This is a genomic window from Desulfovibrio sp. (assembly GCF_009712225.1).
Taxonomy (GTDB): Bacteria; Desulfobacterota; Desulfovibrionia; order Desulfovibrionales; family Desulfovibrionaceae; genus Desulfovibrio.
Map to the genome: position 1 here is coordinate 236,051 of NZ_WASP01000003.1, position 54,529 is coordinate 290,579.

The following is a 54,529-nucleotide window of genomic DNA, read 5'->3' on the forward strand; positions in this document are numbered from 1 at the left end:
GAAACCGGGCTCAGCCAGTCGGTTTTCGATTCAATGGACGTAAATCAGGACGGTTCTGTTTCTGCTGACGAACTGGCAACGGCGCTTGAAAAGCAGCGTACCGCCATGGGATCCGGCCAAGGCTCCTCTACGCGCACACAGATAGCTCAAAGCTTTCTTTCTGCCATCGCCAACAGCGCCTATCAGACCCTGAGCCAGACTACAGCCACAACCCAAGGCGTGGAGGCCGTGGCCTAACCCACCGCACCGCAGATTCTTCTCCAAAGGAAGAGCACTGACAGCTATGCCCATAAACGACGCCCCGGTTGCACGAGCAGCCGGGTCATCGTTTATGGGCCCTATTTTACCCGCCAGCAATACCCATTCTAGCGCTCACCATTTTTTGCACAGCCTCAGGGCAGAATTCTACGCTTCACTGTGACGGAAAACACAGATAATCCGCGCCAGCCATGAAAAAATGGATTTATCGAGGCATGCGAAAAGATTATTTTTCACATGTTCCGCAAATCTTTTTCGCCCTGTAATCAGCCGCTTAAATTCTGTAACAATCCAATTTTTTTAAACTATTTTTTGCAAATGAGCCACATTTGTGGCAATTATACCGCTTGTGAAATTAGTGAGATTATATTGACATTATCGGTATAAAGAAATAGGAACAAGGCCGAGTTGGCAGACTCTTGTAAACAGTATTCAGCAGAGGGATTTATATGAATAAGTTTGAAAAGCTCCATGAAACTTTGATGCGCGAGATGCGTCTTATCCATGCTCCCGTTGCAATTAAATACTTCTTCGACCAGGAAGAGCTTGATTCTTTCAAAAAAAACCAGCCCCACTATTCCCCCATTAAGCCGCTCACCTTTTGTCAGAGTGAAGTTGGCGCACGAATGGAAGGAATTACAGTTATTGTCGAACGCGAAAACCTTGGCTGTACCAATGCCAGTTTTGTGTTCGGCTGGAAGGATCTGGACGAATCCGAGGTAAAAAGCCACCTCAAGTATTGCGCCGATGCCGACCATGCGCGCCAGGTTCTTGAAGCAAAACCGCATGTTCCGGCCAACCTGCTCGCAGTGGCTGTGAGCCCGCTCGCCGCCATGACCGTGCAGCCCGATGTGGTGCATTTTGTGTGCGACACCATGCAGGCCTACCATATTATCGGCGACTGGATGGCAACCCAGCGCATCGACAACTTCCACCCGTCCATGAGCGTGAACTCTGCCGTTTGCTCCGGCAACGTCTACACGCTGAACACCAAGCAGGCCAACCTGTACCTTGCGTGCAGCGGCAGCTATAATTCGGGCAAGACCGAGCGCGGCGAAATCAATGTGGCCATTCCCGGCGAGCACATTGAAGCTCTTGTGCAGCGCCTTGAAGACCGCGTTACCCAAAAGGGCGGCGCTTCCATCACCCGCCTGGGCGAACCCTTCCCCGGCGCGGCCATCTGCAAAAACTGCCCCCTGATCATCTTCAAGAAAGAACGCGAAGCCTAAGCCAGCGCGTACAAATGCATAAAAGCAACAGCCGGACTGCCCATGGGCAATCCGGCTGTTGCTTTTATATGGTTCTGCCCTGTCCGCGCCCTGCGCGTTGTGGCAACGACTAACGGCTACATAAAGAACAGCCAGGTCAGCAGCGCAAACAAGGGCACAAGAATACCCACCGACCACAGCATGTAGCCAAAAAAGCTGGGCATGCGCACACCATCGCTTTCTGCAATGGAGCGCACCATAAAGTTGGGCGCGTTGCCAATATAGCTATTGGCCCCCATAAAAACAGCACCAGCAGATATGGCCGCGAGCGTTGCGGGCATTTCGTGCATGAGACGCTGCGCGTCCCCACCAGCGGTGTTGAAGAACACAAGATAGGTTGGCGCATTATCCAGAAAGCTAGAAAGTATGCCGGCAAGCCAGAAGTACATGGCGTTTACTGGCTGCCCATCTTGCGAAACAAGACGTATCAGCGGGGCCAACGCGCCATCTGTTCCTGCCCGCAAGATGGCAATGGCAGGAATCATGCTGATAAAGATGCCAAAGAACAGCTTGGCCACTTCTTCAATGGGTGCCCACGAAAAACCATTCAGTTCGCGGCAGCGCCTGCTCGTAAACCGGAGCGACAGCCCGGCCAGACATAGCAGGGCAACGTCGCGCAGCAGGTTCTGCGCTTCAACCGGCACGCCAAATACCGAAACCAGCTCGCCCAGCGGGTACAGACCCGACGCAAGCACGGCAATCACCACACCCAGCAAAAACAGCAGGTTAACGCCACCTTCAAACCCCAGTTTTTCTTCTGGCGCATCATTGCGAGCCGCAGGTTGCGGACAGCCTTCTTTATTGTACAGCACGGAATCAAGAGCAAAAAAGATCACCAGCAAAATTGCGGCCAGCAGGCTGGTTTTTGTCAGCAGGTGGGTTGTTGTCCAAAAAAAGTCCACGCCCTTTAAAAAACCCAAAAACAGCGGTGGATCTCCAAGGGGTGTGAGCGAACCACCAATGTTGGCCACAAGAAAGATGAAAAACACCACAGAATGTGCCCGATATCTGCGGTGGGCATTGGCCCGCAACAGGGGGCGAATAAGCAGCATGGCGGCGCCGGTTGTGCCCATGCAGCTTGCCAGCACCGTGCCTACAGCCAGCAGACCGGTGTTTACCGCCGGGGTTCCCACCAGCGAGCCTGTCAAACGCACACCGCCAGCCACCGTAAACAGGGTGAACAGCAGCACCAGAAAGGGAATGTAATCAAGTAGAATGATATGTAAAAATTCGTACAGGGCGACACTGAAGCCGTAAATCATCAGGCAGGGGACCAGAAATGCCATGCCCCAGCAAGCGGCTATCTTGCCAAAATGCCTTTCCCACAGATGCGGCAACGCCAGAGGCAATACAGCAATGGAAAGCAGCATGCACACAAAGGGAATGGCCCAGAGAACCGAAAGCTGCGCACCTGGAATGCTGGGGTGACCAGTGGACGCCAGCGCCATATCGGGCATGCAGAAAACTGAGCTGATTACGACACCCCAAGCAAAAAACCCGGCCATATGCGCTCCTGAAATTTACTATCTGTGAGGCAGAAGAATATTCGACTACCAATTATCACTATAAATTTCAATCGCTCATCCATTAGATACAGGTAAAAAAACTTCACAACTCAACACTGCATGCCGTGGATATTCTTGAATGGCAAGCTTCAAAATATCGCTGGCCTGCAACACAACATAAAAAACGGGCTGGTGCAGTCATGCACACAGCCCGTCATCAATCAGCACAAGAATTGTCGATTCTGGTGCAGACAATCAACCCTGCTTCATTTCATGAACCAGGCTGCCCAATTCCTGCGCCTGCCGCGCAAGCTCTGTAACCGCATGAGCGGCCTCGCCCATGGCATCTGCAGTCTGCTTGACCATTTCATTTACATTGCCGATCGACATATTGATTTCATCACTTGCGGCAGACTGCTCTTCACTGGCCGTAGCAATGGCGTTTACCTGATCGGCCACACCCAGAACCGTTTCAAGTATTTCATTCAGTGCTTGACCTGACTGACTGGCATAGCCCGTAGCCTGATTGACCTGCTCAAGCGCATTATCCATGATGACATGCTTTTTGAGGTGCTTTCCTGTATGGACTTGATGGCATTGCCAACATCATGGGTGGAAGCCATGGTTTTTTCTGCCAGCTTGCGCACCTCGTCGGCAACAACGGCAAAGCCTCGCCCGGCGTCGCCAGCCCTCGCGGCCTCAATGGCGGCGTTGAGCGCCAACAGGTTTGTCTGGTCGGCAATATCGGAAATAACGCCCATAATCTGGCTGATGGCCTGTGCATGAGCATTCAGCTGCAGCATATCCTGTTTGAGTTCCTGCGATACGGTCTGTACCTGCCCGATGCTGACAAGAGACTTTTGCACAATGCTTGATCCGCTCTGGGCTTTTTCTCTGGTTTCGGCCGAAGCAACAGAGGCCTGACCGGCATTGCGGGCCACTTCCTGCACTGTTGCATTCATCTGGTTCATGGCGGTGGCAGCTTCTGCCAGCCGCTGGGCCGCCTGCGCAGCGCCCTTGTCTGACTGCTCGATCTGGGCAGAAAGCTCGGTTGAGGCAGAGCTGACAATCTGCACCACTTTTTCGAGCCTGCCAGCGGCGTGCAACATAGCATCGGCCTTTTTGTGGGCCTCGTCCTTGGCGGCATTGGCGCTTTCCATGACATCGTGGGCTTGGCGCGACTGCTCTCTGGCATTTTCCGATTCCCTCTGGGCATCCTGAATATGCTCCTTCAATGCCTCCACCATATTGATAATAGCCCCGTATACACCGATTCTGGCGTGACCGTCGTCCACATTAAAATCTCCACCAACCACGCGCCGCGCCACCACCAGCAGGTCTCCGGGATCTCTGCCCAGTTGCCGGTTGGTTTCACGGGCGATCAGCACCGCAGCGACAGACGCAAGCAAGAGGGCAAAAATGGTCAGCCCAATGCCAATGCCATTGCTTTTGGCATACAGACTGTCGCCCAACAGGCCTCTGGCATGGGCATTGTCGTGCGAAACCTTGACCAGACTGTTTATGGCTTCCGAGAGGCTTTCATAGTCAACATGCCCCTTGCCCAAAAGCAGGGCCAGCGCATCGTCTGGCTTTCCCTCTTGCCGCAACCGGTGCACCTCTTTCGAGGTTTCCAGATATTTGAATAGTTCCCTGTCTATGGCGGCAACACAACTTTTGGCGTTGCCCGAAATGCAAAGAGCACTGACTTCTTTAAGCTCACGGTCTAATTTACGGCGAATTTCATCAATTTTAGCCGAAAGAGCCGCAGCTTTTTGCACATTCTTCTCGATAAGATACTGAAATTCGTAAACCCTGTACTCTGTTGTATCGGTATTAATTTCACCTGCAAGTTCTGAAACAGGCACGTTACGGTGGGCCAGAACCGAAGTGATGCCGTTAAGCTCCGCCATCTGCCAAAGCAGATACCCGGCCAGTAACGCCATCAGCAACCCAAGCATCCCCATTCCGAAAGAAATTTTGGTTACGAGCTTCATAAATTTACTCGCGGCTAGAGTTTATATTGCAGTGGGGAAACGCATCATTCACGTAAAATCAATATAGCATATCGGCTTTACACAACTTCACGTTATACCGGTTATGAAAAAAAACTAATACATGCAAACGTAAAAAATAATAAATATCATCATGATATATTTTTGTGCAATAAATTATTTTTCCGAACGACACGCAATTGCAAATCGAAGACAAGATTTCAAATCAAAACAGCATATTAATCAAATATCGATTACATACTTTAAATCAAAGCCAAACATTATTTCGATTTATAAAAATTTATTAATAATAAAAGTATATTAAACAAATAAAAGCAATATAATCGGTATTTTTTACAAAATATAAATATAAATAAAAGAATATATGCAAGATAGATACATAATACGAAAGCTCACTCAAAGTAATCAAAACTGCCGCGATCGGCGTGATGCAAAAATACAATAAGGCAAGTTGCCATGATGGATTTCCACGGTGTTTCCCCAAAAAACTGAAAAAGGGCCGCAGCTCTTCAGCTACGGCCCTTGATAGTTGCGTGATTAAATACGCTTACGACTTCTTCAAGTTTTCCACAATACGGCTCAAATCTCCGGTCATTTCAGCAAGCTGCTGAATGGCCGTCGCCGATTCCGACTGCCCGCGCGTTGTATCGCTGGTAAGACGGGACACTTCGTCAAGGCTGCGACTGATCTCTTCCGATGCGGAGGACTGTTCTTCTGCCGCAGTGGCAATGGACTGGGCCTGCTCCGCATTTTCCTTGGCCAGACCAAGAATGGCGTCGAGGACTTCGCCAGATTTGTGTGACAGGGTTGTGGTTTCCTCCACTACCGTACTGGCGCGATCCATGGAGGTAATGCTCTGCCTGGCGGCAGTTTGCATGCCAGAGATATTTTCTCCCACCTGTTTGGTGGCCCCAATGGTCTTTTCCGCAAGCTTGCGCACTTCATCGGCAACTACCGCAAAACCACGGCCGGCTTCACCAGCGCGGGCAGCTTCAATGGCGGCATTCAGCGCCAGCAGGTTGGTCTGGTCTGCAATATCATTAATAACGTCCATGATGGCGCCAATGCTGTCGGCCTGCTTGCCAAGAGCGGTAAGGTCAACCTTCATGGCCTGGGTCTGCTCGTGCACGTGGTTTACCGATGCGACAACCTGACGCACCAGGGTAACACCCTGCCCCGCTTCCTGCTGGGTTTTGGCGGCATTGGAGGCAGCCTGCCCCGAATTACGGGCCACATCTACAATGGAAGCGGTCATCTGCTCCATGCCCACAGAGGTATCCCCCATGCGCTGGCGCTGAATTTCTGCCGCTTTGGCAATCTGTTCCGACTGGGCGGCCAGCTCTTCGGTGCTGGATGCAATGCGGGCAACTACACCTTCTATCTGGCTGGCAGCCTGCAAAATTCCTCGCCGGGTGGCCAGTTCGGCCTCCTTGCGTGCCTCTTCCGCCTCGGCCACGGCCTTTTGCGCGCGTTCGGCCTCGGCATGTGCATGGCGTTCTTTTTCTTCGGTGGTGCGTATCATTTCTTTAAGGCGCGCCACCATGTTGCGCAGAGCATCGGCCAGCGTACCCACTTCATCCTTGCTCTTGATGTCGAGGGTTTCGTCAAGGTTGCCCTCTGCTACCGCCGTGGCAAAAACAACACCCTTGCCCAAGGGCTTGAAGATCAGCATCGTAACCAGAAAATGCACCATCAGGGCCGACAGCACCAGAGCTACAACGGCCGTAATGGCGCTGGTATGCAGATTCGCTGTCGAGTCGGCCTGGATTTCTTCAAGCGGCTTGTATGTCCAGACCTTCCAGCCCAATCCGGCGATGATGTACAGGCTGCCCTCGTAGGCCTTGCCGTTATGCGTAAACTGGATACGGCTGTTTTTCTGCAGATCTGTGTATTTCTTGAGGTCGGGTATTGCTTCCCACAGGCTTTTGCCAATGCGCTTGTCGTCGCGGTTGGCCATGATATAACCATCGGGGCGGGTCAAAAAGATATTGTCAAACTCCAACACATGGTTGGTAAAATTGGTGATGTCTGTAAGGCCAAGATTGATGCAGAGCGTGCCGGAAATTTTGCCGTTTTCCATCAGTGGAACACCCACGGCCATAACAGTTGCACCGATGGACGAGGTATACGGCGTTGTGACCACGCGCTTTTCGCCGTTGTACATGCGCGTATACCACTCACGCCCCAGCGACTTGGCGTTAAAATTCTTTATCACGCCCTTGTTATTGTGTGTTTCACCCGTATCGAAGGCATAGTAGGCTTCCACAAGCTTTGTCTGGTTAAGCAGCTGAATCAGCAGATTACGCTTATATTCATAAACGTCATCCGGGTTCACCCCCACGGTGTTTGTCAACATGCGCGAGGTGATTTCAAGCAGGTTGAAATACACGTCCATCTTTTCTGACACAGCCTTGCCCACTGCCTGCGACATGGTATCCAGCTGTTCCATTTCGGAATCATAGGATGAGGCGCAGAAACTCCGGTATGAGCTGTAGGTCATCGCCACAATCACCAGAGAAAAAAAAGCAAAGACACTCAATAGGATTTTATTTTTTGCACTCATTGCCACGTCAATTTCTCCTTATCAATGGCAGCTTGGTTACCAGTCTACAATGCATTATTATCGAATATCAGCTAAAATACTTTATAGCAAACAACAAAACACTATATAATTTTCTTAAAAGACCTTTTTTTGCGATAATTATGTTTATTAGAATATCATGCGTTGCATTTATGCAACATATTGTTGCAAAAATGCAACATTCATCAATAAAAAAGCATCCACCTCATGACATATATTGATTCAAAAAATAGAATTATGGCCAAGCCTGCATGCATATCTTGACACATCAAAACGCATAGAGCGCATCATGCCAGATACGGTGATCTGCAATACACAAGGGGTGCATGTTGTGCCAGACACGGCACTTCTGTATAAGCGGGCATTATGAATGCAGCAGAATTCAGACAAAATGCGATCCAGGGCGGCTTGCAATAATGAGCATAAGTGTACTTTGGGGGCTGTTTTTTTCGGCTTTTGTGGCAGCGTCGATTTTTCCGGCGCAGTCCGAACTTTTTCTGGCGGGCGCGCTGGCAAACAAGTCGGCACCGTTCTGGGCCATAATTGCCGCCGCAAGCATCGGCAATACGTTTGGCTCTGCCACAAACTGGCTGCTCGGGCGCTTTTTTTTGCACTATCAGGATCGCCGCTGGTTCCCCATCAATAGAACCAAGCTTGCCCGAGCAGAAGCATGGTACGCCAAATACGGGCGCTGGTCTCTGCTGCTGAGCTGGGCCCCCATAATTGGCGACCCTATCACCCTTGTGGCGGGTATCCTGCGTGAGCCGTTTTCATCATTTATTGTAATTGTGGCGGTAGCCAAAACACTCAGGTATCTGGTGGTGGCGCTCATCACCCTGCAGTTTGCGTAAAAAACAAAAAAAGGATTTACGGATATCTTCCGTAAATCCTTTTGCTTTTTAATGGCGCGCCCGGCAGGAATCGAACCCACGACCAAGAACTTAGAAGGTTCCTGCTCTATCCAACTGAGCTACGGGCGCACACGCAAGGGCTCAGAGCCCAGCCGTGTGGCGCACAATATAGAGATAGCGCCCCATGCCGTCAAGCTCTGCGGCGCATGTCCCGCCCACAGCAAAAAATGGCGCGCGACCAGCGCGTAGCGCGCCCGGCAACGGTTCTACCGCTGACATGCGGCCCGCTTTGCGCTAAGCTCTTTGCATGAATACCACGTTTGGCACTCCTGCAGACATTCAGCGCCATCTGGATGGCCTGGGTCTTTTTCATATGGATATGGGCCTTGGCCGCATGCGCCGCGCCCTGGCGGCTCTTGACCTTACGCGTCCGCCCTTTGTGGTGACGCAGGTGCTGGGCACCAACGGCAAGGGATCCACATCAGCCTTTCTGGCGTCGCTTGCGATTGCGCACTGTTGCCGTGTGGGGCTGTACACCTCGCCGCACTTTGTCAGCCCCACAGAGCGAATCCGCATTGGCGGGCCGGAACAACCAGTTTGCGCTCCGTGGCCAGCGGAAAGCTGGGTGGAACCGGCCAATCAGGTTATGGCTGTTGCGCCAGAGCTGACCTATTTTGAATTTCTCACCGTGCTGGCCCTGCTGGGTTTTGCCCGTGAAGGCGTGGAACTGGCCGTACTTGAGGCAGGCCTTGGCGGCAGGCACGACGCCACCACTGCCGTGGCCGCCGATCTTTTGTGCTATGCACCCATCGCCCTCGATCACAAAGACATCATAGGCCCCACCCTTGCCGATATAGCGGCAGACAAGGCCGCCGCCATACGCAGCGCAGCGCCCGTGTGCAGCGTTGCGCAGTTTCCGGAGGCATCCAGGGCTCTGGAAAACGCCGCACGCGCGCACAAAGCCCCCATTTTCAGGGCCAGCCCCGCGCCTTCAGGCTTGCGACTTGGGCTCAACGGCCCTCACCAGCGCACCAATGCAGGCCTGGCTCTTGCAGCCTGGCAGCAGCTTGCCCTCATGCTGCATAAAAATACAGATGACGCGCCAGCACAGGAACAGGGCCTCCAGCAAGCCTTTGTGCCGGGCCGTTTGCAGCGTCTGCCCGGCACAGAATCCCTGCCCCCTCTGTTGCTCGACGGGGCCCACAACCCCCATGGCATGGCGGCACTGATCAAGGCCCTGCGTGCCGGAGGCATCAAGCCCGCCGCAGCCATATTTTCCTGCCTTGCGGATAAAGACTGGCTGCCCGCCGCCCAGATGCTCAAGCACTATCTGGGCGAGGCCCCCATGTTTGTTGTTACACTCGACAACCACAGGGCCGCAGCGGCAGATGATATTGCGGAGGCCTGCAACAGCCTGCCGCCCGCAACGGCACACGCCTTGCCGCATGGCCCGCAGGCTCTAGCCCAGGCGCTGGAACTGGCCCGCGCCCTGCCTGAAGCCAGCGAAACCCGGCCCGTGCTCATGAGCGGTTCGCTGTACCTGCTCTCAGAATTTTTTACATTGTATCCACAGGGGCTTATGCAGAGCACCGGAGCACAGGGCGCATAAATTCGCGCCGTACCGCAAGCCATATTGACCGCGCTGGCAACGTACATACATTAAATGAGCACAAAAGCCCTTTTTTCATTTCTAGCAGTACATAAGGAAGCCCATGCAGAATCTCTTTCGCGCCATTCCTTCTGTTGACGCAAGCCTTGCCGCCCTGCACCGCGCAGAGGCAGCGCTGGCCGACAGCCAGCAGACCCCGCACGCCCTGTTGCGCGATCTTGTGGCCGCATTCTGGGACAACAAGCGCGAGAGCATACGTGCGGGTGCATGCAAAAATGGCGAAGAACTGCGCCTTGAGCACCAGCTGCCCGCACTGCTGGAATTTGTGCAGCGCGGCCTGCGGCCCCGTTTCCGCTCGGCCCTCAACGCCACAGGCGTTGTGGTGCACACCAACATGGGGCGCTCCGTGCTGGCAGAAGAAGCCCGTCAGGCAGTAATTCGCGCTGCCACCGGCTATTGCAACCTTGAGCTTGACCTCGCTACCGGCGGCAGGGGCAGCCGCCACGCTCTGGTGGAAGAACTCATCTGCCGCATCACCGGGGCCGAAGCTGCCCTTGTGGTCAACAACAACGCCGCAGCTGTTCTGCTGGTGCTCGACACCTTCTGCAAGGGCGGCGAGGTGGTTGTTTCGCGCGGCGAGCTGGTTGAAATCGGCGGCAGCTTTCGTATTCCCGAAGTGATGGAAAAAAGCGGAGCCACCCTGCGTGAGGTGGGGGCCACCAACCGCACCCATCTGCGCGACTACAGCGCCGCAATCAACGAAAACACCCGCGCCCTCATGCGCGTGCACACATCAAATTACCGCATCGTGGGCTTCCACTCTGCCGTAAGCCTGCCCGAGCTTTCCGCTCTTGCGCACGAACATGGCCTGCCCCTCATCGAAGATCTGGGCAGCGGCAGCCTCATGGATTTTTCTTCCTGCGGCCTGCCCAACGAACCCACCGTGCCGGAAGTGCTGGCGAAAGGCGCAGACATTGCCACATTTTCGGGAGACAAGGTACTTGGCGGCCCGCAGGCAGGCATCATCACCGGACGCAAAGGCATGATTGACCAGCTCAAGCGCAACCCGCTCACGCGGGCTTTGCGCTGCGACAAGCTGTGCCTCTCTGCTCTAGAGGCCACCCTGCGCCTCTATCTTGACCCGGAAAAAGCCCGCCAGAGTGTGCCAACCCTGCGCATGATCACCTGCCCCCCCGCCGAACTTGCCAAGGCGGCGCGCAGCCTCGCAAACAAACTGCGCAAGGGCCTCAATACGCAGGAAACCCTGTGCGAAATAGACGTGCGCGAAGATGTTTCACGGGTTGGCGGCGGGGCCTTTCCGCAGTATGACCTGCCTACAACCCTGGTGCGCATCCGGCCTGCCGGGTGCAGCCTCACGGCCCTCAAGGCGGCGCTGCTCGAAACGGTTCCCCCGCTTATCGGCAGACTTGAAGACGACGCATTCTGCCTTGACCCCCGTACGCTTGATATCAGAGAATACCCGGATGTGCTGCGGGTGCTGCGCCAGGCGCTGGATACCGCAAGCCGCCATACCAGATAAATACAGCAAATCGCCACATGACGAAATTAAAGGAATAGCATCATGGAAAAATCGCTCGCCTACAAACCCCAAAGCATCTGGGAAAATGCGGATTCCAAAACCCGCAAGGAAATGGAAGCTCTTGCCCAGCGCTACATCGAATTTCTGACCCGCTGCAAAACGGAACGCGAAACAGTGGAATACGTGCGTCAGCGCCTTGCTGAAAATGGCTATTCCGAAGATTTCAGCGGCGACCGCGTTATGCGCAGCCTGCGCGGCAAGGCCATCTTTGCCGCGCGCAAGGGCGCTCTGCCTCTGAGTCAGGGGCTCTCGCTGCTGGCAGCCCACGCAGACACGCCGCGTCTCGATTTCAAGCAGCGCCCTCTGATCGAACAGCCTGGCGTGGCTCAGGCCAAAACACACTATTACGGCGGCATCCGCAAATACCAGTGGCTGGCGCGCCCCCTGGCCCTGCACGGCGTTATCGTGCGTGAAAATGGCGAAACTGTTGCCGTTACCATTGGCGAAAAACCCGGCGAGCCCGTGTTCTGCATTGCCGACCTATTGCCGCATCTGGCGCAAAAGCAGGTTACACAGCCCGTAAGCGAAGCCTTTGAGGCCGAAAAACTCAATATCATTCTGGCTCACAGCACGCCCAAGGCGGGCAAATCGACCAAGGCAGACGCGCCCAAAGATCCCATCAAAACCCAGCTGCTCGAGCTGCTGCACAAAAAATACGGCATCTGCGAAGAAGACTTTATCACCGCAGAGCTTCAGGCTGTGCCCGCCGGGCCCGCGCGCTTTGTGGGCTTTGACAAGGCCATGATCGGCGGCTACGGACAGGACGACCGCATCTGCGTGTTTACCGCTCTTGAAGCCCTGCTTGAGGCCGAAGCCACAGGCCGCAGCATGGCCGTAATCTTCTGGGACAAGGAAGAAATTGGCTCGGACGGCGCAACGGGTGCGGCCTCGCGCTTTATGCAGTATTGCGTCGAGGACCTTGCCCGCTCGTGGGATAAAAACCTGCCCTCCTCGCATGTGCTGCTTGAAACCCGCGCGCTTTCTGCCGACGTTTCTGCAGCGCTCGACCCCGACTACCAGGAGGTGCACGAAAAACAAAACGCCGCCCAGCTCGGCTACGGCCCGGTGTTTTCCAAATTTACCGGTTCTCGGGGCAAGTACGGCGCCAGCGAGGCCGATGCCGAATTTTTCGGCTCGCTGCGGGGCCTTTTCAACGGCAAGAGCATTGCATGGCAGGCCGCAGAACTCGGCAAGGTAGACCACGGCGGCGGCGGTACGGTGGCCCTGTTCCTGGCTGCGTACGGCATGCAGGTTATCGACCTTGGCCCGGCCATCCTTTCCATGCACAGCCCCTTTGAACTGGCCAGCAGCGCCGACCTGTTTGCCACCAAGCAGGCATTCCGTGCTTTTCTTGAAGCACAGCTATAAGCGTACAGCCATATCCATAACAAAAGGCCCGTACTGCTGCCTGCATCTTGTTGCAGTCAGCCGTACGGGCCCTTGTGATAAAAATTGTGCCGGGCTTATTTGCCTGCAAGGCTGCGCCGGGCTCTTTTACAGATATGCTCCGTTGCCGTGCAAGGGCTCTTGGCGAGCCACTCATGGCACAGCCCGCATACCCACTGCGGCTGCGACTTGGCGGCGTCATTCAGCCAGTTGCCCACGCTGTCCTGCACATATCTTGACGGGTCAGCCTTTAAAGGTTCCAACACTGGCAGCCCAAGAGACGGATTTTCTTTAAGAATGTTCATGTGCGCGCACCACACGCCACGTGGCCGGGTGCTTTCGCTGGCAAAACGGCGCACCTTTTCCGAGGAATCCGCAACCCAACCTGCAAGAAGTGTTATGGCCTGTTGCGGCTGCCTTGCAATATGTGGCCGTACCGCCAGCCATACCCACTCACGCACGCCAAAATGAGCGTCGTCAGCCAGAAAACGTACCGACTCCAGCAGGTTCTCCAGCGGCTCGGCGGAATCCCGCAAGACATGCTCGTGCGCAAGAGCATAGCAAACCCAACCGCGAACAGTATCAGATTGATGCCCGGCAAGATCTTTTAGCCCCTGCCGCCCCACGGCATCCAGCACAAGCTCGCCAGCCAGCGCCATGCGTTTTGAAATGCCCCAGCTTGCAGCCTGACGCATCTTTGCCTGCGCGGCCGCACCAGCCTGCGGCACTGCCGCAGCCATCAGAACAGCAAAATCAACTGCCAGCCCTTCGGCCAGATTGCTTGAGGCGTCCTGCCCGCTGTTGAGCAAGGCCAGGCGTGCTGACGGTATGGGCATGGTTCTCCTGTGCGTGCATCTACAGCAAATTTTATCGGGCTGGCATGCACGGCTGACCTGTCGGGATCGGCCGGGGCGGGCTTGATGCCCGACCCAGAACCGCCAACAGTCCTAGGCGCTGCGGCCCATACCCTCTGCCCTTGTTACAAGCTTGCCAATGTCTGATACAATATGCTGCAGGGGGCACTTGTCTGGCGTTCTGGCGTAGATGCTGCACACCGCGCCCCTGTCTTCGTCATAGGGCAGCAAAAATTTGGGGCCAGCACCTTTCTGCACCCATTCAGGATTGATGCCTTTTTTCTTCAGCAGGCTGAGCAGCCACTTGGAAGGAATGGCCAGCCGCTTTTTGGAATCTGAAATACAGGATTGCGACACATCAAAGAACTGCGCCAGTTCCTGCTGGGTTCTGCACTGGGTGACCGTTTTAATGCGGTCCATGATCGCCATATACTCAAAAACTTTACCACTCATGGGGATAGCCTCCTCTGTACGCCGCAGCGTACAAAACCCGGATATAACTATTGTTGCCAATAAAAACCGGGTGCGGCGAGCCAGGGCTCAGATGCGTGTTTATTGCGCAGCCAGATATCTGGCAAACTCATTAAATCAAACGCGAGGGTGCTTTGACGAAAGGGAGTGGACTGGACAGTGCAAACATCTCAGGATGTGCTGCAGGAAACAATGCAAAAACTGTGGGGATACAGGCATATACTTCGTGCAGCCATCACAGTTTCTGAAAAAACCGTGACAATGAGCCACGCTTCACAGCCCTGCTGGTCGCAACCGACTTGGGAGACAGCATTACATCTGTCTCAAGGAAGGGAGTAGGGGGAACCCATAAGCAGTTCCCGTACACTATAAGCACTACCCATAATCGGAAGCAAGGTTGCTTCCTATAGAACAGGCTGCTAGTGCACAATTCGAAAATACCCATAACTTATGATAAGTCAAGTATTTTAATTAGTAGGCATGTACTGTTTCGCCGAAAAGCAGTTTGCAACTGGGCAATCGCATATCTTGTAAAGTGCGCAAATATACAGAATTGAAGCTAAAATATCTGATATCCGTAACAAGAAATCTTCGGTTGTGCGAAAAAATCATACAAAAAAGCCGAAGCAGCTGTTCACCGCTTCGGCCTTGTAAGCCTTCGCTGCCCTACCCTAGCGCAACATCAGCACCCAGGCAGGCCCCTTGGCGTCCAGATGGCTGGCCACGTAGTTGGAGCGGTCATTGCCGCCGCAAAAAATATCGATACGGTTGCGCTTGATGGCCCCGCCCACGTCCTGGGCAAAGCCAATGCCGCGCAGGGGTATCCTGCCCTTGGTTTCATCCGGGATATTGACGCCGTAAGCAACAATGGAACCCAGGGGTATAAAGCCCCTGTCTGTGGCAAGCGTCAGCCAGTCATCAACCTGAAAACCCATTGCGCCCATGGGGCCACGCGTGCCGTACTTGAAGAAGACATAGCTGGGGTTGTCGTTAAGAATCTCACGCACGCGGCCAGGGTTGTTCTTGAACCATTCGCGCTGTTCAAAAATATCGCCACGCTGCAGCAGATGCTTTTCGCGCATGATGCGGCCAGAGCTTTTGTACTTGTGGCCGTTCTGCCCTGCGTAGTTAACATAGGCCTGCGTGCCGTCGTCAAAAATCAGACGGCCAGAGCCCTGAATTTCAAGAAAAAACACATCCACAGGATCAGCTGCCCAGGCCAGTTCCAGACCCTTGCCCGCCAGCACCTGCTTTTCTTCAATGGTGCGGCGGTCATAGTACTGGCCGCGCTTGGCAATAACCGAGTTCAGATCGGGGGGCAGGCCGTATATGGCCTGGGTGTACCCCGGCTTGCGGGTACGGCTGGCCCGCACGGCGGGTTCGTAGTAGCCGGAATAGTTGATGCCGCCCGTCACCTCGACCCATCGGAAATTCTCAAGCAGCAGATTTGGTTCGCTGTCGAGCCGGGGCAAAAGTTCCTGAAGCCGCTCAAGCGTGCGCGCCATGTCGCCCCAGGTCATGGTAAGGCCCTGGCGCTGCACGGCAATACCATCTCTGGGCTTGCTGTTGACGTAGCGTAGCGACTTGCGCACACTGGGACCCATGTCCTTCCAGCTGTTCAGTTCCTGACCGGAAGGAACAAGGTTGTTCACAAAAAATTCCGGGCTTTCAAAGCCCACCGGCGGCAGGGTTCTTTCCACCACTGGCGGCGGAGCCTGCTTGCCGCAGGCAAACAACGCCATACAGAGCGCCAGCAGCAAGAGCTTACGCAATATGCCGCCTGTGTACGCTACAAAGTTGTTGCGACAATGCCCGGAAAACGCATAACAAGGAGCCGTTTCGTGCATGACCAATTCCCTACCCCTGATATTTGGATGCCGCACCGTGTGTCGTATGGAGAAACCGACACCATGGGCGTGCTGTATTATGCAGAATATTTACACCTGTTCGAACGGGCGCGTAGCGAATATATTCGCCGTTGCGGCATGAGCTACGCCGAAGTGGAGAAAAAGGGCCTTATCCTGCCCGTGCGTGAGGCTCAATGCCGCTACCGCTCTTCTGCCCGCTACGACGACCTTGTGCTTGTGCGCGCCGGCATTGCGGAATGGGGGCGTGCATCCATGCGCTTTGTATATGAGATATGGAACGAGGACAAGACAACACTTCTCGCCACGGGCATGACCCAGCACGCCCTTATCAACCATGAAGGCCGCCCCGTTCCGGTGCCAGACTGGTTTCGCAATCTTACCTTTACAGCCTAGCTCTCACGCCGCCGCAACACCCTGCGGCGGCACTTTTTTAACCTTACGCAGACAGGTGCAAATAGATCAGCGGGCCTTGCCCCGCGAGGGGGCTGCCTTGGGCCCGGGTGTGCGGCGGGCAAAGCGCACGTCGCCCGTGCGCTCCTGTTCGCTGGGTTTCACAGGCTGCCGTTTGACCCTGGCAGTCCTTGCGCTGGTAAACCGCCGGGCCAGATGGGGCAGCTCTGGCGGCACATCGGCCGCGGGGTCGCCCAGTGGGCAAAATGGAGCCCCGCCGCCTACGGCCTCGCCCATACTGAGTGCAAGCCGGGCGCTCACGGCGCGCATAAGCGGCACAAGGTCGGTATATTCTTCGTTCATATCCAGCCCGCTCAAGTGCCAGCTGCCCCGCCCGTGCGCCACCTTGCGTACTCCCCGGAGCTCGCGCTCACGCATGCTCAGGCTGATGCGCAGTTCGCCCTCTGGCAGGTGTAGCACCAGGGCCTCGCCCTGCGCCTCGCCAAGCCCCCTGCCCACAGACTCAAGCCACATACCGGCAGGATTACCCGCCAGGCGCAGCAAATCCTCCAGCCCTGCACGCGCGATGCGCAGATGCTCGCTGGAGGCCATATTTTTTTGATCTTCTTTAATTTTTTCTTCCATCTGGCGAATGCGCTCAAGGCATTCGGCGCGCTCGTCCTCCAGCGTGGTCAAACCACGCTTCATGAAGCGCACGCACATTACCACAATCGCCACAAAAACCGCGCCAGCGGCGGCCCATTCCCATAACGCCATGGCCGTTTCCTCCGCCTGCTCCAGTGTATATCCAAATAACTGTCACAGCGGCGGGCCTTGCTGTCAAGCGCAAAGCCTTACGTCAAAAGTCGCCGCCCCTTTCCTTTTTTGCCGCAAGCCTGTAACGTGGAAGCCAATAGCAGATGGAAGACTTGTTCCTTTCCCTAGTTTCGTTCAACAGGCCGCCATGGGCGCGCCATATCGCTTACGAAGGGAGATAACCATGCCTACTCCACTGGAAATGCAACGCACGTTCGCCATCGTCGGAACCGGCGGTTGCGGCAAAACATCTCTGGCCGAGATGCTGCTGTACAAAGCAGGGGCGGTGAATCGCCTGGGGGCTGTAGAAGACGGAACCACCAGCCTTGACTACGAGCCCGAAGAAATCCGCCGGCGCGGCTCCATCCAACCCTCCTGCGCCACCTACCTCTGGAATAAAAACCGACATTTTCTGCTGGATATTCCCGGCGACGGCAACTTTACAGGCGACATGGAATGCCTGCTCAAGGGCGTGGACAGCGTCATCTTTGTGCTGGACGCCGTTGACGGCGTGCGCCCCCTTGCCAAAAAGTTCTGGAATATTGTTCGCGCCGCCGGTCTGCCCGCCGTGATGGTGGTCAACAAGGTAGACCGTGACCGCGCCGATTTTCAGATGGCCCTCGACGGCCTTGCCGGTCTTAACGTCAAGCCGGTGGTATTGCAGCTGCCCATACGCCAGGGCGAATCATTTGTGGGCGTGGCCGACGTGCTGACGGGCAAGGCCCGCATGTTTGGCGACAACGGCGCCACTGCCGAGGCCGATATTCCCGCTGCCCTGGCCGACGACATCAGCCTGCTGCGCGACATTACCGTGGAAAACATCGCGGAAAGCGATGAGCACCTCATGGAAAAATATCTGGAAGAGGGCGTTCTTTCCGAAGACGACCTTAAAACCGGGCTGCGCGCGGGCGTCATCAAGGGCGAGCTTACGCCGGTTCTTACCTGCTCCGCTCTTGAAAACAAGGGTGGGGAAGCCCTGCTGACCGCCATTGAGGCACTGCTGCCCTCGCCCCTTGACCGCCCCGCCTTTACGGGCAGCAACGGCGCAGAACGCGCTCCTGACCCCAATGCCCCGGTGGCCTGCTTTGTTTTCAAAACTCTGGCCGATCCCTTCTCCGGTCAGCTTTCGCTGTTGCGAGTGCTTTCGGGCACTATCAACGGCGACGCCACGCTTAAGAATTCGCGCACCGAAGAAAACGAGCGCCTTGGCAACCTGCTGTATATTCTTGGCAAATCGCAAACCCCCTGCAAAGAACCCATTGGCCCCGGAGCCATTGTGGCGGTTGCCAAGCTCAAGAGCACCCGCACGGGCGACACCTTAAGCGACGAAAAAGCCCCCTTTGCCCTGCCCATGCCTGCCCTGCCCCCACAGCTTATCACCTACGCCCTGGCCCCCAAGGAAAAAGGCGAAGAAGACAAAGTATATGCGGCCATGCAGCGACTGCTGGACGAAGATATCACCCTACGCCTCGGTCGCGACGAAGAATCTGGCGATATTCTGCTTTCAGGCATGGGGCAGCTGCATATCGAACTTTCAGTGGAGAAGGCCAAACGGCGTTTCAAGGTGGATATCGTCCTCAAAACCCCCAAGGTTCCCTACCGCGAAACCATTCGCGGCAAGTGCCAGGTGCAGGGTCGCCACAAAAAACAGTCTGGCGGGCGCGGCCAGTTTGGCGATTGCTGGATAGAGATGGAAGGCCTGCCGCGTGGTTCGGGTTATGTGTTTGAAGATGCCATTGTGGGCGGCGTTATTCCCCGCCAGTACATACCCGCCATCGACAAGGGCGTACAGGAAGCCGCGGGCCGTGGTTTTCTTGCCGGTTGCCAGGTGGTGGACTTCCGCGTGAAGGTTTACGACGGCAGCTACCATACCGTTGACTCGTCGGAAATGGCCTTTAAGGTAGCTGGCTCGCTGGCATTCAAAAAAGCAATGGAAAACCTCAAGCCCGTGCTGCTCGAACCCATCGTGCTGCTCACGGTTTCTGTGCCTGATGAAAGCATGGGCGATGTTATCGGCGACCTTTCTTCCCGCCGTGGCAAGGTGCTGGGCTCTGACTCGCAGGGTGGCAGCACGGAAATAAAGGCCCATGTGCCCATGAGCGAAGTATTGCGCTACGCGCCCGACCTGCGCTCCATGACCGGCGGACAGGGATTCTTCACCATGGAATTTGCACACTATGAAGAAGCTCCGCAGCCTGTGGCCGAAAAGGTCATGGCCGAACACCAGAAAAACAAGGCTGCCGAATAGCAACGGCCCAGCTTCATAATCATTAATAATGACAAACCGGCTGTTTTCTGCAAAACAGCCGGTTTGTACGTTTTGCAACGCAGACCACAAGCAGAAAGCACATGCATCAACCGATTACCATACTTTACTCACCGCTGCCGCAGGGCTCCAATGCCTATCTGCGCCTGTGGCGCAAAGCCTTTGAAACGGCGCTTGAACCTTGGCTGGATGCGCGGCAGCTTGAACATGTGCGCCGCTTCGGGCAGGAAGTTATGGAAACTGCCTTGTCGCGCCTTTTGTCCCGCGCCCTGCTCATCACGTCCGCAGGGCTGCACGGCTCGTCACAAAACCAGATACGTATGGACAACCATAACCGCCCGCTGTTTGCTGGCTGGCAGGTTGCCTTCAGCCACAGCGGACAGGCGGCCTTTTGCGCACTGGCGCCAGCAGGGCAGGAATCACCCACTCTTGGGCTTGATGCCGAAGCTCTTGCCTCACCCCCGCCCCACGCCAGCGCGTATACAGAACACGAACTTTTCGCCTCCACTGCCCTGTTTCGCGAGTGCACAGACCGCGAAGCCCTGCGCCGCTGGACAATAAAGGAGGCCATGGTCAAGGCCGCGGGCCTTGGCCTTGGCATGCAGCCCGCGCAGATACCCACGGGCAGGTTTGGGCAAAGGGCTGGCCTGTGGCAAGGGCCGCTTGGTTTACTGGGCTGGCGCACACTTGCCTGCCCCGGCCACTGGCTGTGCGTGGCGCAGGCAGGGCGGGTGCCCCACTCGAAAATTTTCTTGCGGCGGCAAGATCCACACACCTTGCTGGCCCGCCTCACAGATTTGCAGCAGCAGAGCTGACCGGAACGCCAGCCAAGCCGTCCCCGCAGACATTCCTTGCAAGCCAGACGTTTTTGCGGCACTCTCCGCCCATGCCGCGTTTTCACATTGTCACGCTTTTTCCCGAATTTTTCGAATCTCCCCTGTCCACAGCTCTCATGGGCCGTGCACGGGAGGCTGGCATTGTGGATTGCAGTTTTCACGATCCCCGTCAGTTCAGCACGGACAAGCACCGCCATGTGGACGACCGCCCTTACGGCGGCGGCCCCGGCATGGTCATGCAGGGGGAGCCTCTGGCGCATGCCCTGCGTTCCATCGAGCGACCGGGTCGCATGCTGTTCATGGCCCCCGGCGGCCGCCCGCTGACGCAGGACATGGTGCGCGAACTCGCGCACGAGGAAGACCTCACCATTGTCTGCGGCAGGTACGAGGGCATCGACGCACGCCTGCTGCAACTGTTTCCGCTTGAGCCGGTAAGCGTGGGCGACATTGTCCTCAATGGCGGCGAAAGCGCTGCCCTTTCGGTGCTTGAGGCTGTTTCACGCCTTATGCCCGGCTTTATGGGCAAGGAAGAATCTGGCGAGGACGAAAGTTTTTCGCACGGCCTGCTGGAATATCCGCATTACACGCGGCCAGAAAATTTTGAGGGGCTGCCTGTTCCAGAAGTGCTGCAAAGCGGCGACCACGCGCGCATTGCCTGCTGGCGCAGGCAGGAATCTGTGCGCGCCACCCTGCGCATGCGGCCAGAAATGTTGAACGAGGCTCCGCTGTACCGCGAAGACGTGCAAACCCTTGCAGATACTCCACGCGAGCGGCCTGGACGCAACCTTTCTTTCTGCCTTGTGCACTACCCGGTATCGCTTGGGCCAAAAAAAACTGGCGCTTCCTCTTTGACAAATCTGGACATACACGATATAGCCCGAATTTCCCGCAGCTATGCGATGGGTTTCTTCTATCCGGTAACCCCTCTTCGCGACCAGTTGCGGGTGCTGGAAGAAATTTTGCGTCACTGGACGCGGGGGCCGGGCGGTACAGGCAACGCCGACCGGGCGCAGGCACTCGGTCTGGTGCAACCCGCGACTTCGCTTGAAGAAGCGGTGGCGCATATGACCGCGCAGCATGGAACGCGACCCAGGCTGGTAGCTAGTTCTGCCGTCTGGCCTGCCAAGGGCAAGGCATCCAAACCGGAACGCATGCCCATGACACCGCGTGACGTGCGGCGCTGGTGCGACCAGGGGCCGGTTATGCTCTGCCTGGGCACGGCGCAAGGGCTTGCGCCGGAGGTGCTCGAACAGTGCGAAGGCACTCTGAGACCGGTGCGTTTTTTGGGCTACAACCATCTTTCGGTGCGCAGCGCGGCCGCCATTCTGGCCGACAGGATATTAGGCGACTACTACTGACGCAACACGGCGGCCTGAGCGCATCGGCGCCGCTTTGCAACGACGCAACAATCCGCCCGGATTTGCAAGGAGTTCACGATGGACATCATCAGGAAAATTGAACTGGAAAACCAGCGCATGGATCTTCCCGCGTTTCGCTCCGGCGACACGGTGAAAGTGCACCTGCGCATTGTGGAAGGCGAAAAGGAACGTATCCAGGTCTTCCAGGGTAACGTCATCCGCATCAAGCGCGGCACCACCAGCGCCACCTTCACGGTGCGCAAGGTTTCCGACGGCGTGGGCGTGGAACGTATTTTTCCGCTCAACTCGCCCTTCATCGATCGCGTTGAGCTGATCACCCAGGGCCGCGTGCGCCGCAGCCGCCTGTACTACCTGCGTGCCCTCAAGGGCAAAGCCGCGCGCATCAAGCCGCGTGGCCGTTTCTGATCCCTTTTTTAGGTATCAGACCCGCAGCAAGCGTTTTTACGGCGCACCAGAGATTTTCTCTGGTGCGCTGTTCGCGCGTCCATAGACTGGCAGCACAACTTAATACAGCGCTACAGGCGACCCGGTCTCGGAAACCTGAGCGTCCATAGCCGCCAGCCACACATATTTACGCTGGTCAGGCCCCGTGCCGCACAGCGGAGAAACCATGGGCAAAAAAGCATCGAACCGCGCTGCAAGGTCACAAAACCAGTTTTCGCAGGCAAGTCTTGTGCATCTGGTTACCGCGACGGGCTCTGCCGTGCCCGCAGAAGCCTCCCTGCTGCCGCAAGCCCCGGAAACGACGAGCATGCTGATTGCCGGTATCGACGAAGCAGGTCGCGGATGTCTGGCTGGTCCAGTGGTGGCCGCAGCCGTCATTTTGCCGCAAAGTTACGAACTGCCCGGCCTCAATGATTCCAAGGCGTGCAGCGCCAAGACACGCGACATGCTTGCCCCGCTCATCCGCCAGTGCGCCCTTGCCTGGGGTTTGGGTGTGGTGTGGCCTGCCCGCATTGACGCCATAAATATTTTACAGGCCACCTTTGAAGCCATGAGTCGGGCCGTACGCTGCCTGTGGTGCAGCCCGGCGCAACTGCTCATTGACGGCAACAAGACCCTGCCGCGCGAGGTGCTGACCCTGCACTGGGGCAAAACCCACAGCGCGAACCTGCCGGTGCAGCGTTCCATCATCGGGGGCGACGCCAGCGAACCCGCCATTTCCGCAGCGTCCATTCTGGCCAAGACGTACCGCGACACGCTCATGATCCACATGGAAAAGCGATGGCCCGGCTACGGATTTGGAATACACAAGGGTTATGGAACAGAAGACCATTATCAGGCCCTGCGCCGCCTTGGCCCCTGCCCGCAGCACCGGTTGACCTTTCGCGGTGTACTGCCCGAAAAGCCCGTGGCGCAGCAGGCCAGCCTGTTATGACGCCCCGCTGGCTGCAGGGCCTTTTGGGCGGCAAGGATGAGCAGTCCGCTGCCCCGGCCCATATGCGCCTTGGCCGCAAGGGGGAGGACGCAGCCCGCGCCCAGCTTGAACGCAGTGGCATGAAGGTGCTTGCCTGCAACTGGCGCGAGGGCAGGCTTGAGCTGGATATTGTCTGCCGCGACGGCGACACCATAGTTTTTGTTGAAGTAAAAACCCGCAGCCAGACTACGCACGGTGGCCCAGCCGCCGCGCTTACCCAAGCCAAACAGCGCACCCTGTGCCGCGCGGCCCGGGCATGGCTAGCGGCCCACGACGCGTGGAGCAGCCCATGCCGGTTTGATGTGGTCTGCGTTGTGCGCGAGGGCGATACCCTGCATCTGGAGCACTGCCGCCATGCCTTTGAATGCGAATCGACTGTGGATAGTGGCAACGCCACTTGGCAACCCTGGTGATCTTTCGCCCAGAGCCCGCGAGGTGCTGGTCGGCGCCGATCTGGTACTGGCTGAAGACACCCGCCGCACAGCCCGCCTGCTGCGCGAATGCGGCATTGAAGTACGCCGCCTGCTGAGTTTCCACGACCACAACGAAACCGAGCGACAGGAGGGAGTACTGCGCCTGCTGCGCGAAGGGCAAAGCATTGCCCTGGTTTCCGATGCCGGAACCCCCCTGCTGGCCGACCCCGGCTACCGTCTGGTGCGGGCCTGCCGCAAGGAGGGCCTTGCCGTATCGCCCCTGCCGGGGCCTTCCGCGCCAGTGGCCGCCCTTTCAGCTGCGGGCATACCGCCGCTGCCGCACAGTTTTCTGGGTTTTTTGCCGCGCGACGCTGCAGGCCGCGACGCCCTATTTACCGCCTTTGCCCACGTACCGGGCGCGCTCATCTTTTTTGAACGCAAGGATCGCCTCAAGGAAAGCCTTGCCCAGGCCGCGCGCATTCTTGGCCCCCGCGAGCTGGCTGTGTGTCGGGAATTGACCAAGGAACATGAGGAATTTATAGTAGGTCGTCTTGAAGACAGCGCCCAGCTGCCCGACGAACTGCTGGGGGAAATTACGGTGATTGTGGGGCCGCCAGAGCACACAGAGCGTACCCCCAGGGAAGAAGTGCTGCAGCTGGCCAATGCGGAGCTTGCAGAAGGCGGCAAGCCGCGTCAGGTTGCCCGCCGTGTGCAGGATGCCGTGCGAGGCTGGTCTGGCAAGGAAATATACGCCCTGCTGACAGGAACGGAGCAGCTCGCCCCAGAAAACTAGCACCCGAAAACGGTGCCCGGCAGGCGTACAGCAAAGCCGCAGGGTGTGCATATTCTGGCAAGTACCGCACATTGTGCCAACAACTGACCGTGTCTGTTTACCCCGGCCAGCAAGGACCCTGCTGCTTTCAGCGGGCCAGGCCCGCCCAAACAGACCAACCGGCATGCCACGGGGTTGCCATGTATCCCAAACGCGTTGTTCTTGCCTGTCTGGCCCGCACAGGTTGCATCAATGCAGCCATGACGGCCAGAGGCATGCAGCAGATAGGTCTGGCCTTTGTGCTCGAGCCTGCCCTGCGTCAGCTCTACCCAGAACCGCAGGCCTTTGCCCGCGCCATGGGCCGCTACGCGGGGCACAGCAACACTCACCCGTTCATGATTCCCCTTTTTGTGGGCATTCTGCTTTCGCTTGAGCAGGCCATTGCCAAGGGTTCGCTGCCAGAATCTGCGCTCAATTCCGTGCGCGAAACACTGGCAACCACCCTGTCGGCCCTGGGGGATTCGTTTTTCAGCGGTACCCTGTTGCCCCTGTGGTCGCTGCTCACCGTCAGCCTGCTGCTGGCCGGGTTCACGGGCATTGCCATTGTGCTGGCTGTCAGCATGTTCTGCGCCCTGCTGCTGTTCAGGGCCATCTGCTTTGTTTCGGGCCTGCGCTACGGGCTGACCACACTTACCAAACTGCGCAAGCTCAACCTCATCAACTGGGTGGACAGGCTCAAGATGATCAATGCGGCCCTTGCGGCCCTGGTCATCTGGCATTTGCCCCTCAGCAAGATCAAGCCATTTCCCTGGACTGCCTATGCCCTGGGGGCTGCGGCAGTACTGGCCGCCGCGTGGCTTGTGGGCCGCATGCGCCTGCCGCGCCTGCTGCTTTGGGTGGTGACCACGGGAGCCCTTATTCTCGTGGACTTGGGCCTCATAGGCATGTAGAATATACATGTTTTTCGGTAACGGACGTTTTGTTTGCCTGACCGAAAACGCTCAAAGGTAGGACGATGGAAGACGCCATAGAACAAACGCCACGAGGTCTGGCGCTGCGGATATGCCTTGGCCTGCGCAACGGCCTGCACGCCCGACCGGCGGCCCGCCTGGCGCAGGAGGCGCAGCGCTATGCCTCTGATATACAGCTTATAAGCGACACCGGCGAGGTGGACGCCAAAAGCATGCTGGACATACTTTCTCTTGCTCCGCCCGCCAATGCGGAGCTCACACTGCTGGCCCAGGGCGACGACGCCCGCGAGGCCCTCAGCGGTCTGGCCCAATTTTTAACCAATTTGCAGGATTAGCATGGCCCGCGCGGTACTTTTCGGCACACCTGTTTCGCCTGGCATTGCCATTGGCAGGGTGCGCTTTATGCACAAGGCACGGCAGGACGACGAACGTCGCATCACCGCTGCCGAGGTGGCAGCCGAGCAGGAAACCCTGCGGGCTGCGGCTGAAGGCGTGCGCGCTTCGCTGGCCGCCACCATGGAAAATGTGCCGGAAGACCTTTCGGAATACCGCGATGTTATTGCCGCGCAAATGGAAATGGCCCGCGACCCAAAACTGCTCAAAGCAACGCTGGCCCGTATAGAAAACAACCTTGTGTGCGCCTCGTGGGCGCTCAAGCTCACTGTGGACGAACTGTGCGCCCTGTTCAGAAGCATGGACGATGCCTATCTGCGCGACCGCGCGCAGGACATACGCGCCGTGGGACTGCGCCTGCGCGAACACCTTGCTGAAGACCCCGCGCGCAATACCGAGGACGAAACCCCCGGCGTGCTGGTGGCCGAGGATCTCTCTCCCGCAGATGTCATGGAGCTCAACCTTGACCGCGTGCTGGGCATTCTGACTGCCGAGGGCGGCCCCACATCGCACACCGCTATTCTGTCGCGCGGCATGCATATTCCCTGCCTTGCTGGCGTTACCGGGCTTATGGATATTGCCCGCGAAAACGAAATAGTGGTTGTGGACGGCCTTGGCGGCAGCGTGCTGCTGAGCCCCGACGAAACCGACGAGGCCCGCTTTGCCGCGCGCCGCGAAGAATACACGGCATGGGAAAACCTTACGCTCAAGTCTGCCCGCTGGCCCGCCGAAATGTGCGATGGCGTGCGGGTGGAGGTACAGGCCAACCTTGAGGGCACCAACGAACTGGCGGCCCTTGCGCAGTGCGGGGCAGACGGCGTGGGCCTTTACCGCACCGAATTTGCCTATTTTACCGACCGCCTGCCCTCGGAAGAAGACCTGCTGACCGAATACGCCGCCGTGGCCCAAAGGGCCGCGCCAGACCGAGTGGTTTTTCGCACGCTTGACGTGGGCGCAGACAAAATGTTGCACGCCCAGGCGGTGCTCAAGGAACCCAATCCGGCACTGGGCCTGCGCGGCATACGGTTTTGCCTGCGGCATCAGGGTATTTTTCGCACCCAGCTGAGGGCGCTCATGCGCGCTGGCGCCATGGGCAATGTGGCCATCATGCTGCCCATGATTTCGTGCCTCGACGAGGTGCAGCAGGTGCGCCGCATCATGCAGGAACTGCATCAGGAGCTGGCGGCCCAAAACCTGGCCCACGCCCCTCTGCTGCCCTTGGGCGTGATGGTTGAAACCCCCGCTGCGGCACTTATATGCGATGCTCTTGCGCGCGAATGCGACTTTTTCAGCATCGGCACCAACGACCTTATCCATTACATAATGGGTATTGACCGCAACAACCGCCATGTGGCCTATCTCAACGAGCCCCTACACCCGGCAGTGGTGCGCTCGCTTAAACATATTATCGACGCCGCCCACCGCGAGGGTATTGGCGTTTCGGTCTGCGGCGAGCTTGCCTCCGACCCCTTTGGTCTGGCACTGCTGCTGGGCATGGGTGTGGACACCGTATCTGCCGCGCCACGTTTTGTACCGGGAATGAAGCATCTTATCCGCCAGTTTAACGCCCAGACCTGCATGGAACTTGCCAACAGCGTGCTGCTCAGCACCGATGTGGCTGCCTCCAAGCGCATGGTGCGCGAAGCTCTGCAACAGTCACTGGGGCAGGAACTGGCCTTCCATACCACGAGCCTTTTCACACACAGTCACCCATGAGTCAAAAAACATCTCCCTCCACAGTCGCCGTAAACAAAAAGGCCCGCCACCTCTATGAACTTTCTGAGTTCACCGAGGCGGGCATTGTGCTTACCGGCCCGGAAGTCAAAAGCATCCGCGCTGGCAAGGTAAACTTTATTGACAGCTATGTTGATTTTCGTCAGGGCGAAGCCTGGCTTGTTTCGCTGCATATCGCGCCCTACGCCAATGCTGGCTATGTGTCGCAAGAACCAGACCGCGCGCGCAAGCTGCTGCTGCACGAACGCGAGATATCCAAATTTGCCGGGCTGGTGGCCCAGCAGGGCCTGACCGTTGTGCCCGTGCGCCTCTATTTCAAGCGCGGCAAAATCAAGGTCGAAATTGCCTTGGGCAAGGGCAAAAAACTGCACGACCACCGCGAAACACTCAAACGCCGGGCTGCCGAGCGGGATATGGCCCGCGAACTGGCGTAACCTGAATCCGGGAACGGGCGCTCTTGCTGCAAGAGCGCCTCTTTTTTTAAGGCAGTACCTGTGGGTATTGCCGCAAATGCTGGCCAGCTGCCAGTCCTTCAAGGCATATTATGCGGCATCCTCCCCTGCAAGCCCCCCTGCTCTGGCAGACGTATCTGGGCTTCTGGATAGCGGGCATTACTGCCGCCCCCTGGCCCCTGCCTTCCCTCTGCTTTGCACTGCTGCTACTGGTTGCCGATGCCCGCCTGTGGCAATGGGCAAGGTCGGTTCTGGCGCTGCTGTGCCTGTTGGCCGGTTTTATGTCTGGCTGCTGGCAGCTCTATGGTTCTCCCCTGTCGGCACTGCCGTCAGCCGCAAGGCATGCGAATCAGCCGCCTCTCTGGCTGCACGAGAGCCCGCAAGCTCCAAGGGTGTGTGGCACGGTGCGCGACATGCAGGGTCTGCCCGACAACCGTCTGCGTCTGCTGCTGGATGATGTTCGCCCGGAATCAGCCGACACGTCTACGGCAGCTCCCGCACTGCCGGGCAAACTTGCCTGGACGTGGGAATCTCCCGCGCCTGCCCTTGGCTTTGCGCCTCCCCTCCCCGGCCAGACCGTGTGCCTCACCCGGCGCCCCACGCCTGCGCAGGGTTTTGCCAACGAAGGGCAGACAGACTGGGGTCTGTGGCTGGCTGCCCAGGGAGTACGCTGGCGGGTGTGGAGCCTTGGAGCACAGGGCAGCCCGCAGGTTTCTGGTCAGCCCACACTATCTGCCCGCTGGCGTGATGCACTGCGGCAATGTTTTGTTGCGGTGCTGCTGCCACCGCAACTTGCCCCCGCGCAGGTACCGGGCGCAACCACCCCTGCCGTCGGGGCGGTTCATCGCCCCCCCATGTCGCAGGGCAAGGCCATTCTGCTCGCTCTGCTTTTTGGTGACCGGCAATATCTCAACCAACAGACCCTTAACAATTTTGCGGCGGCCACCCTCGTGCACAGCCTCGCCCTTTCGGGCCAGCACCTTACCGTGGCGGGCCTCGTAGGCCTGCTGTGCGTGCTGGCTGCCGCACGTGTGCGCCCCGGCATGTACCTGCGCCGCCCTCGCGCCGTGTGGATACTGCTGGCTACCGTGCCACCGGCCATGGCGTACCTGTGGTTGGGCGACGCACCGGCCTCCCTGCTGCGGGCAGCAGTGATGCTGCTGTTTCTGGCTTTTTATTTTTTGCGCGGCAGACCGCGCACCACTTTGGATGTGCTGTGCACCGCCTTGCTCTGCATCAGCGTGGCCTCACCGCTCAGCATGCTGGATACGGGCCTGCAGCTTTCTGTCCTTTGCGTGGCAGTTATTGGCATGAGCATGCCCTGGCTGCGAGAACTGGCTCCAGAGCCGGACGCAACGCCACGCTTGCAGACAGATCAACAGCCATCTGCCCGGAAGTTTCTGCGGCATAACGGCAAGATACAACGAGCACTGTGGGCCATGGCGCGCATATTTCTGGTGTCGCTGTTCATTCAGGTAGCTCTGCTGCCGCTGAACATGTTGCTCTTCAACAATATGGGGCACTGGTTCTGGCTCAATGTGCTCTGGCTGCCCATTGCCGATATGCTGGTGCTGCCCGCCGCCGTGCTTGGCCTGATTTTTTCCGCCACCGGGCTTGAAACCCTGGCGCGGATTACTCTTGATCTGGCCGCACTGCCCTGCCAGTGGCTCACAGACTGCCTTGCCTGGCTGGCCAGCTCCAACCTGCTACAACCTCCCGCCCTGCTTCGCCCCCACTGGACAACCCTGCCAGCCTTTGCCGCCCTGCTGGGAGCCCTTGCCCTCAAGGCAGGACGCCCCGGCCTGCCCCTGACAGCCCGACGCCTGCTGCTGGCCGGTGCCCTACTTTTGTGCATTGGACCCGTATTGCGCACCGCCGAGCGCCTCTCTGACCATATTCGCATGGATGTACTGGATGTGGGACAAAGCCAGGCTCTGGTGCTGCGACTGCCCGGGCATACGCGCATGCTGCTGGACGGCAGTGGCAGCGCCTCGCCTCGCTTTGACCCCGGTCAGGCCATTGTGGCCCCGGCCCTGACATACAACGACACGCCGCAACTGGCTGCAGTGCTCAACACCCACCCCGACCTTGACCACATGGGGGGGCTACTGCATGTACTGCGTTTTTTTACGGTGAATCATTTGTTTGAGAACGGGCGCGAAGGCAAGGCAAGCTGGGGCCAGCAATGGCGCGAGGCGCGCAGTGGGCACCACAGCCGCCCCCTGGCAAGGGGCGATGTACTTGTGCTGGGCAACGCGGCAAATGACTTGCGCATGGAAATACTGCACCCGCCCCGAGAGGAACAGGATACGTGGCAGGGCAACGATGCCTCGGTGGTGGCCCGGCTGACCCAGCGCGGGAGAGGGCTGGCCCTGTTTCTGGGCGATGCGGAACGGCCTGTGCTGCGCCGCCTGCTTGAAAACGGCGACGACCTGCGTGCAGAAGTTATTGTGGCCCCGCACCACGGCTCGCAAAATGGATTTTTAAAAGAATTTTATGACGCTGTGCAGCCGGGTCTTGTGGTGGCTTCGTGCGGGTTTGAAAACCGTTACGGCTACCCTTCGCCAGGGCTGCGGGCGTGGTGCGCAGGTACAGGCGTGCCGCTGCTGTACACAGGGCGCGATGGAGCGGTGAAGGTTGTCTGGAGCTCTCAGGGGCAGGGATATGGACAGTACAGGGTAAGTACCGGCCGACCATAACCACGCGGAACTGCCTATTTTTTACGCATGGAATTTGGCATGTGCCAGAAAAAAATGGCGAGTATATTCGCTGGAACGCCTTTAATGTCATTGCTGGCGGCTTTGAAATGGAACAGGCGTCTACCCTGCTACTTTTTGAACCAAGAATCCACCAGGCGGGGATTTTCTTTCATGAAACGGAGGGCATTCTGCACGGGATCAGTGCCTCTCTGCTGGTTCCAGTCCATAAGCCGCTGTAACTGCGTGGCATCTTCAAAACGAAAATTGCTCAAAAAGGCCCACACTTCAGGGTGGTCTTTTTTTAACCCTTCTCGCCCAATCTTGAAAATACTCTCATCCTTGCCAAGACTGGCCAGCGGGTCATCCAGATAGTGCATGGGCCAACGGCTGAACATCCAGTGTGGCGACCACGCTGTCACCACAATCCATTCATGTGTACGTATGGCCTCAGCCAGGCTGGCCGCCATACTGGGGCCGCTGCCCGGCACAAGCTGCAACTGGGTGATTTCGTAATCCTTCAGCGCCTTGGCCGTCAGCCGCATAATGCCAGCGCCGGGGTCAATGCCCACAATGCGCCCGTTGAACCTGTCTGCGTTGGCTTCCAGTTCATCTATGGAGCGCAACGACACATAGTCGGGCACTGCCAGCCCCAGGCGCGCGCCGCCCACAAGCTTGCCCAGCATTTCTACCTTGTTTTTAACCCTGGCATACATGTCCGCATGCGTATCGGGCAGCCAGGCCGCAACCATTGCATCTGCGGCTCCACTGGCAACACTGGTCCACATGGCCTCCTGGCTTACCGGCAGCAGTTCCACGCGGTATCCATAGCGCTCTTCCAGCACTGCCTTGACCAGATTGCTGGAAGCAACAGCGCAATCCCAGTCAACGTAGACAATCTTGAGGGTCTTGCCCGCCTTGTCGGCCGCAACTCCCTGCCCGGGAAACGCCCACACCATAACCGCCAGAAACAGTATGAAAAACCTGCGTGCCATTGCTTCCTCCACACCTTTTTTGCCAAGGCCTTGTGCGTTGGCATTCGGAAGAGGGGATTCCGCTTGAAATACAGACTAACAGTTTCAGGCGCGGCTTCAAGCTGTTTCATGGTTCGGGCGGTGTATCGTCAATTATCGCGCGCATAAAAATTTTTGCCAGCCGCTTGTCATGCGTGGCGCACCCACATGGAGTAAATCAGCAGCGCGCCAGCGGCAGTTCGTCCCAGCAGGTGGTCACACGAGGCGAACGGTGTTCCTGCCGCATATGCCACGGGGCGTGGCCCATGCCCTGCGCGCCAAAGATGACCGTATCGCGGCCAAACCTGCCGTTGATATCGTCCAGCGAACGCATAAGGCGCTGGCGGCGGTCGTCGCCGCTGGTGTCGTTGCCCGCAGCCAGAGCCAGAAGACTGCCTTGCATTGCGTCGGCCCGCTCCAGTCCATAAAGCATCACACCGGCCTTGGCATAGGCAAAGCCGGGCACAAATATGCGCTCAAGGCCGCTCAGTGCGGCATTGATGAACTGCTGGCTGTCTGCTGTGGGCACGGGTAGCGAACACTGGGTTGTCTGGTCATAAAGGCGCTCACTGGCGGCCGCCTGTCCGGGGCGTGCAGTGCGGATGTGCACAGCCAGACCGCTGGCCACCAGCCCCTCACGGCGCAGACGCATGGCTGCGCGTACTGCAAAGGTAGACAGAGCCTGTGCCAGCATGTCCTTGTCGAGAATGCGGCGGGCAAATGACCGTGTAGACATAAGGGTTTTGCGGGCAACAGGTGCGGTTTCATTGCCAAGACAGGGGATGCCACGCAGCTCAAGAGCCGTGCGCCAGCCAGTAACCGTGAGCAGGCGGCGCAGCAGAATATCGTCCGCCTTTTTCATGTGCAGGGCTGTGCGTATGCCTTCGGCCCACAGACGCCGGGCCTGCCGCCGCCCTACGCCCCAAACGTCTTCCACGGGTGTGCGTTCCAATACGTGGTCTACGGCAGCCACAGGGCGCACAAGGGAAAAAACACCCTCGTAAGCTGGATGCTTCTTGGCCACATGGGTGGCAACCTTGGCCAGGGTACGCGTAGTCCCCACCCCTACAGATACGGTAATCCCCGTCCAGCGCTGCACACGCTGGCGTACCTCGCGGCAAAATTCCGGCAGATTAGCCCGTTGGGGGGCATCGAGCCGCATGAACGATTCGTCGATGGAATAGGGCTCTACCTGCGGGCAACATTGCTCGAGAATGCCCGTTACGCGCGCCGAGATATCGCCGTACAGAGCGTAGTTGGACGAAAAAACCGCCACATTCAGCTCTCGCAGCTGGGACCGCAGCTTGAATTCGGGCGCGCCCATAGGAATGCCCAGAGCCTTGGCCTCTGCCGACCGGGCAACTATGCAGCCGTCGTTGTTTGACAGCACTACCACCGGGCGGCCGACCAGATCAGGCCGGAACAGTTTTTCGCACGAAGCATAAAAATTGTTGCAGTCAACAAGCGCCCAGAGCGATGCGGGCGATTCAGAGTTTGTGGACAACATAGGTCACCACGCCCCAGATGTGTACAAATTCGCTTTCCGTGATGTCTATGGGCTCAAACTGGGGGTTTTCTGGCGCGAGCAGCACACGTCCCTCGCGGCGCAACAATCTTTTTACTGTGAGCTCACTCTCAAGGGCGGCAATGACCACCTTGCGGTGGCCAGCATCAATGGAACGATCAACGATCAGCAGATCGCCGTCGTGGATGCCAGCACCAATCATCGATTCACCGTGCGCACGCAAAAAAAACGTGGCCGCCTCGTTACGCACAAGGTACTGGTGCAGGTCAAGCCTGCGGTCAAGGCAGTCCTCGGCGGGTGAGGGAAAGCCAGCTTCAACCGGGGCAAGGTACAGGGGCAGACCCGCGCGGCCCTGCGGAATTGCCGCACAGGCACTGACCAGCTCCAGTGAAGACGAAATGAATGCCATACCGCCTCCTTAAAACGGGATATGCACCTGGCGCAGGTGGCTGATATATTTCACGCATGCCACACAAGCATGCAACAATCAACTTTTAGCTTATTTTACCCTTGCAAGCAACGCCTGTGATTGATACATTGAAGAAAAAAATTGAATCAACCCCGCCAAAAACGTGCGCGTAACCACCTTCTTGCGTGCGAAGCGAGAAACGCCATGCCGGAAAAAGCTGATTTTAAAGATATATTACAGCGACTTATGCAGGCTCTTGAAGTAGTGAGCGATGCGGAGCTTGCCAGATCGCTGGGTATTACTCCCCAATCTGTGAGCGGAGCCCGTAAAAGGGGCGAAGTGCCCCCCGCCTGGATCCAGACCTGCGCTGCGCAGACTGGCGTAAACGCCCACTGGCTGTTTTTTGGCTGCGGTCCCATGCGCCTGCCGGAGGCGGCGGACGGCGAGCTGCCCAGTATTCAGGCAGATTGCGAGGCCGACCTTATCAGTATTCCGCTGGCCGAGGCCAGGCTTTCGGCTGGCACGGGAAGCCTGGAAGTAAACAGCCACAGTCAGGGCAGCTACGCCTTCCGGGGCGATTTTCTGCGTCGCAAGGGTAACCCCCGGCGCATGGTGCTTATGCGAGTCTCTGGCGACAGCATGGTACCAGAGATTTTTGACAACGATCTGGTGCTGCTCGATCGGGGGCAGACAGAGATCAGCCCTGGCCGCCTGTATGCCGTTGGTTTTGAAGATGCCATCTATATAAAGCGCATAGACAAGCTGCCGGGCAAAATAATCCTGCACAGCGTCAACCCGGCCTACCCGCCGGTAAGCCTCGACCTGCGCGGTGATTGCGCCGACCAGTTTAGGGTCATTGGTCGGGTACTGTGGTCTGGAAGGGAATACAGGTAAGAATGCTTGCGCCCAACGTAGCGGGGGCGTACACTTTCAGAATATCAGACATATTTGCAAGGAGTCAGGGATGTCGCGTATTCGTCGTTCCTTAGCTGCATCAATGGGCAATCTGGCTGCTGCCTGCGTTTTGTGCGCAGGGCTGCTGATTACCAATCAGGCTTTTGCCGCGCAGGCGGCCGCACAGCAGCCCGCCCAACAGGCAGTTACAGCACAACCACCGGTAGAGGCTTCTGCCCCAAATACAACGGAGCAGCAGGAACCAGCGCCTGTGGCCGACAGCCTTTTCAGCCAGACCTATCAGGCCTGCATGGATGAAGCTGCGGGAACAACCACCACCATGCAGGACTGCATGGCCGCAGAACAACAGCGTCTTGAAACCCGTCTGGCCGCACAGCGCACCAAGGTTGCGGCTGGCCTGAACCCGGAACGGCTCAAGGCCTTCAACGAAGCCTTGAGCGCCTGGGATATCCTGCGCAAAAGCGGATCTCTTGCCATGTATGACCCTGACGGCGGCACTCTTTCACCGCTTATGGCCTCACTGTGGTATCTGGAGCAAACAGCCCGCATGACCCACTGGGTTGACGGTATGCTTGAAAACGTTGATCCCTAGCCCTGCTACAGACCACACAAGAACGCATATAGTTCGATTTCCAGCAGCACCTCTCGAGGTGCTGCTTTTTTATTACCTGCGATGCGCACATCTCGATTTGCGCCAATATCTCTTTGGCGGAACACATCTATCGATCTGATTGCCTCCAGGATGCATTTTGTAATTGAGACACAACCTTCGCAAGAGCGCTGTACTTGGAGCATGAAACATCTCGTTGGTTATGAGAGCACCAACGATTCTGCCAGGACACACCCCGGTATCATCCGCTAAAGCCAACAAACATGCGAATGGATGTGCGCGCATGGCAGAGGCATGCCCGCAAGCCACACGGAGGGGAGCAAACATGGAATGGTGTTAGCTGCACCAGGAGCTGATTGATGTGGTATGAGTTTGTTGCCTCAAACCAAAGACATTACCAGGTGGCAACAAATAATCTCATTGGGCGGGAAGACTGACGGCATTTTTTTCTTGGGGGGGGGAGAACTGCGCAGGGGGGCTTAAACACCATATGCGTTATAAGAATGTGCGGGAACAAAAACGCAAAAAACGACAATGGGGCGCATTGCGCCCCATTGTCGTTATAATCCAAACCAGTAAAGCAATTACGCTTCGGTGGTTTCTTCAGCCTTGGGCTTGCGGGTGCGCTTGGGCTTGGCAGGCGCTTCTTCAGCGGCAGCTTCCGTGGCGGGAGCTGCATCAAGAGCGCGAGAAAGCTCAATAATGGCCATGGGGGCGTTGTCGCCCTTGCGGGGCATGGCCAGCTTAAGGATACGGGTGTAGCCGCCGGGAACGCCAGCGAAAACAGGTCCGATCTCGTCAAAAAGGCGCTTAACCAGAGCGTGATCGTTCAACACACGGTAAGCCTGACGCCGGGCGTGCAGGTCGTTGCGCTTGGCAAGGGTGATCAGGGGTTCCACCACCCGGCGCAGCTCCTTGGCCTTGATTTCCGTGGTGCGGATTTTGCCGTGGATCAGCAGGGCCTTAGCGAGATTATTCAACAGGGCCTTACGGTGCGCAGGCGTACGCGAGAGTTTCCTGCCGGAATTGCTATGCCTCATTTTGCTGCTTCCTTTTCCATTCCTGATATTTCTTGTCGAAGGAATCGACCTTCATGCCGAAGTCAAGGCCCATGTCCACAAGAACACCCTTGATTTCGTCCAACGACTTGCGACCGAAATTCTTGGTCTTGAGCATTTCTGCCTCAGAACGCTGCACCAGTTCGCCCACAAGAGCGATGTTGGCGCCCCTCAGGCAGTTGGTAGCGCGCACCGACAATTCAAGATCGTCAATGCTCTTGTACAGATGCTCGTTAATTTCGCCGCTCTCACCACTGCCGTGCCGCATATCGCCAGAAACGCGTTCATCAAAGTTGATGAAAACAGAAATCTGGTCCTTGATAATCTTGGCACTGTAGGCAATGGCGTCCTCGGGTGTGAGGGAGCCGTCGGTCCACACTTCCAGCAGCAGGCGGTCATAGTTGGTCATCTGGCCAACGCGCGCCTGCTCCACGGTGTAGGCTACCTTGCGCACGGGGGAGAAGCTGGAATCCAGCTTGATGATGCCGATTTCGTCGGTCAACCCCTCATGCATATCCGCAGGCACATAGCCCTTGCCCATGCGGGCCTCAAATTCCATTTCAAGCACAACGTCCTCGGTGAGGGTTGCGATGTGCTGGTCAGGGTTGAGAACTTCCACATGCTGGTTGCCCTGAATGTTACCGGCTGTCACCGGGCCCTTCTGGTCAACACGCAAGGTGATGCGTTGCGGTTCATCGGTGTCCATGCGCAGGCGAACCTGCTTGATGTTCAGGATGACATCGGTGATGTCTTCAAGAACGCCATGAACCGTGGTGAATTCATGCTGCACGCCGATGATCTTCACCGATACGAAGGCCGCACCCTGAAGGGACGACAAAAGAACCCGGCGCATGGCGTTACCAATGGTGGTGCCGTAGCCCCGTTCCAGCGGCTCACAGATAAACTTGCCGTGAGTGATGCTGGCGGTTTCTTCTTCGCGCATGATCTGATCGGGCTTTACAAGCTCTGACCAGTTGCGTGCATTTATAAGGCGTTCGCCCTGTTTTATAAGCATGCGAACCCCCGCTTATTTCGAGTAAAGTTCGACAATCAGCTGCTCGTTGACGGGGAACTGGATATCGTCACGCTGCGGCAGCGCCTTGACAGAGCCTTTGAAAGCGGCGCCATCAGCCTCAAGCCAGGCAGGGCAGCCACGACGGGCAATAACTTCCTGGGCTTCAGCAAGCACAGGAATCTTGCGGTTCTTTTCAGGCACTTCAATGCAGTCACCCACACGAACCTGCAAGGAAGGAATGTTCACCTTGTGTCCGTTGAGGGTGAAAATGCCATGACGAACGAGCTGGCGAGCCTGGTTGCGCGAATTGGCAAAGCCGAGGCGGTACACCACGTTGTCGAGGCGGCGTTCAAGAATAACGAGCAGGTTGGTACCGGTAACACCCTTCTGCATTTCGGCCTTCTCGAAGTAGCCATGGAACTGGCGTTCGAGAATGCCGTAAGCGCGACGGGTCTTCTGCTTCTCACGCAGCTGAACTGCGTATTCGCTGACCTTCTTGCGCGCGCGGCCATGCTGGCCGGGAGCATAGGGACGACGGTCATATGCGCACTTGTCAGTGAAGCAGCGGTCGCCCTTCAGAAAAAGCTTGCAGCCTTCGCGACGGCACATGCGGCACTTGGCTTCAGTATATTTGGCCATCTATCTTTACCTCTTACGGTTTTGGCGCGGTTTACGCAAGGCGCAAACTAGACGCGGCGGCGCTTGGGCGGCCGGCAGCCATTGTGCGGAATGGGCGTAACGTCGCGGATGAACGCCACCTTGAAGCCGATTGCCGAAATAGCGCGCATGGCGGCTTCACGACCGGAACCGGGGCCCTTAACGTAGATGCCCACGGTACGCATGCCGTTGTCCTGAGCCTTGCGGGCAGCCGTTTCAGCGGCAACCTGCGCAGCAAAGGGGGTGGACTTACGCGAACCCTTAAAGCCGCTCTGGCCTGAGGAGGCCCAGGAGACAGCATTGCCGCGCGTATCCGTAAAGGTGATGATGGTATTATTGAACGATGCCTGGATGTGGGCAATGCCCACCGGCACGTTCTTTTTTTCCTTTTTCTTGACCACTTTCTTGGGTCTGGCCATAACTAACCTCTAAATGGAGCTTGTCAGATCTATATCCGCTCTTAGCGGATAAATCCGTTCGTCCTCACGGCAGCACTATTGCTGCATCCGCTTTACAAACTGCGACAAGCGCAGCCGCACCGCTACTTCTTCTTGCCTACGGCGCCGCGGCGGGGTCCCTTACGGGTGCGGGCATTGGTGTGGGTACGCTGACCGTGCACGGGCAAACCGCGACGATGGCGCAGGCCACGGAAACAACCAATGTCCATAAGGCGCTTAATGTTGCTGGAAACTTCGCGACGCAGGTCGCCTTCCACCTTGTAGTTCTGCTCGAGTTCCTTACGGATCTCGTTCACTTCGTCAGCGGAGAGGTCGTCGATGCTACGCTCCCAGTTAACGCCGGTGGTGTCCAGAATTTTCATGGCCGTGGTACGGCCAATGCCATAAATGTAGGTGAGCGCAATGTCCACCCGTTTGCCGCGAGGCAAATCAACACCTGCTATTCTCGCCACAATTCGTCTCCTGCCCTAGCCCTGGCGCTGCTTGTGCCGGGGGTTTTCGCAGATAACTCGAAGCACTCCCTTGCGCCGGATAACCTTACACTTGGGGCATATTTTCTTGACGGAAGGTCTTACTTTCATACCTCAATCTCCAATAAGAAACCATTGCATTGACCAAATAAAGATCCGGCTTGCGGCTTCGCCACGAAGAACAACAGGCCGCAGCCCTCGAAATTGAGGGCGGGAACGGAAATCTTTATCCAGCTTTAACGCTGATGTCAACCTTCAATTGTATGCCGGTTCAAACCACGATCCGAAATGCTGAGAATCTGGGGTCCGTTTGGGGTGATGGCAACGCTGTGTTCAAAGTGGGCGGCCCACAAACCGTCGCGAGTAACGGCGGTCCACTGGTCGTCCAGAATGTCCACTTCATACGTGCCCACGGTAACCATGGGTTCGATGGCTATGACCATGCCGTTTTGCAAGGTCAAACCGCGCATTCCAGGCCTGAAGTTGGGCACTTCGGGCTTTTCGTGCATTTTCGCACCCACGCCATGGCCCACAAAACGGCGAACCACGTTGAAACCGGCTGCCTCAACATAATCTTGCACAGCCGCACCGATGTCATAAACATCATTGCCGGCTCTGGCCTGCTCTATTCCGACGTACAGGCTTTCTTCGGTCACCTTCATGAGCTTGCGGGCCTCGTCGCTCACCTTGCCGACAGGAAAGGTGCGAGCGGCGTCGCCCACAAAACCTTCATACACAACGCCCATGTCAACGCTGACGATGTCGCCTTCTTTAAGCAGCCGCGCAGAAGGGAAACCGTGAACCACCTGCTCGTTTACCGAGCAGCACAGGGCGAAGGGGTAACCGCAGTAACCTAGAAACGCCGGTTTTACCTTGTAGTCGGCGCACATGTCGCGCGCCAGCTCTTCAAGACGCATGGTAGGCAAGCCAGGTGCCACCATGTCGCCCACGGCATCCAGTATGTTGGCAACCATGCGGTTTGCTTCCCGCAGGCTGGCCACTTCCCTTTCATTCTTGATGAATGCGCCGTGATATTTTTTCATTATACAATCACCATCCGCGCTTGTGAAAACCGCAGGGTAAGCCTTGCAGCCTACCCAGGTTTTCTAGAGCCTGCCGCTCTTACGCGCCTTGGCCATAAGGCCCTGATACTGGCTGGAGATCATGTGCGACTCCACCTGATTCATGAAGTCCATGGCCACACCCACAAGGATCAGCAAGCTCGTGCCACCAAAGTAGAAAGGCACGTTGAAATTGCTGATGAGCAGCATGGGCAGCAGGCACACCACTGAAATATAGGTGGCCCCCGAAAGGGTCAGCCGCGAAAGCACCGTATCAACATATTCCTGGGTCTTTTCGCCAGGGCGAATGCCCGGGATAAACCCACCGTTCTTCTTCAGATTTTCGGCCATATCCTTGGGATCAAAAATGATGGCGGTATAAAAATAACAGAAGAAGAACATCAAGGCCACATACAGCACGTTGTAGGCAACGCCGTGCGGCGAGAAGAAATCAGCTGCCTGCTTCACGTAGTGATTGGTCGAAAACTGACCAATGGTCGCAGGAAACAGCAGCAGAGAAGATGCAAAAATAGGCGGAATAACGCCAGCGGTGTTCAGACGCAAAGGCAGGTGCGAATTCTGACCGCCGTACATCTTGCGCCCAACCTGACGTTTGGCATAGCTGATGGGAATTCTGCGCTGCGAACGTTCAACGAACACAATGGCAACCGTAACCGCAGCCATGAGAACCACGATGACAACCGCCATGAAAATGCTCATGTCGCCAGCCTGAATAAGAGCAACAGACTGGATGATGCCGCGGGGAATACCCACCACAATACCGCAGAAGATAATCAGCGAAATACCGTTGCCGATACCGCGCTCCGTGATCTGCTCGCCAAGCCACATAACCAGCACAGAGCCTGCCGTAAAGGTGGCCATGGTAACAAGGCGGAAATGCCAGCCGGGTGCAAGAACAACCGGAGCGCCGCCAGGGCTGGTCATATTTTCAAGCCCCACCGCTATGCCAAGACCCTGAACGAGGGTAATGAGCACGGTGAGGTAACGGGTGTACTGCGTGATCTTGCGTCGACCCGCCTGCCCTTCTTCCTTGGCCATGCGCTTGATGTCGGGGCTGACCACCTGCAAAAGCTGGATGATAATGCTTGCCGAAATGTAAGGCATGACGCCCAGAGCGAACACCGAGACGTTGGACAGGCCGCCGCCGGAAAACATGTCAAACAGGCTGAAAAGCGTGCCGGACATGCTTTGAAAAAACGACGCCAGCGCAGAAGCGTCAACACCCGGAATGGGTACGTGAACGCCAATGCGGTAGCAGCACAAAATCAGGAGGGTCCAGCCAATGCGTTTGGACAACGAAGCCTGGCCCGCCATATTGTTTGCCGATCCTACTGCCATGAAACACTCGTTGCGTTTGTGCGCCTGTGGCGCAGTATGTGCGCAACGTCATTGCCCGCCGCAAGGCGGGCAATGACGCCAGTGAAAGCCGTGAGGCCGCGCTTGCGCGCGGCCACCAGAATTATTCAGCGGCAGAAACCGCTTCCAGCTCAGTAACGTTACCACCGGCATTGCGGATCTTTTCCGCAGCAGCCTGGCTGAACTTGTGAGCTTCCACCGACAGGGCGCTCGAAACATCACCACGCGAAAGAATTTTCACGGGGGCGCCCATGCGGACGAGGCCGCGGGCATAGATGTCGTCAAGGGTGATGGTGGTCTTGCCCGGGAAGGCAGAAACGAGCGCGTCAAGATTGATCACGTCGTAGGTAACCTTGAAGGGGGCATTTTTGAAACCGTGCTTGGGCAGACGGCGTTGCAGGGGCATCTGGCCGCCTTCGAAGCCAGGGCGGACACCGCCACCGGCGCGAGCGTTCTGCCCTTTGTGGCCCTTGCCCGCAGTGCAGCCCAGACCGGAGCCAGAGCCACGGCCCACGCGACGGCGGGTCTTACGCTCTTCCGGAAAAGGAAACAGATTGTGCAGTTGCATGGTATATCCTTTGGCCGTTAGTCGACAACGGCGACCATATGCGGAACTTTGGCGATAATGCCCCGAATGGCCGGGGTATCCTTGAACGTCTTGACCATCTCGCGGCGCTTGAGGCCAAGGGAGTCCAGCAGCTTGCGCTGCGCGGGCGTGGAGCCGATGCGCGAACGCACGAGTTTTACCTTGATTTCTGCCATGGTTACTTCCTCGGAGCTTCCAGCTTCTTACCGCGCAGGGCCGAAACATCTTCGGCGCTGCGCAGGGAAACGAGGCCCTGCATGGTGGCGCGAAGCACGTTGTGCGGGTTGTTGGTACCGATGGCCTTGGCGAGGACGTCGCGGATGCCCACGGCTTCCATGACAGCGCGCACTGCACCACCGGCGATGATACCGGTACCTTCAGAGGCGGGCTTCAACATGACGCGACCGGCGCCGAAACGACCGAGCACTTCATAAGGAAGGGTGCCTTCGAGCAGGGCCACCTGAACACGGTTCTTGCGAGCGCGTTCAGTTGCCTTGCGAAGAGCTTCGGGCACTTCCTGGGCTTTGCCCAGACCGAAGCCCACGCCGCCCTTGCCATCGCCCACTACAACGAGGGCGCTGAAGCTGAAACGGCGACCGCCCTTGACGACCTTGGCCACGCGGTTGAGGGAAACGATCTTTTCGATTTCGCCCAACTCGTTCTGCTGAGTTTCAGTATTTTCCTGACGCATATTAGAACTCCAAGCCGCCTTCGCGGGCGCCGTCGGCTACGGCCTTGACGCGACCGTGATAAATATACCCGTTGCGATCGAATACCACCTGACTGATATTCTTCTCCTTGGCCATCCGGGCAATTTCCTTGCCCACCATTTCGGCGCCGCTCTTGTTGCAGTGCAGGCCGGCTTCGGTCTTGGAAAGCGAAAGGGTAGAGGCGGCAGCCAGAGTTACGCCATCCAGATCGTTGATGATCTGGGCGTAGATGTGCAGGTTGGACCTGAACACAACCAGACGCGGACGCGCGAAGGTGCCGTTGACTTTCTTGCGGATACGGATCTTGCGGCGCTGCCGGGATTCGTTCTTGCTGTATTTCATGACGCGCCCCCCTACTTCTTGCCGCCGGACTTACCAACCTTGCGGCGGATAGTCTCGGTAACGTACTTGATACCCTTGCCCTTGTAGGGCTCGGGCTTACGGATGCGGCGAATCTTGGCGGCCATTTCGCCCACAAGTTCCTTGTCGATGCCGGCGATGGTCAGAACCTGACCTTCAACCGTGGCCTTGATGCCGTCGGGCAGTTCAACGAGCACAGGGTGGGAATAGCCCACGGAAAGCTCGATAATGTTGCCCTTGACCGCCACACGGTAACCAACGCCGATAACTTCAAGGCCCTTTGAAAAGCCCTTGGTCACGCCTTCAATGCAGTTAGCAAGAAGGGTGCGACGCAAACCATGCTGCGAACGGCTCTGGCGGTTATCTTCAATACGGCTGAGGGTTACATTGCCATCAGCCTGTTCGTAAGTGAGCAGGGAGCAGACAGGGGTGCTCAGCGAGCCCTTGGGCCCTTTAACTTCCACAACATCCGTTCCAATCTTGACTTCAACGCCATTGGGAACGGCAACGGGCAGTCTACCTATTCTCGACATGGTGCACCGCCTACCAGATTTCGCACAGAAGTTCGCCGCCCACCTTCTTATCATGGGCAGTCATGCCGTCCAGCACACCGCTGGACGTGGACAAAATGCAGATGCCGAGGCCGTTCTGCACCCTGGGGATATTGTGCGCGCCAACGTAAACCCGGCGACCGGGGGTGCTCACACGCTTCAACCCGCTGATGACGGGCTTACCCTTCTGGTACTTAAGAGTAATGACAATGTTTTTTTCGGCCACGGCCACGTCTTCGACGTAACCTTCCTGCTTGAGGATGGCGGCTAAAGATTCCTTCATCTTCGAGCTCGGCACATTTACTTCCTTGTGCAGGGCCAAATGCGCGTTGCGGATGCGGGTGAGCATATCCGCAATGGGATCTGTCAACATCGAATGCTCCTGAGAGTTTGGGGGCGGGGTTGACGGCCCTATGCCGTCACTTCCCGCTGGTGCGCAGGGCGCACCATCCGGGCGTTTGCACGCCCGGAAATATTACCAGCTCGACTTGCGCACGCCGGGCAGTTCACCACGAAGGGCCATGTTGCGGAAACAGATACGGCAGATGCCGAACTGGCGCAGGAAAGCCCTGGGGCGACCACAAAGCGGGCAGCGATTGTAGGCGCGGGCGCTGAACTTGGGCTTGCGCTTGGCCTTTACTTCCAGAGAAGTACGGGACATGGCTTAACTCCTACTTGCGGAACGGCATGCCAAGCTGGTCGAGAAGGAACTTGCCTTCCTTGTCCGTGGCCGCCGTGGTGACGATGGTGATATTCATGCCCTTGGGGTTTTCAACACGGTCAGCTTCCAATTCGGGGAAGATGGTGTGTTCCTTGATGCCCAGGGTGAAATTGCCGCGCCCATCGAAACCGCGGTCAGGAATGCCGCGGAAGTCACGCACTCGGGGCAAGGCAAAGTTCATGAGCTTGTCCAAAAAGTCCCACATACGCTCTTTGCGCAGGGTTACGCGCACACCAATGGGCATGCCTTCGCGCAACTTGAACGCGGCAATGGACTTCTTAGCCCGAGTAACAACGGCTTTCTGGCCCGCAATGGCGGTAAGTTCCGCCATGGCTTCTTCCATCAGCTTGTTGTTCGAGCTGGCGGCGCCAAGGCCGATGTTCAGAGAGATCTTTTCGATGCCGGGCAGTTGCATGGAAGAGGAGTAGTTAAACTCCTTCTGCAGTACCGGAACCACCTTCTCTCTATATATCTTTTCAAGGCGTGTCATCGTATCACCTTATTCCATGACTTCGTTGCACTTTTTGCAGAAGCGCACTTTCTTTTCCTTGCCCTCGGACTCGATGGTCTTGTAACCCACTCGAGTGGCCTTGCCGCAGGCAGAGCAGACAACCATGAGGTTGGAAACGTGGATAGGCATTTCCTTTTCCACGATACCGCCAGGCTGCTGGGCATAGGGGTTGGGACGCATGTGGCGTTTGACCATGTTGGTCTTTTCCACAAGCACGCGATCCTTCTTGCGCAGGATCTTCAGCACCTTGCCGATTTTGCCCGCGTCCTTGCCGGCGATTACCATCACCTTGTCGTCCTTGCGGATGCGATACATTTTCATGACGGTCTCCTACAGCACTTCCGGGGCCAGCGAAATAATTTTCATAAAGTTCTGGGCGCGAAGCTCACGTGCCACGGGGCCGAAGATACGCGTACCCACCGGCTCACCCTGGTTGGAGAGCAGCACGGCGGCGTTGCCGTCGAACTTGATGTAGCTGCCGTCCATGCGACGCACTTCTTTGGCGGTGCGCACGATAACAGCCTTCATAACGTCGCCCTTCTTAACCTTGCTGTGGGGCATGGCTTCCTTGACGGAAACCACAATGATGTCGCCCACCGAGGCGTAGCGGCGGTGTGAACCGCCCAGCACCTTGATGCAGGCAACCTTTTTGGCGCCGGAATTATCGGCCACCTGAAGCGTCGATTCTACCTGGATCATGGTACTACCCTACACGGCTTTTTCAATGATGGAGACCAGATGCCAGCGCTTGTTGCGCGAAAGCGGACGGAACTCCACAATTTTAACCTTGTCGCCCATACCGCATTCGTTCATAGGATCATGAGCCGTGAACTTCTTGCGGCGCCTCACATACTTCTTAAGCAGAGGATGCTTGACCAGGGTCTCGACGCGCACGACAATGGTCTTGTCGTTCTTGTCGCTCACCACGATGCCGGTCAGCGTTCTGCCCTTGCGATCTTCCAGAGCTTGCATGTTCAGGCCCTCTGTTCCTTTTCGTTCAATACGGTCTCGATGCGCGCCACCTGCTTACGCATGACTTTCAGTTCGGAAGTCTTTTCAAGCTGCGCAGCGGCATGCTTGAAGCGGGCACCCATCAGTTCCTGGCGCTGCTCGGTGAGAGCCGTACGCAGTTCTTCAACGCTCATGGAGCGCAGATCCTGTGCGGCGGGCCGGGCGGCGGTTTCGTTCTTTTTCTTGGCAGCCATTTAGATGCCCTCCCTCACCACAATGATGGTCTTAACGGGCAGCTTGTGAGCGGCGCGGGTCAGCGCCTCACGGGCGAGCTCGAGGCTCACGCCCTTGATTTCATACAGCACGCGGCCGGGCTTGACCGGAGCGCACCAACCCACCGGAGCGCCCTTACCGGAACCCTGACGGGTTTCCAGAGGCTTGGCGGTAACGGGGCGGTCGGGGAACACGCGGATCCACACTTTGCCGCCACGCTTGATATGACGCATCATGGCAATACGAGCCGCTTCGATCTGCTGGCTGGAAAGCTGGCCATGCTGCACGGTCTTGAGACCGATATCGCCAAAGGCAATGGTGGCGCCGCGGGTGGCCAGGCCACGCAGGCGGCCTTTCTGCCACTTGCGGAATTTAACTCTTTTGGGCGCAAGCATTACTGATCAACCTCTTTGTCAAGGATTTCACCCTTATAGATCCACACCTTGACACCGATGATGCCGTAGGTGGTGCGCGCTTCGGCAAAGCCGTAGTCGATGTCGGCACGCAGGGTCTGCAAGGGCACGCGGCCATCGCGGTACCATTCGGTACGGGCGATTTCTGCACCAGCCAGACGGCCAGCGCAGGTTACCTTGATGCCTTCGCCGCCGAACTTACGGGCCATGGACACGGTACGCTTCATGGCGCGCCGGAAGGCCACGCGGCGCTCAAGCTGCTGGGCGATGTTTTCGGCCACCAGCTGGGCGTCCACTTCGGGGCGACGGATTTCGTTCACTTCAAGAGAGAACTCGCGGCCGAACTTCTGACGAAGGTCGTTGCGAAGCTTTTCGATTTCCACACCCTTGCGGCCGATAACAATACCGGGGCGAGCGGTGGAAAGGATAAGCCGTACCTTGCCGCCGGCACGTTCGATTTCGATTTTGGAAACGCCCGCATGGAACAGGAGCTTCTTCACGAACGCGCGGATTTTGCTGTCTTCATAGACAAAGGCAGGGTATTCCTTCTTGCTGAACCAGCGGGACTGCCAATTCTTGTTGTACCCAAGCCGGAACCCGAACGGATGTACTTTCTGACCCATAGCCTATTCCTGCCCTTCTGCGAGTATAACGGTGATGTGGCTGGTGCGCTTGTGAATCTTGGTCGCCCGGCCCTGAGCCCGGGGCATGAAGCGCTTCCAGGTGGGACCTTCGTTGACCACGATTTCTTTCACCACCATGGCATCCACATCAACGCCGCCCAGCTGCGAGGCATTGGCCAACGCGCTCTTGAGCACGCCGAAAAGCACGCCAGCGGGCTTGTTGGGCGTGAAGCGCAGAAGGTTCATAGCCTCCTCCACTCCCATACCCTGCACGTTCTTGGCCACAAGACGGGTCTTGCGCGGAGAAACGCGCTGGAATTTTGCAATAGCTTTAGATTCCATATGCCTACCCTACTTCTTGCCGGCCTTGGCCTTTTTGTCGGCGGCATGCCCATGGAAGGTACGCGTGGGCGAGAATTCGCCCAGCTTGTGGCCAACCATGTTTTCGGTAACGAACACCGGCACGAACTTTTTGCCATTGTGCACCGCAAAGGTCAGTCCCACCATTTCGGGCAGGATGGTCGAGCGGCGCGACCAGGTCTTGAGCACGCGGCGGTCATTGCTGGCCACGGCGCTGTCGACCTTCTTCAATACATGGGCGTCAACAAACGGCCCTTTTTTCAACGATCTCGGCATGAGCTACTCCTACTTCTGGCCGCGGCGTTTGATAATCAGCCGGGAAGAGGCCTTCTTCTTGTCGCGGGTCTTGTAACCCTTAGCAGGCATACCCCAAGGCGACACAGGATGACGGCCACCAGAGCTTCTGCCTTCGCCACCGCCCAGGGGGTGGTCGATGGGGTTCATGGCAACGCCGCGAACCTTGGGACGACGACCCAGCCAACGATTGCGGCCAGCTTTGCCCAGAGAGATGGTTTCGTGATGCACGTTGCCCACCTGACCCACAGTGGCCACGCAGGTGGCAAGCACCTTGCGCACTTCGCCCGAGGGCAGACGCAGCAGGGCGTAGTTGCCTTCTTTGGCGACCAGCTGGGCGTAGGTACCGGCGGCGCGGCACATCTGACCGCCCTTACCGGGGTACAGCTCGATATTGTGCACAACAGTACCCACGGGGATGCGGGCCATCTGAAGGGCATTACCGGGCTTGATGTCGGCCACGACGCCATTGCGCTCGTTGATGCCGGACATGATCTTGTCACCCTGCTTCAGACCAACCGGAGCGAGGATGTAGCGCTTTTCGCCGTCCGAATAGTGCAGAAGCGCGATACGGGCGGTACGGTTAGGATCGTATTCAATGTGCGCAACAGTGGCTTCAATGCCGGTCTTGTCGCGCTTGAAGTCGATGATGCGGTACAGACGCTTTACACCGCCGCCACGACGACGGCTGGTAACGCGACCCAGATTGTTGCGGCCGGCCTTTTTGGTAAGGCCTTCAGTGAGCGACTTCTCAGGGCGCGTCCGGGTGATTTCCTCAAAGTCGGAAACCGTCTGGAAGCGACGCCCCGCGGAGGTCGGTTTCAGCTTGCGGACAGCCATGATTACACTCCCTCGAAGAACTCAATTTTATCGCCCTGGCGCAGCGTAACATACGCTTTCTTCCAGCCGGGCTTACGGCCTACAACGCGACCCTGGCGCTCCCTGTTCATAGGGGCGCGGCGCACAACGTTGACCGCTTCCACTTTAACGTCAAAAGCCTTTTCCACAGCCTGCTTGATTTCAAGCTTGTTGGCCTGTGTGTGGACCATAAAGGCCACCTGCTGGGCTTCGTCCTTGATCAAGGTCGTTTTTTCGGTCAGCAGGGGCTTGAGCAGAACAGAAGTAGTTTCCATCTTACGCCCCCTTCTTCGCGAAACGAGCCTGAACAGGTTCGATAGCGCCTTCAAGCAACACAAGCTGCTTGTGCTTGAGGATTTCAAGCACGCTAAGGCGATCGACCGTGGTCAGGGTGAGACCCGGAATGTTGCGGGCGGAACGAGTCAGCGCGCAATCTTCGGCGGGTGCCACGATGAGAGCCTTCGAGAGACCCAACGTGTCGGCAACCTTGGCGAAATGCTTGGTCTTGGCTTCGGGCAGTTCAATGCCCTTAACCACCATCAGGGTTTCGGCAGCCAGGCGGCTCGACAGGGCCATCTTCATGGCCAGGGCGCGCACCTTGCTGTTAACCTTGAAGCTGTAGTCACGGGGGCTGGGTCCGAAGATGATGGCACCACCGCGCCAAATGGGCGAACGGTTGGAGCCAGAGCGAGCACGGCCCGTGCCCTTCTGCTTCCAGGGCTTGACGCCGCCGCCGGAAACCAGCGCACGGGTCTTTGCCATATGCGTTCCGGCGCGTTTGGCCGCCATCTGGGCGCGCGCCACGAGGTTGAGGATTTCGGGCCTCACCTCGATTTCGAACACGTCGGAAGCCAGCGTAACTTCACCGCTTTCCTGCTTGTTCTGGTCATATACTTTAACGGTAGCCATTGCTGCTTCCTCTACTGCTTGCGGATCAGCACCAGCCCGTTCTTGGGGCCGGGCACGGAACCTTTAACCAGGATGACGTTGTCTTCGGGACGCACGTCAACGATGGTCAGGCCCATTTCCGTAACGGTTTCATTGCCCCAATGGCCCGCCATTTTCCGACCCTTGAACACGTGGCCAGGAAAGGTGTTGTTACCAATGGAACCATTGTTGCGGTGCACCTTTTCGCAGCCGTGGGTATCTTTGGAACCTGCGAAGTTCCAGCGACGCATGCGGCCCTGATAGCCCTTACCCATGCTGGTGCCTGTGATCTTGACCTTTTCGCCAGCGGCGAAAATTTCAACGGTCAGTTCCTGGCCCAGTTCCTGCTCCGGCGCGCCCGTCAGGCGGATTTCGCGCAGGTGACGGAAAAGCCCCTTGCCTGCCTTGGCAAAATGCCCCTGCAGAGCCTTGGGGGTGTGCTTTTCCTTAGCGGGGGTCATCGCGATCTGTACGGCGTTGTAGCCGTCAGTATCTGCAGTTTTGACCTGGGTGACGGGGCACGGACCGGCCTCAATCACCGTGACGGGCACGGCTGCGCCAGCGCCGTCAAATATGCGGGTCATACCAAGTTTGCGACCCAAAATTCCCATTTTCTCAGCCATGACTGCCTCTCGCTAGAGCTTGATTTCCACGTCCACACCGGCGGGCAGCGAAAGCTTGCCCAGCGCGTCGACGGTCTGCTGCGTGGGTTCCAGGATATCCATGAGCCGCTTGTGGATGCGCATTTCAAACTGCTCACGGGACTTTTTGTCCACATGCACGGAACGCTGAATGGTGTACTTGTGAATGTTGGTGGGCAGGGGGATTGGCCCCGCCACGCCGGCACCGGTATTGCGCGCCGTATCCACGATTTCCGCAACGGCTTTATCCAGAATGCGGTAATCGTAGGCTTTGAGCTTGATCCGAATGCGATCGCTGCTAACTGTCGTCATTGTGCCTACTCCGTTTGCAAAAACATCCCGCGCGGCCCTTTGGGCTACGAGCGCGGGCTCCTTCACAGCATACGCGGGCCATGAAGCATGGCCCGAAGGCCGACCTCACCCTGGCAAGGAACGGAAAAACGGAGCAACGTAAGGGGTTGCGCTAATGCGCGCATCACGCCTGAAATTTCAGGAAGAATTCGGAAGATTGGACGCCTGAAGACGCCTGCATCATCCGCGTGATGCTCCCCAGCGTCGCCCAGGCTAAGCTACCTATAGAAAACAGGTAGCGAAGCGGTCCCGCAGGGTCACCAAATGGGGGCTATCCCCCTACCTTACAGCCCCGGGTCACACACTGCCAGTGGCTGCGGTGGGGTCCGTCCTTGGGCTGGAACGGCTCGACATTGTCCGGCATTCGGTAACGCCTGCACATGTCAAAACCTTAAACGGCCATGAATTTCATCCGTTTACGGTGCATCAGGGTGAGCTCAACCCACCCTTCCCTGCCGTCCAGGGAACGCGGAAAAGAAACACTCTTTGTCACGCGGAGATTTTTTCTATCCAAGTTACCCTCGAACGTCAAGACATTTTCACATTATTTTTGTATGGTCAGCACGCGTCACGCAGAACAGGAAACTCTTGCCTCTTGACGTATAGTCAGTGCAACCCTACAAATGCACCGCGCGACTGTATTATGCCAGGTTGTTTTTAAGCGAGATGAAACAACTTGCGAAAGATTATTTTTATATACAGCTCCGCGCATTCCTTCAGGAGTTTCAATGTCCACAGTTGATACAACAAATCGTGCCAAGCTGAATTCGTACCAAGACACTGTTATTACATACATTACTAAAGAGAGTGGCCATATCCTTGTGGTCAGCGACGACCAGGCCTTCTGCACCCAGCTGCGGCTGACTCTTGCCAAAGAAATGGGCCTTACCGCCCAGAGCATCTTCACATCTCTGGCTGACCCCCGCATGATGCTGCGCGAGCTGCGCGACATTCTGGCGCGTCACCCAGCCCCCCTTATCTTTATTGAGCGCAGCATTGGCGGCCGTGACCTCAGCTTTCTGGTAAGCCAGATCAAGCAGGCCTTTACCGCGCTAAAAATCATTGTACTCACCAGCGATGTGCAGCGTGACCGGCTCATGCTGCTGCACGAAGTGGGGGCGGATAACTTTATTGCAAAGCCCGTGTCGGCCAACACGCTGATTGAAAAAATGGCCTTTACCCTCAAGCCGCAAAGTAAACTGGGGCAGATCATCGATATGGCAAAAAAGCTCTTTGCCATGAAAAAATACGATATGGCGCTTACAGCCTGCCAAAAGGTGCTGAGCCTCAAGCCCGGCAGTGCTGCCGCATTTCTGGTGATGGGCGATGTTTTTCGCGCCACCCAGCAGTATGACAAGGCCCGGCTCTCGTATGAATCCGCGGCCAAGTCCGCCGATCTGTATCTGGCCCCCCTGCAGCGGCTGGCTGAAATGTACGAAGAAATCGGCGACGTTCCCCAGCAGGTGCGCTACCTTGAGAAGCTCGACTCTCTCTCGCCCCTCAACGTTAACCGCAAGGTCAGCCTTGGCGAAGCCCACTTTGCCAATGGCGACATGGAAAAAGCCGAGGCTTTTTTTGAAAAGGCAGTGGTGCAGATGAACCGCGAGGCCGCCGATGGCCTCAGTGCCCTGTCGAGCCGTATTGCCGGAATCTATGGCGAACGGGCTCCTGAAATGGCTGAGAAATTTCTGCGCAGCAGCCTGGAAGCCAAGGGCAAGCGCCTTGGTCGCAGCGACCTGTCGCTCTTTAACCAGCTGGGAATCAGCCTGCGCAGGCAGGGACGCTGGCAGGACGCCATTACCGAATACAAGCGCGCCATAAAAATCGCACCCGACGACCCCACGCTCTATTATAATGTAGGAATGGCCTTTGCCGAGGGTGCAGATTTTCTTCAGGCCAAGGCCAATCTGGTAAAGGCCATGGATCTCGAACCCGAAATGGTCAAGACCAATGCCTCCATAGCCTGCAACTTTGGCGCAGTATTTCTGCAGTCGGGCGACCGCGACCGGGCTACCCAGTTTTTCCAGCAGGCTCTTGCCCTGAAACCCGGCATGAAAATCGCCCAGCAGGGCCTGCAGCGCGCGCAGGTCAAGGCATAGATCCCCGCTGGCAGGCAGGGGTTTCGGTCTTTAGCCATCGACAAAGACAGTAAAACAAATAATAATTCTGCCGCGCAACATTGCCAACCTCAATATTGTGTCTTATTTTCAACAGATGCGGTGCTTTGCCCTTTGGGGGCATAGCGCCACGCAATCCGCATATCCCGCTGCATCAGGCCTCATGAGCTTTGCCGCAGCGTAAGCGACTGGCCCTCGTGTGATAAGGAGAGTTCATGTTCGGTTTTCTTTTCAAAAAAATCTTCGGCAGCACCAACGACCGCTACCTGCGAAAACTTCGCCCTCTGGTGCAGCGCATCAACGCTCTTGAGCCCGAGATGCAGCAGCTGGAAGATGCGGACTTTTCCGTTCGCATTGCCCAGTACCGTCAGGAAGTGCAGGACGGCGTGCGCGATCTCGACGCACTGCTGCCCGAAGTTTTTGCCCTGGTGCGCGAAGCATCGTTTCGCAAGCTTGGCATGCGCCACTATGATGTTCAGCTCATAGGCGGCATGGTGCTGCACAAGGGCAAGATTGCCGAAATGAAAACCGGTGAAGGTAAAACCCTCGTCGCAACCCTGCCAGTGGTGCTCAATGCTCTGTCTGGCAAGGGCGTGCACGTTGTGACCGTCAACGACTATCTGGCCAAGCGCGATGCTGGCTGGATGGGCCAGCTTTACGAATTTCTTGGCCTGAGCACCGGTGTGATCGTGCACGGGCTGGACGACGAGGAGCGCAAGGTCGAATACGCCAAGGACATCACCTACGGCACAAACAACGAATTCGGCTTTGACTACCTGCGCGATAACATGAAGTTTTACGCCAGCCAGCTGGTGCAGCGCCCCCACAACTTTGCCATTGTTGACGAAGTGGACTCCATCCTCATCGACGAAGCCAGAACCCCGCTGATCATTTCTGGCGCTTCCGACGAATCTGTGGGCATGTACCGCGCGGTGGACGACATTGTTCGCCAGCTTACACCCGAACACTATCAGGTGGATGAAAAGGCCCGCACCGCCATGCTCACCGACGAAGGCGTGGCCCGCTGCGAAGAACTGCTCAAGGTTGACAACCTGTTTGACCCTGCCAACATCACCGCACAGCATCACGTGATGCAGTCGCTCAAGGCGCACCTTATTTTCAAGCGTGACGTCGACTACATCGTGCAGGAAGACCAGGTTATCATTGTTGACGAATTCACTGGCCGCCTCATGGCTGGCCGCCGCTATTCAGACGGCCTGCATCAGGCGCTGGAAGCCAAGGAACACGTCACCATCGCCGCCGAAAACCAGACTCTGGCCTCCATCACCTTCCAGAACTACTTTCGCCTGTACGACAAGCTTTCGGGCATGACCGGTACGGCCGACACTGAAGCAGTTGAATTCCACCAGATTTACAACCTTGATGTCCTTTCCATTCCGCCCAACAAACCCATGGTCCGCAAGGATTACCCCGACCTTATCTACCGCTCGCGGCAGGAAAAATTCGACGCCATTGTGGAGGCCATTGCCGAGCTGCACCAAAAAGAGCAGCCCGTGCTTGTGGGCACCATCTCCATCGAAACGTCCGAAATGCTCTCGCACCGGCTGGCAAAACTTGGCATCCCCCACAGCGTGCTCAACGCCAAACAGCACGAGAAGGAAGCCGAAATCGTTGCCCTGGCCGGTCAGAGAGGCCGCGTAACCATTGCCACCAACATGGCTGGCCGTGGTACGGACATCATGCTGGGCGAAGGCGTGGTTGATCTTGGCGGTCTGCATATTCTCGGCACAGAGCGGCATGAAAGCCGCCGTATCGACAATCAGCTGCGCGGCCGCTCTGGCCGTCAGGGCGACCCCGGCTCCTCGCGCTTCTACCTTTCGCTTGAAGACGACCTCATGCGGCTTTTTGGTTCAGACCGTATCAAGGGGCTGATGGAAAAGCTGGGCCTGCGCGAT

The 54,529-nt window shown here is 57.2% G+C and carries 61 protein-coding genes, 1 tRNA gene and 2 pseudogenes (1 of these 64 only partly in view); 23 read left to right on the plus strand and 41 right to left on the minus strand.

Annotation, left to right across the window (positions count from 1 at the left end; translation table 11 throughout):
• Positions 1-237 (plus strand): annotated as a pseudogene (locus tag F8N36_RS02105) (hypothetical protein); the annotation flags it as partial.
• Positions 238-707: 470 nt separating this feature from the next.
• A complete protein-coding gene (locus tag F8N36_RS02110; protein ID WP_291331096.1) occupies positions 708-1,487 on the plus strand; it encodes a DUF169 domain-containing protein in 780 nt (259 codons plus the stop codon).
• Positions 1,488-1,603: 116 nt separating this feature from the next.
• Here F8N36_RS02110 and F8N36_RS02115 read toward each other — a convergent pair whose 3' ends face one another.
• The 3 genes and pseudogenes from F8N36_RS02115 to F8N36_RS02125 form a co-directional block, all read right to left on the minus strand.
• Complete coding sequence (locus F8N36_RS02115) at positions 1,604-2,983, minus strand: sodium:proton antiporter (protein ID WP_291331097.1); 1,380 nt, start codon at positions 2,981-2,983, stop codon at positions 1,604-1,606.
• 303 nt (positions 2,984-3,286) lie between these two features.
• A pseudogene (locus tag F8N36_RS02120) lies at positions 3,287-5,025 on the minus strand (methyl-accepting chemotaxis protein).
• Positions 5,026-5,590: 565 nt separating this feature from the next.
• A complete protein-coding gene (locus tag F8N36_RS02125) occupies positions 5,591-7,492 on the minus strand; it encodes a methyl-accepting chemotaxis protein (RefSeq protein ID WP_291331098.1) in 1,902 nt (633 codons plus the stop codon).
• Positions 7,493-8,040: 548 nt separating this feature from the next.
• On the opposite strand from F8N36_RS02125, the gene F8N36_RS02130 reads away from it, so the two are divergent.
• Entirely contained in the window at positions 8,041-8,475 is a 435-nt protein-coding gene (locus F8N36_RS02130; RefSeq protein WP_291331099.1) for a YqaA family protein, read from the plus strand.
• Positions 8,476-8,527: 52 nt separating this feature from the next.
• On the opposite strand, the gene F8N36_RS02135 is transcribed toward F8N36_RS02130, so the two are convergent.
• Both F8N36_RS02135 and F8N36_RS02140 read right to left on the minus strand, forming a co-directional pair.
• A tRNA-Arg gene (locus F8N36_RS02135) sits at positions 8,528-8,604 on the minus strand.
• A gap of 12 nt (positions 8,605-8,616) precedes the next feature.
• A complete protein-coding gene (locus F8N36_RS02140; protein ID WP_291331100.1) occupies positions 8,617-8,754 on the minus strand; it encodes a hypothetical protein in 138 nt (45 codons plus the stop codon).
• 28 nt (positions 8,755-8,782) lie between these two features.
• Here F8N36_RS02140 and F8N36_RS02145 point away from each other — a divergent pair, with 28 nt between their 5' ends.
• The 3 genes from F8N36_RS02145 to F8N36_RS02155 all read left to right on the plus strand — a co-directional run bounded on the left by F8N36_RS02145 (position 8,783) and on the right by F8N36_RS02155 (position 13,052).
• Positions 8,783-10,084 (plus strand): cyanophycin synthetase, encoded by a 1,302-nt coding sequence (locus F8N36_RS02145; protein WP_291331101.1) that lies wholly within the window; start codon positions 8,783-8,785, stop codon positions 10,082-10,084.
• A 103-nt stretch (positions 10,085-10,187) separates the two neighbouring features.
• Positions 10,188-11,624, plus strand: a complete 1,437-nt coding sequence (gene selA, locus F8N36_RS02150; RefSeq protein WP_291331102.1) for an L-seryl-tRNA(Sec) selenium transferase — start codon at positions 10,188-10,190, stop codon at positions 11,622-11,624.
• Between the two features lie 42 nt (positions 11,625-11,666).
• The gene (locus tag F8N36_RS02155) at positions 11,667-13,052 is read left to right on the plus strand and encodes an aminopeptidase (RefSeq protein WP_291331103.1); all 1,386 of its coding nucleotides are present in this window, start codon (positions 11,667-11,669) and stop codon (positions 13,050-13,052) included.
• A gap of 95 nt (positions 13,053-13,147) precedes the next feature.
• Here F8N36_RS02155 and F8N36_RS02160 read toward each other — a convergent pair whose 3' ends face one another.
• The 3 genes from F8N36_RS02160 to F8N36_RS02170 form a co-directional block, all read right to left on the minus strand.
• Positions 13,148-13,906, minus strand: coding sequence for a DNA alkylation repair protein (locus F8N36_RS02160; protein ID WP_291331104.1), 759 nt, complete (start codon positions 13,904-13,906; stop codon positions 13,148-13,150).
• Positions 13,907-14,017: 111 nt separating this feature from the next.
• Positions 14,018-14,377 (minus strand): helix-turn-helix domain-containing protein, encoded by a 360-nt coding sequence (locus tag F8N36_RS02165; protein WP_291331105.1) that lies wholly within the window; start codon positions 14,375-14,377, stop codon positions 14,018-14,020.
• A gap of 689 nt (positions 14,378-15,066) precedes the next feature.
• Complete coding sequence (locus tag F8N36_RS02170) at positions 15,067-16,167, minus strand: MltA domain-containing protein (protein WP_291331106.1); 1,101 nt, start codon at positions 16,165-16,167, stop codon at positions 15,067-15,069.
• A 102-nt stretch (positions 16,168-16,269) separates the two neighbouring features.
• On the opposite strand from F8N36_RS02170, the gene F8N36_RS02175 reads away from it, so the two are divergent.
• A complete protein-coding gene (locus tag F8N36_RS02175) occupies positions 16,270-16,656 on the plus strand; it encodes a thioesterase family protein (protein WP_291331107.1) in 387 nt (128 codons plus the stop codon).
• Between the two features lie 66 nt (positions 16,657-16,722).
• Here the strand turns inward: F8N36_RS02175 and F8N36_RS02180 are convergent, their stop codons facing one another.
• On the minus strand, positions 16,723-17,430 hold the full coding sequence (locus tag F8N36_RS02180; protein ID WP_291331108.1) for a hypothetical protein: 708 nt from the start codon (positions 17,428-17,430) through the stop codon (positions 16,723-16,725).
• A 223-nt stretch (positions 17,431-17,653) separates the two neighbouring features.
• Here F8N36_RS02180 and F8N36_RS02185 point away from each other — a divergent pair, with 223 nt between their 5' ends.
• The 12 genes from F8N36_RS02185 to F8N36_RS02240 all read left to right on the plus strand — a co-directional run bounded on the left by F8N36_RS02185 (position 17,654) and on the right by F8N36_RS02240 (position 30,801).
• Positions 17,654-19,717: an elongation factor G gene (locus tag F8N36_RS02185; protein ID WP_291331109.1), complete on the plus strand. Its 2,064-nt coding sequence runs from the start codon at positions 17,654-17,656 to the stop codon at positions 19,715-19,717.
• A 101-nt stretch (positions 19,718-19,818) separates the two neighbouring features.
• A complete protein-coding gene (locus F8N36_RS02190; protein ID WP_291331110.1) occupies positions 19,819-20,550 on the plus strand; it encodes a 4'-phosphopantetheinyl transferase superfamily protein in 732 nt (243 codons plus the stop codon).
• Between the two features lie 71 nt (positions 20,551-20,621).
• A complete protein-coding gene (trmD, locus tag F8N36_RS02195; RefSeq protein WP_291331111.1) occupies positions 20,622-21,929 on the plus strand; it encodes a tRNA (guanosine(37)-N1)-methyltransferase TrmD in 1,308 nt (435 codons plus the stop codon).
• A gap of 78 nt (positions 21,930-22,007) precedes the next feature.
• Positions 22,008-22,355, plus strand: coding sequence for a 50S ribosomal protein L19 (gene rplS, locus F8N36_RS02200; RefSeq protein ID WP_022658201.1), 348 nt, complete (start codon positions 22,008-22,010; stop codon positions 22,353-22,355).
• Positions 22,356-22,701: 346 nt separating this feature from the next.
• Positions 22,702-23,328 (plus strand): ribonuclease HII, encoded by a 627-nt coding sequence (locus F8N36_RS02205; protein ID WP_291331389.1) that lies wholly within the window; start codon positions 22,702-22,704, stop codon positions 23,326-23,328.
• 62 nt (positions 23,329-23,390) lie between these two features.
• Positions 23,391-23,780 carry a YraN family protein gene (locus F8N36_RS02210; RefSeq protein WP_291331390.1) on the plus strand — a complete coding sequence of 130 codons (390 nt, stop codon included), beginning with the start codon at positions 23,391-23,393 and terminating at the stop codon, positions 23,778-23,780.
• Entirely contained in the window at positions 23,722-24,573 is an 852-nt protein-coding gene (rsmI, locus tag F8N36_RS02215) for a 16S rRNA (cytidine(1402)-2'-O)-methyltransferase (RefSeq protein ID WP_291331112.1), read from the plus strand. Before F8N36_RS02210 ends, rsmI begins: the two co-directional genes overlap by 59 nt.
• 179 nt (positions 24,574-24,752) lie before the next feature.
• Positions 24,753-25,502 carry a PTS system mannose/fructose/sorbose family transporter subunit IID gene (locus tag F8N36_RS02220; RefSeq protein WP_291331113.1) on the plus strand — a complete coding sequence of 250 codons (750 nt, stop codon included), beginning with the start codon at positions 24,753-24,755 and terminating at the stop codon, positions 25,500-25,502.
• Positions 25,503-25,567: 65 nt separating this feature from the next.
• Positions 25,568-25,858 carry an HPr family phosphocarrier protein gene (locus tag F8N36_RS02225; RefSeq protein ID WP_291331114.1) on the plus strand — a complete coding sequence of 97 codons (291 nt, stop codon included), beginning with the start codon at positions 25,568-25,570 and terminating at the stop codon, positions 25,856-25,858.
• Position 25,859: 1 nt separating this feature from the next.
• Complete coding sequence (gene ptsP / locus F8N36_RS02230; protein WP_291331115.1) at positions 25,860-27,632, plus strand: phosphoenolpyruvate--protein phosphotransferase; 1,773 nt, start codon at positions 25,860-25,862, stop codon at positions 27,630-27,632.
• Complete coding sequence (smpB, locus tag F8N36_RS02235; RefSeq protein WP_291331116.1) at positions 27,629-28,084, plus strand: SsrA-binding protein SmpB; 456 nt, start codon at positions 27,629-27,631, stop codon at positions 28,082-28,084. The genes ptsP and smpB overlap by 4 nt, the downstream gene beginning before the upstream one ends.
• A 110-nt stretch (positions 28,085-28,194) precedes the next feature.
• Complete coding sequence (locus F8N36_RS02240; protein ID WP_291331117.1) at positions 28,195-30,801, plus strand: ComEC/Rec2 family competence protein; 2,607 nt, start codon at positions 28,195-28,197, stop codon at positions 30,799-30,801.
• A gap of 128 nt (positions 30,802-30,929) precedes the next feature.
• On the opposite strand, the gene F8N36_RS02245 is transcribed toward F8N36_RS02240, so the two are convergent.
• From F8N36_RS02245 to umuD, 3 genes are all read right to left on the minus strand, one after another.
• Positions 30,930-31,793, minus strand: coding sequence for a glycine betaine ABC transporter substrate-binding protein (locus F8N36_RS02245; protein ID WP_291331118.1), 864 nt, complete (start codon positions 31,791-31,793; stop codon positions 30,930-30,932).
• A 196-nt stretch (positions 31,794-31,989) separates the two neighbouring features.
• On the minus strand, positions 31,990-33,318 hold the full coding sequence (locus tag F8N36_RS02250) for a Y-family DNA polymerase (RefSeq protein WP_291331119.1): 1,329 nt from the start codon (positions 33,316-33,318) through the stop codon (positions 31,990-31,992).
• Positions 33,299-33,745, minus strand: a complete 447-nt coding sequence (gene umuD, locus F8N36_RS02255; RefSeq protein ID WP_291331120.1) for a translesion error-prone DNA polymerase V autoproteolytic subunit — start codon at positions 33,743-33,745, stop codon at positions 33,299-33,301. Before umuD ends, F8N36_RS02250 begins: the two co-directional genes overlap by 20 nt.
• A 204-nt stretch (positions 33,746-33,949) precedes the next feature.
• On the opposite strand from umuD, the gene F8N36_RS02260 reads away from it, so the two are divergent.
• Complete coding sequence (locus F8N36_RS02260; protein WP_291331121.1) at positions 33,950-34,639, plus strand: helix-turn-helix transcriptional regulator; 690 nt, start codon at positions 33,950-33,952, stop codon at positions 34,637-34,639.
• Positions 34,640-34,709: 70 nt separating this feature from the next.
• On the plus strand, positions 34,710-35,252 hold the full coding sequence (locus F8N36_RS02265) for a lysozyme inhibitor LprI family protein (protein ID WP_291331122.1): 543 nt from the start codon (positions 34,710-34,712) through the stop codon (positions 35,250-35,252).
• 602 nt (positions 35,253-35,854) lie between these two features.
• Here F8N36_RS02265 and rplQ read toward each other — a convergent pair.
• From rplQ to rpsJ, 29 genes are all read right to left on the minus strand, one after another.
• Entirely contained in the window at positions 35,855-36,310 is a 456-nt protein-coding gene (gene rplQ / locus F8N36_RS02270) for a 50S ribosomal protein L17 (protein WP_291331123.1), read from the minus strand.
• On the minus strand, positions 36,300-37,343 hold the full coding sequence (locus F8N36_RS02275) for a DNA-directed RNA polymerase subunit alpha (RefSeq protein WP_291331124.1): 1,044 nt from the start codon (positions 37,341-37,343) through the stop codon (positions 36,300-36,302). Before F8N36_RS02275 ends, rplQ begins: the two co-directional genes overlap by 11 nt.
• A gap of 12 nt (positions 37,344-37,355) precedes the next feature.
• A complete protein-coding gene (gene rpsD / locus F8N36_RS02280) occupies positions 37,356-37,982 on the minus strand; it encodes a 30S ribosomal protein S4 (RefSeq protein ID WP_291331125.1) in 627 nt (208 codons plus the stop codon).
• A 47-nt stretch (positions 37,983-38,029) separates the two neighbouring features.
• On the minus strand, positions 38,030-38,419 hold the full coding sequence (rpsK, locus tag F8N36_RS02285; protein WP_136399285.1) for a 30S ribosomal protein S11: 390 nt from the start codon (positions 38,417-38,419) through the stop codon (positions 38,030-38,032).
• 122 nt (positions 38,420-38,541) lie between these two features.
• Positions 38,542-38,910 (minus strand): 30S ribosomal protein S13, encoded by a 369-nt coding sequence (gene rpsM / locus F8N36_RS02290; protein WP_291331126.1) that lies wholly within the window; start codon positions 38,908-38,910, stop codon positions 38,542-38,544.
• Between the two features lie 15 nt (positions 38,911-38,925).
• Positions 38,926-39,039 (minus strand): 50S ribosomal protein L36, encoded by a 114-nt coding sequence (gene rpmJ, locus F8N36_RS02295; RefSeq protein ID WP_005027799.1) that lies wholly within the window; start codon positions 39,037-39,039, stop codon positions 38,926-38,928.
• 137 nt (positions 39,040-39,176) lie between these two features.
• Entirely contained in the window at positions 39,177-39,971 is a 795-nt protein-coding gene (gene map / locus F8N36_RS02300; protein WP_291331127.1) for a type I methionyl aminopeptidase, read from the minus strand.
• A gap of 63 nt (positions 39,972-40,034) precedes the next feature.
• Positions 40,035-41,348 carry a preprotein translocase subunit SecY gene (secY, locus tag F8N36_RS02305; protein WP_291331128.1) on the minus strand — a complete coding sequence of 438 codons (1,314 nt, stop codon included), beginning with the start codon at positions 41,346-41,348 and terminating at the stop codon, positions 40,035-40,037.
• A 121-nt stretch (positions 41,349-41,469) separates the two neighbouring features.
• Positions 41,470-41,934, minus strand: a complete 465-nt coding sequence (gene rplO, locus F8N36_RS02310) for a 50S ribosomal protein L15 (RefSeq protein WP_291331129.1) — start codon at positions 41,932-41,934, stop codon at positions 41,470-41,472.
• 17 nt (positions 41,935-41,951) lie between these two features.
• On the minus strand, positions 41,952-42,128 hold the full coding sequence (gene rpmD / locus F8N36_RS02315; RefSeq protein WP_291331130.1) for a 50S ribosomal protein L30: 177 nt from the start codon (positions 42,126-42,128) through the stop codon (positions 41,952-41,954).
• Between the two features lie 2 nt (positions 42,129-42,130).
• The gene (gene rpsE / locus F8N36_RS02320) at positions 42,131-42,643 is read right to left on the minus strand and encodes a 30S ribosomal protein S5 (protein WP_291331131.1); all 513 of its coding nucleotides are present in this window, start codon (positions 42,641-42,643) and stop codon (positions 42,131-42,133) included.
• A 1-nt stretch (position 42,644) separates the two neighbouring features.
• Positions 42,645-43,004 (minus strand): 50S ribosomal protein L18, encoded by a 360-nt coding sequence (gene rplR, locus F8N36_RS02325; RefSeq protein WP_291331132.1) that lies wholly within the window; start codon positions 43,002-43,004, stop codon positions 42,645-42,647.
• Between the two features lie 11 nt (positions 43,005-43,015).
• Positions 43,016-43,555 (minus strand): 50S ribosomal protein L6, encoded by a 540-nt coding sequence (gene rplF / locus F8N36_RS02330; RefSeq protein ID WP_291331133.1) that lies wholly within the window; start codon positions 43,553-43,555, stop codon positions 43,016-43,018.
• 10 nt (positions 43,556-43,565) lie between these two features.
• Positions 43,566-43,946 (minus strand): 30S ribosomal protein S8, encoded by a 381-nt coding sequence (gene rpsH / locus F8N36_RS02335; protein WP_291331134.1) that lies wholly within the window; start codon positions 43,944-43,946, stop codon positions 43,566-43,568.
• Between the two features lie 102 nt (positions 43,947-44,048).
• The gene (locus F8N36_RS02340) at positions 44,049-44,234 is read right to left on the minus strand and encodes a type Z 30S ribosomal protein S14 (RefSeq protein WP_012624307.1); all 186 of its coding nucleotides are present in this window, start codon (positions 44,232-44,234) and stop codon (positions 44,049-44,051) included.
• Positions 44,235-44,244: 10 nt separating this feature from the next.
• Positions 44,245-44,784: a 50S ribosomal protein L5 gene (rplE, locus tag F8N36_RS02345; RefSeq protein WP_291331135.1), complete on the minus strand. Its 540-nt coding sequence runs from the start codon at positions 44,782-44,784 to the stop codon at positions 44,245-44,247.
• Between the two features lie 9 nt (positions 44,785-44,793).
• The gene (gene rplX / locus F8N36_RS02350; protein WP_022658158.1) at positions 44,794-45,126 is read right to left on the minus strand and encodes a 50S ribosomal protein L24; all 333 of its coding nucleotides are present in this window, start codon (positions 45,124-45,126) and stop codon (positions 44,794-44,796) included.
• A 9-nt stretch (positions 45,127-45,135) separates the two neighbouring features.
• Positions 45,136-45,504, minus strand: coding sequence for a 50S ribosomal protein L14 (gene rplN, locus F8N36_RS02355; RefSeq protein ID WP_022658157.1), 369 nt, complete (start codon positions 45,502-45,504; stop codon positions 45,136-45,138).
• Positions 45,505-45,513: 9 nt separating this feature from the next.
• The gene (gene rpsQ / locus F8N36_RS02360; RefSeq protein WP_012624303.1) at positions 45,514-45,777 is read right to left on the minus strand and encodes a 30S ribosomal protein S17; all 264 of its coding nucleotides are present in this window, start codon (positions 45,775-45,777) and stop codon (positions 45,514-45,516) included.
• A 2-nt stretch (positions 45,778-45,779) separates the two neighbouring features.
• The gene (gene rpmC, locus F8N36_RS02365; protein WP_291331136.1) at positions 45,780-46,010 is read right to left on the minus strand and encodes a 50S ribosomal protein L29; all 231 of its coding nucleotides are present in this window, start codon (positions 46,008-46,010) and stop codon (positions 45,780-45,782) included.
• Positions 46,011-46,424, minus strand: a complete 414-nt coding sequence (rplP, locus tag F8N36_RS02370) for a 50S ribosomal protein L16 (RefSeq protein ID WP_291331137.1) — start codon at positions 46,422-46,424, stop codon at positions 46,011-46,013.
• The gene (rpsC, locus tag F8N36_RS02375; RefSeq protein WP_291331138.1) at positions 46,424-47,065 is read right to left on the minus strand and encodes a 30S ribosomal protein S3; all 642 of its coding nucleotides are present in this window, start codon (positions 47,063-47,065) and stop codon (positions 46,424-46,426) included. The genes rplP and rpsC overlap by 1 nt, the downstream gene beginning before the upstream one ends.
• Before the next feature lie 3 nt (positions 47,066-47,068).
• A complete protein-coding gene (rplV, locus tag F8N36_RS02380) occupies positions 47,069-47,407 on the minus strand; it encodes a 50S ribosomal protein L22 (RefSeq protein ID WP_136399271.1) in 339 nt (112 codons plus the stop codon).
• Between the two features lie 9 nt (positions 47,408-47,416).
• A complete protein-coding gene (gene rpsS / locus F8N36_RS02385) occupies positions 47,417-47,701 on the minus strand; it encodes a 30S ribosomal protein S19 (protein WP_291331139.1) in 285 nt (94 codons plus the stop codon).
• A 9-nt stretch (positions 47,702-47,710) separates the two neighbouring features.
• Positions 47,711-48,559 carry a 50S ribosomal protein L2 gene (gene rplB, locus F8N36_RS02390; RefSeq protein ID WP_240824104.1) on the minus strand — a complete coding sequence of 283 codons (849 nt, stop codon included), beginning with the start codon at positions 48,557-48,559 and terminating at the stop codon, positions 47,711-47,713.
• 2 nt (positions 48,560-48,561) lie between these two features.
• Positions 48,562-48,852, minus strand: coding sequence for a 50S ribosomal protein L23 (gene rplW, locus F8N36_RS02395; RefSeq protein WP_291331140.1), 291 nt, complete (start codon positions 48,850-48,852; stop codon positions 48,562-48,564).
• Position 48,853: 1 nt separating this feature from the next.
• A complete protein-coding gene (gene rplD, locus F8N36_RS02400; protein WP_291331141.1) occupies positions 48,854-49,486 on the minus strand; it encodes a 50S ribosomal protein L4 in 633 nt (210 codons plus the stop codon).
• Between the two features lie 11 nt (positions 49,487-49,497).
• Positions 49,498-50,127 (minus strand): 50S ribosomal protein L3, encoded by a 630-nt coding sequence (gene rplC, locus F8N36_RS02405; RefSeq protein WP_291331142.1) that lies wholly within the window; start codon positions 50,125-50,127, stop codon positions 49,498-49,500.
• Between the two features lie 12 nt (positions 50,128-50,139).
• Positions 50,140-50,457 carry a 30S ribosomal protein S10 gene (gene rpsJ, locus F8N36_RS02410; RefSeq protein ID WP_006008400.1) on the minus strand — a complete coding sequence of 106 codons (318 nt, stop codon included), beginning with the start codon at positions 50,455-50,457 and terminating at the stop codon, positions 50,140-50,142.
• 767 nt (positions 50,458-51,224) lie between these two features.
• Here rpsJ and F8N36_RS02415 point away from each other — a divergent pair.
• Both F8N36_RS02415 and secA read left to right on the plus strand, forming a co-directional pair.
• Entirely contained in the window at positions 51,225-52,595 is a 1,371-nt protein-coding gene (locus F8N36_RS02415; RefSeq protein WP_291331143.1) for a response regulator, read from the plus strand.
• Between the two features lie 233 nt (positions 52,596-52,828).
• Positions 52,829-54,529, plus strand: the 5' portion of a protein-coding gene (gene secA, locus F8N36_RS02420; protein ID WP_291331144.1) for a preprotein translocase subunit SecA. The gene runs 882 nt beyond the window's last position; the window shows 1,701 of its 2,583 coding nt (coding positions 1-1,701); the start codon lies at positions 52,829-52,831; its stop codon lies off the right edge, out of view.

What these genes read in the sequence shown, in the direction of transcription:
- rplE (WP_291331135.1), bottom strand. Translation starts at nt 44,784, where the DNA reads ATGACACGCCTTGAAAAGATATATAGAGAGAAGGTGGTTCCGGTACTG.
- rplS (WP_022658201.1), top strand. Translation starts at nt 22,008, where the DNA reads ATGGACATCATCAGGAAAATTGAACTGGAAAACCAGCGCATGGATCTT.
- selA (WP_291331102.1), top strand. Translation starts at nt 10,188, where the DNA reads ATGCAGAATCTCTTTCGCGCCATTCCTTCTGTTGACGCAAGCCTTGCC.
- F8N36_RS02165 (WP_291331105.1), bottom strand. Translation starts at nt 14,377, where the DNA reads ATGAGTGGTAAAGTTTTTGAGTATATGGCGATCATGGACCGCATTAAA.
- rplW (WP_291331140.1), bottom strand. Translation starts at nt 48,852, where the DNA reads ATGGAAACTACTTCTGTTCTGCTCAAGCCCCTGCTGACCGAAAAAACG.
- rplP (WP_291331137.1), bottom strand. Translation starts at nt 46,424, where the DNA reads ATGCTTGCGCCCAAAAGAGTTAAATTCCGCAAGTGGCAGAAAGGCCGC.
- F8N36_RS02175 (WP_291331107.1), top strand. Translation starts at nt 16,270, where the DNA reads ATGCCGCACCGTGTGTCGTATGGAGAAACCGACACCATGGGCGTGCTG.
- F8N36_RS02250 (WP_291331119.1), bottom strand. Translation starts at nt 33,318, where the DNA reads ATGTTGTCCACAAACTCTGAATCGCCCGCATCGCTCTGGGCGCTTGTT.
- secY (WP_291331128.1), bottom strand. Translation starts at nt 41,348, where the DNA reads ATGGCAGTAGGATCGGCAAACAATATGGCGGGCCAGGCTTCGTTGTCC.
- F8N36_RS02275 (WP_291331124.1), bottom strand. Translation starts at nt 37,343, where the DNA reads ATGCTTATAAAACAGGGCGAACGCCTTATAAATGCACGCAACTGGTCA.
- F8N36_RS02155 (WP_291331103.1), top strand. Translation starts at nt 11,667, where the DNA reads ATGGAAAAATCGCTCGCCTACAAACCCCAAAGCATCTGGGAAAATGCG.
- rplX (WP_022658158.1), bottom strand. Translation starts at nt 45,126, where the DNA reads ATGAAAATGTATCGCATCCGCAAGGACGACAAGGTGATGGTAATCGCC.
- F8N36_RS02260 (WP_291331121.1), top strand. Translation starts at nt 33,950, where the DNA reads ATGCCGGAAAAAGCTGATTTTAAAGATATATTACAGCGACTTATGCAG.
- F8N36_RS02140 (WP_291331100.1), bottom strand. Translation starts at nt 8,754, where the DNA reads ATGTCAGCGGTAGAACCGTTGCCGGGCGCGCTACGCGCTGGTCGCGCG.
- smpB (WP_291331116.1), top strand. Translation starts at nt 27,629, where the DNA reads ATGAGTCAAAAAACATCTCCCTCCACAGTCGCCGTAAACAAAAAGGCC.
- rpsQ (WP_012624303.1), bottom strand. Translation starts at nt 45,777, where the DNA reads ATGCAAGCTCTGGAAGATCGCAAGGGCAGAACGCTGACCGGCATCGTG.
- F8N36_RS02210 (WP_291331390.1), top strand. Translation starts at nt 23,391, where the DNA reads ATGCGCCTTGGCCGCAAGGGGGAGGACGCAGCCCGCGCCCAGCTTGAA.
- rpsC (WP_291331138.1), bottom strand. Translation starts at nt 47,065, where the DNA reads ATGGGTCAGAAAGTACATCCGTTCGGGTTCCGGCTTGGGTACAACAAG.
- F8N36_RS02125 (WP_291331098.1), bottom strand. Translation starts at nt 7,492, where the DNA reads ATGGAACAGCTGGATACCATGTCGCAGGCAGTGGGCAAGGCTGTGTCA.
- F8N36_RS02415 (WP_291331143.1), top strand. Translation starts at nt 51,225, where the DNA reads ATGTCCACAGTTGATACAACAAATCGTGCCAAGCTGAATTCGTACCAA.
- rplR (WP_291331132.1), bottom strand. Translation starts at nt 43,004, where the DNA reads ATGAAATACAGCAAGAACGAATCCCGGCAGCGCCGCAAGATCCGTATC.
- F8N36_RS02340 (WP_012624307.1), bottom strand. Translation starts at nt 44,234, where the DNA reads ATGTCCCGTACTTCTCTGGAAGTAAAGGCCAAGCGCAAGCCCAAGTTC.
- F8N36_RS02190 (WP_291331110.1), top strand. Translation starts at nt 19,819, where the DNA reads ATGCATCAACCGATTACCATACTTTACTCACCGCTGCCGCAGGGCTCC.
- rplB (WP_240824104.1), bottom strand. Translation starts at nt 48,559, where the DNA reads ATGGCTGTCCGCAAGCTGAAACCGACCTCCGCGGGGCGTCGCTTCCAG.
- rplC (WP_291331142.1), bottom strand. Translation starts at nt 50,127, where the DNA reads ATGGCTGAGAAAATGGGAATTTTGGGTCGCAAACTTGGTATGACCCGC.
- rpsJ (WP_006008400.1), bottom strand. Translation starts at nt 50,457, where the DNA reads ATGACGACAGTTAGCAGCGATCGCATTCGGATCAAGCTCAAAGCCTAC.
- F8N36_RS02245 (WP_291331118.1), bottom strand. Translation starts at nt 31,793, where the DNA reads ATGGCACGCAGGTTTTTCATACTGTTTCTGGCGGTTATGGTGTGGGCG.
- F8N36_RS02145 (WP_291331101.1), top strand. Translation starts at nt 8,783, where the DNA reads ATGAATACCACGTTTGGCACTCCTGCAGACATTCAGCGCCATCTGGAT.
- F8N36_RS02160 (WP_291331104.1), bottom strand. Translation starts at nt 13,906, where the DNA reads ATGCCCATACCGTCAGCACGCCTGGCCTTGCTCAACAGCGGGCAGGAC.
- rplD (WP_291331141.1), bottom strand. Translation starts at nt 49,486, where the DNA reads ATGGCTACCGTTAAAGTATATGACCAGAACAAGCAGGAAAGCGGTGAA.
- umuD (WP_291331120.1), bottom strand. Translation starts at nt 33,745, where the DNA reads ATGGCATTCATTTCGTCTTCACTGGAGCTGGTCAGTGCCTGTGCGGCA.
- F8N36_RS02220 (WP_291331113.1), top strand. Translation starts at nt 24,753, where the DNA reads ATGTATCCCAAACGCGTTGTTCTTGCCTGTCTGGCCCGCACAGGTTGC.
- F8N36_RS02110 (WP_291331096.1), top strand. Translation starts at nt 708, where the DNA reads ATGAATAAGTTTGAAAAGCTCCATGAAACTTTGATGCGCGAGATGCGT.
- trmD (WP_291331111.1), top strand. Translation starts at nt 20,622, where the DNA reads ATGCCGCGTTTTCACATTGTCACGCTTTTTCCCGAATTTTTCGAATCT.
- rplV (WP_136399271.1), bottom strand. Translation starts at nt 47,407, where the DNA reads ATGGAATCTAAAGCTATTGCAAAATTCCAGCGCGTTTCTCCGCGCAAG.
- rpsD (WP_291331125.1), bottom strand. Translation starts at nt 37,982, where the DNA reads ATGGCCAAATATACTGAAGCCAAGTGCCGCATGTGCCGTCGCGAAGGC.
- rpsS (WP_291331139.1), bottom strand. Translation starts at nt 47,701, where the DNA reads ATGCCGAGATCGTTGAAAAAAGGGCCGTTTGTTGACGCCCATGTATTG.
- rpsH (WP_291331134.1), bottom strand. Translation starts at nt 43,946, where the DNA reads ATGTTGACAGATCCCATTGCGGATATGCTCACCCGCATCCGCAACGCG.
- F8N36_RS02265 (WP_291331122.1), top strand. Translation starts at nt 34,710, where the DNA reads ATGTCGCGTATTCGTCGTTCCTTAGCTGCATCAATGGGCAATCTGGCT.
- ptsP (WP_291331115.1), top strand. Translation starts at nt 25,860, where the DNA reads ATGGCCCGCGCGGTACTTTTCGGCACACCTGTTTCGCCTGGCATTGCC.
- F8N36_RS02225 (WP_291331114.1), top strand. Translation starts at nt 25,568, where the DNA reads ATGGAAGACGCCATAGAACAAACGCCACGAGGTCTGGCGCTGCGGATA.
- rpmD (WP_291331130.1), bottom strand. Translation starts at nt 42,128, where the DNA reads ATGGCAGAAATCAAGGTAAAACTCGTGCGTTCGCGCATCGGCTCCACG.
- rplO (WP_291331129.1), bottom strand. Translation starts at nt 41,934, where the DNA reads ATGCAACTGCACAATCTGTTTCCTTTTCCGGAAGAGCGTAAGACCCGC.
- F8N36_RS02115 (WP_291331097.1), bottom strand. Translation starts at nt 2,983, where the DNA reads ATGCCCGATATGGCGCTGGCGTCCACTGGTCACCCCAGCATTCCAGGT.
- rpmC (WP_291331136.1), bottom strand. Translation starts at nt 46,010, where the DNA reads ATGGCTGCCAAGAAAAAGAACGAAACCGCCGCCCGGCCCGCCGCACAG.
- rplQ (WP_291331123.1), bottom strand. Translation starts at nt 36,310, where the DNA reads ATGAGGCATAGCAATTCCGGCAGGAAACTCTCGCGTACGCCTGCGCAC.
- rsmI (WP_291331112.1), top strand. Translation starts at nt 23,722, where the DNA reads ATGCCTTTGAATGCGAATCGACTGTGGATAGTGGCAACGCCACTTGGC.
- F8N36_RS02205 (WP_291331389.1), top strand. Translation starts at nt 22,702, where the DNA reads ATGCTGATTGCCGGTATCGACGAAGCAGGTCGCGGATGTCTGGCTGGT.
- rplN (WP_022658157.1), bottom strand. Translation starts at nt 45,504, where the DNA reads ATGATCCAGGTAGAATCGACGCTTCAGGTGGCCGATAATTCCGGCGCC.
- F8N36_RS02130 (WP_291331099.1), top strand. Translation starts at nt 8,041, where the DNA reads ATGAGCATAAGTGTACTTTGGGGGCTGTTTTTTTCGGCTTTTGTGGCA.
- F8N36_RS02185 (WP_291331109.1), top strand. Translation starts at nt 17,654, where the DNA reads ATGCCTACTCCACTGGAAATGCAACGCACGTTCGCCATCGTCGGAACC.
- rplF (WP_291331133.1), bottom strand. Translation starts at nt 43,555, where the DNA reads ATGTCGAGAATAGGTAGACTGCCCGTTGCCGTTCCCAATGGCGTTGAA.
- rpsE (WP_291331131.1), bottom strand. Translation starts at nt 42,643, where the DNA reads ATGCGTCAGGAAAATACTGAAACTCAGCAGAACGAGTTGGGCGAAATC.
- rpsK (WP_136399285.1), bottom strand. Translation starts at nt 38,419, where the DNA reads ATGGCCAGACCCAAGAAAGTGGTCAAGAAAAAGGAAAAAAAGAACGTG.
- map (WP_291331127.1), bottom strand. Translation starts at nt 39,971, where the DNA reads ATGAAAAAATATCACGGCGCATTCATCAAGAATGAAAGGGAAGTGGCC.
- F8N36_RS02240 (WP_291331117.1), top strand. Translation starts at nt 28,195, where the DNA reads ATGCGGCATCCTCCCCTGCAAGCCCCCCTGCTCTGGCAGACGTATCTG.
- rpmJ (WP_005027799.1), bottom strand. Translation starts at nt 39,039, where the DNA reads ATGAAAGTAAGACCTTCCGTCAAGAAAATATGCCCCAAGTGTAAGGTT.
- F8N36_RS02180 (WP_291331108.1), bottom strand. Translation starts at nt 17,430, where the DNA reads ATGGCGTTATGGGAATGGGCCGCCGCTGGCGCGGTTTTTGTGGCGATT.